General features: G+C 32.9%; 65 protein-coding genes (2 of these 65 cut by a window edge). 48 read left to right on the top strand and 17 right to left on the bottom strand.

The features are described from left to right. The 11 genes from ISP08_RS10500 to ISP08_RS10450 all read left to right on the top strand — a co-directional run. A protein-coding gene (locus ISP08_RS10500) for an ABC transporter ATP-binding protein (RefSeq protein WP_195718595.1) crosses the window boundary here: on the top strand, positions 1–588 show its 3' portion. 1131 nt of this gene lie to the left of the window's left edge; only the last 588 of its 1719 coding nucleotides appear in the window; its start codon lies off the left edge, out of view; its stop codon occupies positions 586–588. 284 nt (positions 589–872) lie between these two features. Beyond that, positions 873–2102 (top strand): NupC/NupG family nucleoside CNT transporter, encoded by a 1230-nt coding sequence (locus ISP08_RS10495; protein ID WP_195718594.1) that lies wholly within the window; start codon positions 873–875, stop codon positions 2100–2102. A gap of 417 nt (positions 2103–2519) precedes the next feature. Further along, a complete protein-coding gene (locus ISP08_RS10490) occupies positions 2520–3356 on the top strand; it encodes a YitT family protein (protein WP_048792491.1) in 837 nt (278 codons plus the stop codon). 254 nt (positions 3357–3610) lie between these two features. Beyond that, positions 3611–4414, top strand: a complete 804-nt coding sequence (locus ISP08_RS10485) for an ABC transporter ATP-binding protein (RefSeq protein ID WP_048792492.1) — start codon at positions 3611–3613, stop codon at positions 4412–4414. A 10-nt stretch (positions 4415–4424) separates the two neighbouring features. Next, positions 4425–5426 (top strand): FecCD family ABC transporter permease, encoded by a 1002-nt coding sequence (locus ISP08_RS10480; protein ID WP_195718593.1) that lies wholly within the window; start codon positions 4425–4427, stop codon positions 5424–5426. Next, complete coding sequence (locus tag ISP08_RS10475) at positions 5423–6439, top strand: FecCD family ABC transporter permease (protein WP_195718592.1); 1017 nt, start codon at positions 5423–5425, stop codon at positions 6437–6439. Before ISP08_RS10480 ends, ISP08_RS10475 begins: the two co-directional genes overlap by 4 nt. A 121-nt stretch (positions 6440–6560) precedes the next feature. Then, positions 6561–7526 carry a dihydroxyacetone kinase subunit DhaK gene (gene dhaK, locus ISP08_RS10470; protein ID WP_195718591.1) on the top strand — a complete coding sequence of 322 codons (966 nt, stop codon included), beginning with the start codon at positions 6561–6563 and terminating at the stop codon, positions 7524–7526. A gap of 21 nt (positions 7527–7547) precedes the next feature. Then, positions 7548–8123 (top strand): dihydroxyacetone kinase subunit DhaL, encoded by a 576-nt coding sequence (gene dhaL, locus ISP08_RS10465; RefSeq protein WP_195718590.1) that lies wholly within the window; start codon positions 7548–7550, stop codon positions 8121–8123. 2 nt (positions 8124–8125) lie between these two features. Beyond that, a complete protein-coding gene (gene dhaM, locus ISP08_RS10460; RefSeq protein WP_195718589.1) occupies positions 8126–8491 on the top strand; it encodes a dihydroxyacetone kinase phosphoryl donor subunit DhaM in 366 nt (121 codons plus the stop codon). Positions 8492–8645: 154 nt separating this feature from the next. Further along, on the top strand, positions 8646–9146 hold the full coding sequence (locus ISP08_RS10455) for a hypothetical protein (RefSeq protein WP_048792497.1): 501 nt from the start codon (positions 8646–8648) through the stop codon (positions 9144–9146). Positions 9147–9425: 279 nt separating this feature from the next. Beyond that, positions 9426–10457, top strand: a complete 1032-nt coding sequence (locus ISP08_RS10450; protein ID WP_048792498.1) for an alpha/beta hydrolase — start codon at positions 9426–9428, stop codon at positions 10455–10457. A gap of 52 nt (positions 10458–10509) precedes the next feature. Here the strand turns inward: ISP08_RS10450 and ISP08_RS10445 are convergent, their stop codons facing one another. Next, a complete protein-coding gene (locus ISP08_RS10445) occupies positions 10510–11016 on the bottom strand; it encodes a GNAT family N-acetyltransferase (protein ID WP_048792499.1) in 507 nt (168 codons plus the stop codon). Positions 11017–11130: 114 nt separating this feature from the next. Between ISP08_RS10445 and ISP08_RS10440 the strand changes: the two genes are divergently transcribed. The 5 genes from ISP08_RS10440 (at position 11131) to ISP08_RS10420 (ending at position 15770) form a co-directional block, all read left to right on the top strand. Next, on the top strand, positions 11131–12048 hold the full coding sequence (locus ISP08_RS10440) for a Rossmann-fold NAD(P)-binding domain-containing protein (protein WP_048792500.1): 918 nt from the start codon (positions 11131–11133) through the stop codon (positions 12046–12048). A gap of 18 nt (positions 12049–12066) precedes the next feature. After that, a complete protein-coding gene (locus tag ISP08_RS10435) occupies positions 12067–12741 on the top strand; it encodes a response regulator transcription factor (RefSeq protein ID WP_048792501.1) in 675 nt (224 codons plus the stop codon). After that, positions 12734–13768 carry a sensor histidine kinase gene (locus ISP08_RS10430; RefSeq protein ID WP_195718588.1) on the top strand — a complete coding sequence of 345 codons (1035 nt, stop codon included), beginning with the start codon at positions 12734–12736 and terminating at the stop codon, positions 13766–13768. Before ISP08_RS10435 ends, ISP08_RS10430 begins: the two co-directional genes overlap by 8 nt. A gap of 363 nt (positions 13769–14131) precedes the next feature. Further along, positions 14132–14749 carry a DUF47 domain-containing protein gene (locus ISP08_RS10425; protein WP_048792503.1) on the top strand — a complete coding sequence of 206 codons (618 nt, stop codon included), beginning with the start codon at positions 14132–14134 and terminating at the stop codon, positions 14747–14749. A 13-nt stretch (positions 14750–14762) separates the two neighbouring features. Further along, entirely contained in the window at positions 14763–15770 is a 1008-nt protein-coding gene (locus ISP08_RS10420) for an inorganic phosphate transporter (protein ID WP_195718587.1), read from the top strand. Between the two features lie 159 nt (positions 15771–15929). Here ISP08_RS10420 and ISP08_RS10415 read toward each other — a convergent pair whose 3' ends face one another. Then, positions 15930–16748 (bottom strand): LysM peptidoglycan-binding domain-containing protein, encoded by an 819-nt coding sequence (locus tag ISP08_RS10415; protein WP_048792505.1) that lies wholly within the window; start codon positions 16746–16748, stop codon positions 15930–15932. Positions 16749–17091: 343 nt separating this feature from the next. Between ISP08_RS10415 and ISP08_RS10410 the strand changes: the two genes are divergently transcribed. The 3 genes from ISP08_RS10410 to ISP08_RS10400 all read left to right on the top strand — a co-directional run bounded on the left by ISP08_RS10410 (position 17092) and on the right by ISP08_RS10400 (position 19148). Continuing rightward, positions 17092–17751, top strand: a complete 660-nt coding sequence (locus ISP08_RS10410; protein ID WP_195718586.1) for a Bax inhibitor-1/YccA family protein — start codon at positions 17092–17094, stop codon at positions 17749–17751. Between the two features lie 198 nt (positions 17752–17949). Further along, positions 17950–18666, top strand: a complete 717-nt coding sequence (locus ISP08_RS10405; RefSeq protein WP_048792507.1) for a YebC/PmpR family DNA-binding transcriptional regulator — start codon at positions 17950–17952, stop codon at positions 18664–18666. After that, positions 18666–19148, top strand: coding sequence for a cupin domain-containing protein (locus ISP08_RS10400; protein WP_195718585.1), 483 nt, complete (start codon positions 18666–18668; stop codon positions 19146–19148). The genes ISP08_RS10405 and ISP08_RS10400 overlap by 1 nt, the downstream gene beginning before the upstream one ends. 73 nt (positions 19149–19221) lie before the next feature. Here ISP08_RS10400 and ISP08_RS10395 read toward each other — a convergent pair whose 3' ends face one another. Next, on the bottom strand, positions 19222–20331 hold the full coding sequence (locus ISP08_RS10395) for a 5-methyltetrahydropteroyltriglutamate--homocysteine S-methyltransferase (protein WP_195718584.1): 1110 nt from the start codon (positions 20329–20331) through the stop codon (positions 19222–19224). A gap of 199 nt (positions 20332–20530) precedes the next feature. Between ISP08_RS10395 and ISP08_RS10390 the strand changes: the two genes are divergently transcribed. From ISP08_RS10390 to ISP08_RS10370, 5 genes are all read left to right on the top strand, one after another. Further along, entirely contained in the window at positions 20531–21154 is a 624-nt protein-coding gene (locus ISP08_RS10390; protein ID WP_195718583.1) for a ribonuclease FAU-1 family protein, read from the top strand. 217 nt (positions 21155–21371) lie between these two features. Further along, positions 21372–22226: a LysR family transcriptional regulator gene (locus ISP08_RS10385; protein ID WP_048792511.1), complete on the top strand. Its 855-nt coding sequence runs from the start codon at positions 21372–21374 to the stop codon at positions 22224–22226. A 26-nt stretch (positions 22227–22252) separates the two neighbouring features. Next, positions 22253–23461: a sugar efflux transporter gene (locus tag ISP08_RS10380; protein ID WP_195718582.1), complete on the top strand. Its 1209-nt coding sequence runs from the start codon at positions 22253–22255 to the stop codon at positions 23459–23461. A 5-nt stretch (positions 23462–23466) separates the two neighbouring features. Continuing rightward, entirely contained in the window at positions 23467–23949 is a 483-nt protein-coding gene (locus tag ISP08_RS10375) for a DUF456 domain-containing protein (RefSeq protein WP_048792513.1), read from the top strand. 188 nt (positions 23950–24137) lie between these two features. Then, complete coding sequence (locus ISP08_RS10370; RefSeq protein WP_195718581.1) at positions 24138–25298, top strand: MFS transporter; 1161 nt, start codon at positions 24138–24140, stop codon at positions 25296–25298. A gap of 36 nt (positions 25299–25334) precedes the next feature. Here ISP08_RS10370 and ISP08_RS10365 read toward each other — a convergent pair whose 3' ends face one another. Next, entirely contained in the window at positions 25335–26018 is a 684-nt protein-coding gene (locus ISP08_RS10365) for a DUF1129 family protein (protein ID WP_048792515.1), read from the bottom strand. 91 nt (positions 26019–26109) lie between these two features. On the opposite strand from ISP08_RS10365, the gene ISP08_RS10360 reads away from it, so the two are divergent. The 4 genes from ISP08_RS10360 to ISP08_RS10345 all read left to right on the top strand — a co-directional run bounded on the left by ISP08_RS10360 (position 26110) and on the right by ISP08_RS10345 (position 28123). Next, positions 26110–26577, top strand: a complete 468-nt coding sequence (locus ISP08_RS10360; protein ID WP_195718580.1) for a GNAT family N-acetyltransferase — start codon at positions 26110–26112, stop codon at positions 26575–26577. Between the two features lie 42 nt (positions 26578–26619). Further along, positions 26620–26886 (top strand): SA0632 family lipoprotein, encoded by a 267-nt coding sequence (locus ISP08_RS10355; RefSeq protein ID WP_048792517.1) that lies wholly within the window; start codon positions 26620–26622, stop codon positions 26884–26886. Positions 26887–27172: 286 nt separating this feature from the next. Next, entirely contained in the window at positions 27173–27469 is a 297-nt protein-coding gene (locus tag ISP08_RS10350) for a hypothetical protein (RefSeq protein WP_048792518.1), read from the top strand. A 108-nt stretch (positions 27470–27577) separates the two neighbouring features. Further along, positions 27578–28123, top strand: coding sequence for a GNAT family N-acetyltransferase (locus ISP08_RS10345; protein WP_195718579.1), 546 nt, complete (start codon positions 27578–27580; stop codon positions 28121–28123). A gap of 33 nt (positions 28124–28156) precedes the next feature. Here the strand turns inward: ISP08_RS10345 and ISP08_RS10340 are convergent, their stop codons facing one another. The 4 genes from ISP08_RS10340 to ISP08_RS10325 all read right to left on the bottom strand — a co-directional run bounded on the left by ISP08_RS10340 (position 28157) and on the right by ISP08_RS10325 (position 30940). Next, positions 28157–28723, bottom strand: coding sequence for an LOG family protein (locus ISP08_RS10340; RefSeq protein WP_048792520.1), 567 nt, complete (start codon positions 28721–28723; stop codon positions 28157–28159). A gap of 5 nt (positions 28724–28728) precedes the next feature. Beyond that, positions 28729–29187: a YaiI/YqxD family protein gene (locus ISP08_RS10335; RefSeq protein WP_195718578.1), complete on the bottom strand. Its 459-nt coding sequence runs from the start codon at positions 29185–29187 to the stop codon at positions 28729–28731. Between the two features lie 7 nt (positions 29188–29194). After that, on the bottom strand, positions 29195–29893 hold the full coding sequence (locus tag ISP08_RS10330) for a hypothetical protein (RefSeq protein ID WP_195718577.1): 699 nt from the start codon (positions 29891–29893) through the stop codon (positions 29195–29197). Between the two features lie 171 nt (positions 29894–30064). Further along, complete coding sequence (locus ISP08_RS10325) at positions 30065–30940, bottom strand: undecaprenyl-diphosphate phosphatase (RefSeq protein WP_048792523.1); 876 nt, start codon at positions 30938–30940, stop codon at positions 30065–30067. Between the two features lie 269 nt (positions 30941–31209). On the opposite strand from ISP08_RS10325, the gene ISP08_RS10320 reads away from it, so the two are divergent. After that, complete coding sequence (locus ISP08_RS10320) at positions 31210–32841, top strand: ABC transporter ATP-binding protein/permease (RefSeq protein WP_195718576.1); 1632 nt, start codon at positions 31210–31212, stop codon at positions 32839–32841. Further along, positions 32838–34514: a thiol reductant ABC exporter subunit CydC gene (gene cydC / locus ISP08_RS10315; protein ID WP_195718575.1), complete on the top strand. Its 1677-nt coding sequence runs from the start codon at positions 32838–32840 to the stop codon at positions 34512–34514. The genes ISP08_RS10320 and cydC overlap by 4 nt, the downstream gene beginning before the upstream one ends. 131 nt (positions 34515–34645) lie before the next feature. Here cydC and mgrA read toward each other — a convergent pair whose 3' ends face one another. After that, complete coding sequence (gene mgrA, locus ISP08_RS10310; RefSeq protein WP_048792526.1) at positions 34646–35089, bottom strand: global transcriptional regulator MgrA; 444 nt, start codon at positions 35087–35089, stop codon at positions 34646–34648. A 229-nt stretch (positions 35090–35318) separates the two neighbouring features. Between mgrA and ISP08_RS10305 the strand changes: the two genes are divergently transcribed. Genes ISP08_RS10305 through ISP08_RS10290 form a run of 4 tightly spaced genes read left to right on the top strand, consistent with a single transcriptional unit; the run spans position 35319 to position 38136 of the window. Further along, on the top strand, positions 35319–36242 hold the full coding sequence (locus ISP08_RS10305) for a CobW family GTP-binding protein (RefSeq protein ID WP_195718574.1): 924 nt from the start codon (positions 35319–35321) through the stop codon (positions 36240–36242). Positions 36243–36273: 31 nt separating this feature from the next. Next, positions 36274–37182, top strand: a complete 909-nt coding sequence (locus ISP08_RS10300; RefSeq protein WP_195718573.1) for an aldo/keto reductase — start codon at positions 36274–36276, stop codon at positions 37180–37182. Between the two features lie 19 nt (positions 37183–37201). Further along, positions 37202–37501: a hypothetical protein gene (locus ISP08_RS10295; protein WP_048792529.1), complete on the top strand. Its 300-nt coding sequence runs from the start codon at positions 37202–37204 to the stop codon at positions 37499–37501. A gap of 26 nt (positions 37502–37527) precedes the next feature. Continuing rightward, positions 37528–38136: a DedA family protein gene (locus tag ISP08_RS10290; protein ID WP_195718572.1), complete on the top strand. Its 609-nt coding sequence runs from the start codon at positions 37528–37530 to the stop codon at positions 38134–38136. A 99-nt stretch (positions 38137–38235) separates the two neighbouring features. On the opposite strand, the gene ISP08_RS10285 is transcribed toward ISP08_RS10290, so the two are convergent. The 3 genes from ISP08_RS10285 to ISP08_RS10275 all read right to left on the bottom strand — a co-directional run bounded on the left by ISP08_RS10285 (position 38236) and on the right by ISP08_RS10275 (position 39827). Continuing rightward, a complete protein-coding gene (locus tag ISP08_RS10285) occupies positions 38236–38505 on the bottom strand; it encodes a hypothetical protein (RefSeq protein WP_048792531.1) in 270 nt (89 codons plus the stop codon). Beyond that, positions 38502–39134, bottom strand: coding sequence for a DUF1361 domain-containing protein (locus ISP08_RS10280; protein WP_048792532.1), 633 nt, complete (start codon positions 39132–39134; stop codon positions 38502–38504). The genes ISP08_RS10285 and ISP08_RS10280 overlap by 4 nt, the downstream gene beginning before the upstream one ends. 264 nt (positions 39135–39398) lie before the next feature. Further along, complete coding sequence (locus tag ISP08_RS10275; protein ID WP_195718571.1) at positions 39399–39827, bottom strand: PPC domain-containing DNA-binding protein; 429 nt, start codon at positions 39825–39827, stop codon at positions 39399–39401. Positions 39828–40035: 208 nt separating this feature from the next. Between ISP08_RS10275 and norA the strand changes: the two genes are divergently transcribed. From norA to ISP08_RS10225, 10 genes are all read left to right on the top strand, one after another. Beyond that, positions 40036–41202, top strand: coding sequence for a multidrug efflux MFS transporter NorA (gene norA / locus ISP08_RS10270; protein WP_195718570.1), 1167 nt, complete (start codon positions 40036–40038; stop codon positions 41200–41202). Positions 41203–41432: 230 nt separating this feature from the next. Then, positions 41433–42170, top strand: coding sequence for a hypothetical protein (locus ISP08_RS10265; RefSeq protein WP_195718569.1), 738 nt, complete (start codon positions 41433–41435; stop codon positions 42168–42170). A gap of 129 nt (positions 42171–42299) precedes the next feature. Continuing rightward, on the top strand, positions 42300–43169 hold the full coding sequence (gene galU / locus ISP08_RS10260) for a UTP--glucose-1-phosphate uridylyltransferase GalU (RefSeq protein ID WP_195718568.1): 870 nt from the start codon (positions 42300–42302) through the stop codon (positions 43167–43169). Between the two features lie 63 nt (positions 43170–43232). Continuing rightward, entirely contained in the window at positions 43233–43709 is a 477-nt protein-coding gene (gene ybaK / locus ISP08_RS10255; protein ID WP_195718567.1) for a Cys-tRNA(Pro) deacylase, read from the top strand. Between the two features lie 231 nt (positions 43710–43940). Next, the gene (locus ISP08_RS10250) at positions 43941–44699 is read left to right on the top strand and encodes a DeoR/GlpR family DNA-binding transcription regulator (RefSeq protein WP_195718566.1); all 759 of its coding nucleotides are present in this window, start codon (positions 43941–43943) and stop codon (positions 44697–44699) included. Beyond that, on the top strand, positions 44696–45619 hold the full coding sequence (pfkB, locus tag ISP08_RS10245) for a 1-phosphofructokinase (protein ID WP_195718565.1): 924 nt from the start codon (positions 44696–44698) through the stop codon (positions 45617–45619). The genes ISP08_RS10250 and pfkB overlap by 4 nt, the downstream gene beginning before the upstream one ends. A 1-nt stretch (position 45620) precedes the next feature. Further along, positions 45621–47570 (top strand): PTS fructose transporter subunit IIABC, encoded by a 1950-nt coding sequence (locus ISP08_RS10240; RefSeq protein ID WP_195718564.1) that lies wholly within the window; start codon positions 45621–45623, stop codon positions 47568–47570. A 392-nt stretch (positions 47571–47962) separates the two neighbouring features. Next, the gene (locus ISP08_RS10235; RefSeq protein ID WP_394372020.1) at positions 47963–49294 is read left to right on the top strand and encodes a hemolysin family protein; all 1332 of its coding nucleotides are present in this window, start codon (positions 47963–47965) and stop codon (positions 49292–49294) included. A 226-nt stretch (positions 49295–49520) separates the two neighbouring features. Further along, positions 49521–50360 (top strand): aldo/keto reductase, encoded by an 840-nt coding sequence (locus tag ISP08_RS10230; protein ID WP_195718563.1) that lies wholly within the window; start codon positions 49521–49523, stop codon positions 50358–50360. A 218-nt stretch (positions 50361–50578) separates the two neighbouring features. Further along, positions 50579–51613, top strand: a complete 1035-nt coding sequence (locus tag ISP08_RS10225) for a glycosyltransferase family 2 protein (RefSeq protein ID WP_195718562.1) — start codon at positions 50579–50581, stop codon at positions 51611–51613. 147 nt (positions 51614–51760) lie between these two features. On the opposite strand, the gene ISP08_RS10220 is transcribed toward ISP08_RS10225, so the two are convergent. The 5 genes from ISP08_RS10220 to queC form a co-directional block, all read right to left on the bottom strand. After that, a complete protein-coding gene (locus ISP08_RS10220) occupies positions 51761–52012 on the bottom strand; it encodes a GlsB/YeaQ/YmgE family stress response membrane protein (protein ID WP_048792543.1) in 252 nt (83 codons plus the stop codon). A 70-nt stretch (positions 52013–52082) separates the two neighbouring features. Then, on the bottom strand, positions 52083–52670 hold the full coding sequence (locus tag ISP08_RS10215) for a hypothetical protein (RefSeq protein WP_195718561.1): 588 nt from the start codon (positions 52668–52670) through the stop codon (positions 52083–52085). Between the two features lie 252 nt (positions 52671–52922). Then, entirely contained in the window at positions 52923–53639 is a 717-nt protein-coding gene (gene queE, locus ISP08_RS10210) for a 7-carboxy-7-deazaguanine synthase QueE (protein WP_048792545.1), read from the bottom strand. Next, the gene (queD, locus tag ISP08_RS10205) at positions 53632–54057 is read right to left on the bottom strand and encodes a 6-carboxytetrahydropterin synthase QueD (protein WP_103294991.1); all 426 of its coding nucleotides are present in this window, start codon (positions 54055–54057) and stop codon (positions 53632–53634) included. The genes queE and queD overlap by 8 nt, the downstream gene beginning before the upstream one ends. After that, positions 54057–54731 (bottom strand): 7-cyano-7-deazaguanine synthase QueC, encoded by a 675-nt coding sequence (queC, locus tag ISP08_RS10200; protein WP_195718560.1) that lies wholly within the window; start codon positions 54729–54731, stop codon positions 54057–54059. The genes queD and queC overlap by 1 nt, the downstream gene beginning before the upstream one ends. Before the next feature lie 236 nt (positions 54732–54967). On the opposite strand from queC, the gene ISP08_RS10195 reads away from it, so the two are divergent. The 4 genes from ISP08_RS10195 to ISP08_RS10180 form a co-directional block, all read left to right on the top strand. Further along, a complete protein-coding gene (locus ISP08_RS10195) occupies positions 54968–55561 on the top strand; it encodes an anthranilate synthase component II (protein ID WP_195718559.1) in 594 nt (197 codons plus the stop codon). After that, positions 55545–56684 (top strand): chorismate-binding protein, encoded by a 1140-nt coding sequence (locus tag ISP08_RS10190; RefSeq protein WP_195718558.1) that lies wholly within the window; start codon positions 55545–55547, stop codon positions 56682–56684. Before ISP08_RS10195 ends, ISP08_RS10190 begins: the two co-directional genes overlap by 17 nt. Next, positions 56684–57292 (top strand): aminotransferase class IV, encoded by a 609-nt coding sequence (locus tag ISP08_RS10185; RefSeq protein WP_195718557.1) that lies wholly within the window; start codon positions 56684–56686, stop codon positions 57290–57292. The genes ISP08_RS10190 and ISP08_RS10185 overlap by 1 nt, the downstream gene beginning before the upstream one ends. 369 nt (positions 57293–57661) lie before the next feature. Then, positions 57662–57671: the beginning of a 5-oxoprolinase subunit B family protein gene (locus ISP08_RS10180; RefSeq protein ID WP_048792551.1), read on the top strand. Its footprint extends 698 nt past the window's final position; only the first 10 of its 708 coding nucleotides appear in the window; it begins with the start codon at positions 57662–57664; its stop codon lies off the right edge, out of view.

The following is a 57671-nucleotide window of genomic DNA, read 5'->3' as shown; positions in this document are numbered from 1 at the left end:
GAACGTATGTACGACATAGATGCAGGTTCCGTTACATATGGCAATGCTTCTATATACGATATGCCACTTGCTGAATGGCGGAATAAAATAGGATATGTTATGCAATCTAATGCGATGATGAATGGTACGATTAAAGATAATATGCTGTATGGTATTAACCGTGAAGTTTCAGATGAGGAATTAGTACAATATGCCAAGTTAGCCAATTGTGATGACTTTATTATGAATTTAGAACAAGGCTATGACACATTGGTTGGAGAACGAGGCGTGAAACTATCAGGTGGACAACGACAAAGAATAGATATTGCACGTAGTTTTGTTAAAAATCCAGATATCTTATTATTAGATGAAGCAACTGCGAACTTGGATAGTGAAAGTGAACGCAAAATTCAAGAAGCATTAGAAGAATTGATGATAAATAGAACGACAGTAGTTATTGCTCATCGACTATCAACAATAAGAAAGGCAGACCAAATTGTCTTTATAGATCAAGGGCGCGTCACGGGTATAGGAAGCCACGAATCATTAATTCAATCACATGAAAAATACCAGCAATTTGTTACGACACAAAATTTAAATAATAATTAAAACAAAAGCAATCCATTTCAAAGGAATGGTAATTATATAAAATTTATTTTATAACGAGTATTCCCATGCTATAATTAACTTGCTATCAAAGATGACCATTTGAATGAAGAAAAGCGTTTAATGTAGCGTTTGTAAGCGAATACATATAACGACGAACAATGACTTGTTTGTAGGTGCTTTAGAAAGAGGGTCATCTGTTTTGCATAATTATATTGTAATAGTAAGTTAGTAAATTTTTTGGGAGTTTAATAACTAAAAAAGATAGATGGAATGGAGGGGGTTTAATGTTTTTAATTATTAACATAATTGGATTGCTAGTATTTTTAGCAATTGCAGTTCTTTTTTCTAGAAATCGCAAAGACATTCAATGGAAATCAATTATCATTTTAGTTATCGTGAATGTTATTTTGGCATGGTTCTTTATTTATTTCCCATGGGGGAAAGCGGCAGTACATGCACTCGCTGACGGTATTGCATGGGTGATACAATCGGCACATGCCGGAACAGGCTTTGCGTTTGCAAGCTGGGTTAATCAAAAAAATATGGATATGGCAGTAAGTGCGTTGTTCCCTATTTTATTAATTGTGCCATTGTTTGATATTTTAATGTATTTCAATATTCTTCCACGTGTCATTGGTGGTATTGGTTGGGTATTAGCGAAAATTACTAGACAACCTAAATTTGAATCATTCTTCGGTATTGAAATGATGTTCTTAGGTAATACTGAAGCTTTAGCAGTTTCAAGTGAACAATTAAAAAGAATGAACGAAGCGCGAGTACTTACTGTAGCAATGATGTCTATGAGTTCAGTATCTGGGGCAATTGTAGGCGCGTATGTTGCTATGGTACCAGGGGATTTGGTGTTGACGGCTATACCGTTAAATATTATTAATGCGATTATAGTATCGGCTATTTTAAACCCAGTACGTGTTGAAGAACAAAATGACGTGATTTACAGCATTAAAAATAATGAAATTGAAAAACAACCATTTTTCTCTTTCTTAGGTGATTCTGTTTTAAATGCCGGTAAGTTAATTTTAATCATTGTAGCATTCGTTATTAGTTTTGTAGCATTGTCAGACTTGCTTGATCGATTAATCAACGCGTTAACGGGTGTTATTGGAACTTGGGTAGGAATAAAAGGTAGTTTTGGACTAGATCAAATTTTAGGTGTATTTATGTATCCATTCGCTTTATTATTAGGTCTACCTTGGGACGAAGCTTGGATAGTAGCACAACAGATGGCTAAGAAAATTGTAACCAATGAATTTGTCGTCATGGGACAAATTAAAGATGTTATTAGTACATACTCACCACATAGACGTGCAGTACTTACGACATTCTTAATTTCATTTGCTAACTTCTCAACAATTGGTATGATCGTAGGTACTTTAAAAGGTATCGTCGATAAAAAGACATCAGATTTCGTTTCTGAATATGTACCAATGTTATTATTAGCTGGTATCTTAGTATCACTAATGACTGCCGGATTTGTAGGATTATTCGCTTGGTAAGCGATATAAAATTTAAGTATTTAACAAGCAAAAGCTCGCCGTAAACATAGTTTTATGGCGAGCTTTTTAGCTTAGTATTAAAAAACAGCAAAAAGAAAAGCCAAGTAATCGTGACTTGGCTTTTACGGGAAATGAATTAAATGTATGTTAAAAGCAAGGACTAGGTACTTATAACATACTTCGAGCAAAAATTTGTTTTTGTTTGTTACTATAAACAACACAAAGGAGATGGCTTCTTATTGGGCTTCAATAAGAAGATAAATAATATTATAGCAAGGTATAAATCATAAGTAAATAGAAAATTCAGAATTTTTTAAATTATAAGTGTTTTATAGTGTTATTTAGTGCTGTTGAGGTATTTAGTTTAATTTGCTACTATTTTATTAATTGGACTATGAATTCGGGAGGATGGAAAATGTGAACAAGACTTTAAGAGATATTGCTTTAGTTGTCATAGGATCATTTATCTTTGCAGCAGGTGTAAATACATTTATTATTTCGGCAAATCTTGGTGAGGGCGGTGTAACAGGTTTAGCTATTGTACTATATTATGGCTTCCATATATCACCAGGTATTACAAACTTTGTACTTAATGCTGTTTTAATAGGTTTGGGTTATAAGTTTTTAAGTAAACGTAGCATGTATCTTACTATTTTAGCTACTGTATTAATTTCAGTGTTCTTATCACTGACACAAACTTGGCGTGTCGAAACTGATAATATATTAGTAAATGCCATATTTGGCGGAACTTGTGTTGGTATAGGTATTGGTGTCATTGTTCTCGCAGGAGGTACAACTGCAGGTACAACGATTCTGGCTAAAATAGCGGCTAAATATTTAGATGTGAGTACGCCATATGCATTATTATTCTTTGATTTACTTGTGGTATTAATTTCACTAACTCAAATTAAATTATCAAGTGCATTAGTGACAGTTATTTCATTATATATTGGAACAAAAGTAATGGAATTTGTAATTGAAGGTTTAAATACGAAAAAAGCAATGACAATTATTTCCAGTCATCCCGATGAAGTGGCAAAAGTTATCGACGAGAAGGTCGGCAGAGGATTAACGATTTTAAATGGTAGAGGTTATTTTTCAAAACAGGAAAAAGATGTCTTATACGTCGTAATTTCTAAAACGCAAGTTACTAGAGCGAAACGTTTAATTCGACAAATAGATGAAAATGCCTTTCTCGTAATACATGATGTACGTGATGTTTATGGCAATGGATTTTTAGTTGATGAACATTAAATTAGAGGGTTAAGGATTACGTCAATATAAGTAATTGACGTAATCCTTTTTTGTTTGAATTTAAAAAGGTCCAATAAAATTATTGCTGTTCTGTAATAGTCAATGGGTATAAAAGATGATATAATATTTACCGTGATAATGATTATCATTTGCTACGAATTAATTAAAACTTACGAATTTAGATTTTATTATAATGATTATTAATATAGTATTACCAAGTTTTTTATGCTTATTATTTAGGAAGAAGGGTATGTATGACACGTTTAAGTGGAAATCAAGTTACCATTAGTTACGGCGATAACGTTATTGTCGATAATCTAGATGTTACAATACCGGATGGCCAAATCACTTCTATTATTGGACCAAATGGTTGTGGGAAATCAACGTTACTTAAAGCATTATCAAGACTATTATCAATTTCCAATGGGGATATTATTTTAGATGGTAAAAGCATTCATTCTCAATCTACGAAAGATATTGCCAAAAAGATTGCTATTTTACCTCAATCGCCAGAAGTTGCAGATGGATTAACAGTAGGGGAGCTTGTGTCGTATGGTCGTTTCCCTCATCAAAAAGGATTCGGGCGTCTTTCTGCAGAAGATAAAAAGGAAATAGATTGGGCTTTAAATGTTACAGGCACTTATGACTTTAAAGATCGCTCAATTAATGACTTAAGTGGTGGTCAAAGACAACGTGTTTGGATAGCTATGGCATTAGCGCAAAGAACAGACATTATTTTCTTAGATGAGCCGACTACTTACTTAGACATTTCACATCAATTAGAAATATTAGAACTTATTACACAGTTGAATCAAGAACAAGGTTGCACGATTGTAATGGTGTTACATGATATCAACCAAGCGGTACGTTTTTCAGACCACCTTATTACTATGAAAAATGGGGACATTGTTGCTGATGGCTCAACAGAAAATGTCTTAACTAAAGACATTTTAGAGAAAGTATTTAACATTGATGTAGAGATTAGTGAAGATCCACGCACAGGTAAACCAATGCTAGTCACATATGATTTATGTCGTCGTAGCTATTCACAAGTATAGGGGTATAATCATGACTACACAGAATAGAAAAAAATATAGTTTTACGACAACTTTCGGCATTGCCGTAATATTGTTAGTGGTTATGTTATTTGTATCCATTTTATTAGGTGACGCAAAAATAAATATCGGAACCATTATTCAAGCAGTATTCAATTATGATTCGAGCAATCAACAACATAATATTATTAGTGAAATTCGTATTCCGAGAGACGTTGGAGCCATTTTAGTAGGCATGGCATTGGCTACTGCTGGTGCAGTTATTCAAGGCGTTACGAAGAATGGCTTGGCAGACCCTAGTTTAATTGGTTTAAACTCTGGTGCATCATTCATGTTGGCACTAACTTATGCAACACTACCTAAAGCACCATTCTTATTATTAATGGTTGCAGGGTTTGTAGGTGCATTGCTCGGTGGCTTCATCGTGTTAATGATTGGTCGTTCTCGTAGCGATGGTTTTAACCCGATGCGCATCATTTTAGCTGGCGCTGCAGTAAGCGCTTTATTAACAGCGTTAAGTCAGGGCATTGCGTTAATGTTTAGATTAAACCAAAGTCTAACATTTTGGAGCGCTGGCGGTGTTTCAGGTACGACTTGGCCCCAACTAATTTGGGCTGCACCATTTATATTAGTCGCACTCATCATACTTATTTCAATTAGTAAACAATTAACTATTTTGAATTTGGGTGAAACATTGGCTAAAGGATTAGGGCAAAATGTAACGGCAATTCGTGGTACTACTTTAGTAATTTCTATGGTTTTAGCCGGTATAGCAGTTGCGATGGTAGGACAAATTGCTTTTGTCGGTTTAATGGTACCTCACATAGTACGTTATATTGTTGGAACAGATTATGCGCGTGTGATTCCGTTAACGGCAGTGCTTGGTGGGTTGCTTGTTTTAGTTGCCGATACTTTAGCTAGAATGCTTGGCGAAGCGCCTGTCGGTGCAATTATCTCGTTCATCGGTGTGCCTTACTTTTTATATTTAGTTAAAAAAGGAGGGCGCTTCTCATGATTAACCCTAAACTAAGACATAAACAATGGTTAACAATGATTATATTATTAGTATTGCTATTGTTGGCATGTGCTTGGAGTATGACTTCAGGTGAATATAAAATGTCGATGGGTGATTTTTTCAAAACTTTATTAGGGCAAGGTAACTATACAGACACCTTAATTTTAATAGATTTTAGATTACCGAGAATGCTTATTACAATATTAGCTGGTATTGCATTAGCAATTAGTGGTGCGGTGATACAAAGTGTTACACGTAATCCATTGGCTGAACCAGGTATTTTAGGTATCAACGCAGGTAGTGGTTTTGCTATCGCCTTGTTTATTGTTATTGGTCAAGTTAATGCCGATAATTTTGTCTATGTATTACCCATTATTAGTATGATTGGTGGTGTCGGTACAGCATTATTAATCTTTTCTTTCAGTTATAACAAGGGTGAAGGTATTACGCCTGCGAGTATGGTACTTATTGGTGTCGGTCTTGCAACTGCACTGAGTGGTGGTTCACTAACGTTAATGTCTAAATTTGATCAAGATCAATCAGAATTTATCGCTTCATGGTTAGCTGGTAACATATGGGGTGACGAATGGACGTTTGTTATCACATTTGTGCCGTGGTTAGTTATAATTATTCCATTCTTATTAATGAAAGCTAATGTACTAAATTTATTAAATGTACATGAGCATATAGCGCAAGGTGTCGGTGTTAAAGTAAGTAGAGAACGTATTGTACTATTAATATTAGCAGTCATATTATCTTCCGCTGCAGTATCTGTAGCTGGTGCAATCGGCTTTATTGGTTTGATGGGACCACATATTGCTAAATCCATTGTTGGTCCACGTCATCAATTATTTTTACCGATATCTATTGTTCTCGGTGCATTATTATTAGTGGTCTCAGATACTATAGGACAAGTGATACTGCAACCGAGTGGCGTACCAGCGGGGATTATTGTTGCAATTATTGGTGCACCTTACTTCCTATACTTAATGTACAAATCGAAAACAGTATAATATAAATCGAATTAAGTACGAGTTACTTAATTCGATTTTTTTAATTTTATTAATGATAGCGTTTACATTAAATAGTTGGGTATAATATAAAGTGAATAGTAAATAATAAGGAGGTAGCTATATGAAAAAATTAGTGAAAGATAAAACAAATTATTTACAAGATATGTTAGCGGGTATGCAAGTTTCTTCAGATAGCATTGAAGTTATATCAGATTCAGTGGTCGTTAAAAAAGATAAAAAACAACAAGGGCCAACGTTAGTTTCTGGTGGAGGAAGCGGTCATGAACCAGCGCATGCTGGCTATGTTGCACAAGGGATGTTAGATGCAGCTGTATGTGGAGAAATTTTCACGTCTCCTACTCCGGATAAAATATTAAATGCTATCAAAGCAGTTGATAATGGCGATGGCGTATTACTTATTGTTAAGAATTATGCCGGTGATGTAATGAATTTTGAAATGGCTCAAGATATGGCGAAAATGGAAGATATCAACGTTGCCATGGTAGTAGTCAAAGATGACATCGCTGTAGACGAGGAAGCACAAAGACGTGGCGTAGCTGGCACAGTACTAGTACATAAATATGCCGGTTATTTAGCAGAGCAAGGTGAAAGTCTTGATAATATCCAACAAAAAGTACAACAATTTATAGATGGAATTAAAACAATTGGTATGGCATTAACGGCACCTTTAGTGCCTTCAACAGGTAAATATGGTTTTGATATTGATGAAGATGAAATTGAAATTGGTATCGGAATCCATGGAGAGAGAGGGATATCTAAAGAGAAAATCGCACCAGTAGATGAAATCGTAGATAAATTAATTACTGAGTTAGTTAAAGAAATAGCGGGTAAAGAGTTAATTGTTATGGTAAATGGCATGGGTGGTACGCCATTATCTGAATTAGATATAGTTACGAAATATGTAGCGGAGAACTTATCAAGTCGTAATTTAAACGTTAACCATTGGATAGTCGGAGAGTATATGACTTCATTAGATATGCAAGGTTTTTCAATCACATTAGCCCCTCATTCTGAGGAACTTGAAACGGCATTGAAAGCACCGACAACAAGTCTTTATTTTGAATAGACCATTTAAGGAGGAACGATTATGGACGCACAAACTTTATCACAAAACTTATTGAATCTCGTAGATACTTTTACAGCACAGGAAGACAATTTAACAGAATTAGACCGAGCAATCGGCGACGGAGATCATGGTGTAAATATGTTGAGAGGTTTTAAAGCCTTACCTGATAAGATTGATACACAATCTGTAGCTTCAGTATTAAAATCAACAGGTATGACCTTAATGTCTAATATCGGTGGCGCTTCTGGGCCGTTATATGGCTTTAGTTTTGTTAAAATGTCCCAAGTGGCAGAAGATGAAATTACAGCTACTAATTTGAAACAATTGTTACAGGCATTTTCAGATGCAATAGCTGAAAGAGGTAAAGTATCTTTAAATGAAAAAACAATGTTTGATGTGATTGAACGCACAAGAGAAGCAGTTGAAGAAGGGAAAACAGTGACATTAGAAACTTTACAAGGATTTGCTGATGATACTAAAGATATGGTTGCTACTAAAGGTAGAGCAGCATACTTTAAAGAAGATTCTAAAGGTCACATCGATCCCGGTGCACAAAGCAGTGTTTATATTTTAAACGCTTTAATAGGAGATGAATAAATATGACAGCAATTGTATTAGTCAGTCATAGTGAAGATATTGCACAAGGTACAAAGTCATTATTAGCACAAATGGCACAAAACGTTACTGTATTTGCACAGGGCGGGACGAACGGAGAAATTGGTACATCTTTTGATGATATTCAACAAACATTAACTTCGCTTGAAGAAGATGCTATTTGCTTTTATGATATCGGTTCTGCTGAAATGAACTTAGATATGGCGCTTGATATGTATGACGGCGAATATAGAGTTGAAAAAGCGACTGCTCCTATTGTAGAAGGTAGTTTTACGGCGGCAGTGAAATTGTCAGTTGGTAGCTCTATTGATGAAACATTGGAAGAATTGAAAAATAATTTCACAAAATAAATATTTCCGAAAGATAAATCATTGTTTTGTCTGATATATCTAGTTATTTACTAAAATTTATAGAATTTAATGTATTACAAATGATTAAATTTTAAAAATGTGCTAAAATATAAACTAAATGTAAAAGGAATCTGGACTATAGGAGGACATTGCCATGCAAGATTTAATAAAGAAACATGTCTTAAACGGCGAATTTGAGTCAGTAAAAAGTTTAATGTCCGAAGCAGATTTTATGGAATTTGAAGAGGCTTATATTTCTAGCGCACATGAAGTCGAAAGTATGATGTTTTATACATGTATATTGGATATGTTGAAAAAAGAAGAAACATCAGAAATGCATGATTTAGCATTCTTACTTTTAGTTTATCCATTGAGTGAAACACAAGGTGCTTTAGACTCTGCTTATTATCATGCTGAATCATCCATAAAGCTCACTGACGGTAAAGAAGTTAAAAGTTTATTACAGATGTTATTATTACACGCTGTACCTGAACCAGTTATTTCAGATAAAAAAGCTTTTGATATATCAAGACAAATATTGAAACTTGATCCATCGAATAGTGTTGCACGTAATGTGTTGAAAGAAACAGCTAAACGTATGGATGATGTAGTAGTAGACTTTAATGAACTTAATCGTGGTAAAACTGCTGATTAATTGTTAATTACATGTAACTATTATTGATTAATTTAATAAAATTGAAATTAAAGTAACTGTTGTATGGCAAAAATACAATAGTTACTTTTTTTATCATTCACTATATGTTTTTAAATCCAAAAAAGTGATAGTAATATGAGCGTATTATTACGTTTATTGTTAATACTACAAACAAGAAGTTATCATTAAATAGAAAAATAGGTTAATTAAAATTCATTTATAATTTGTACATTACAAATTATAAATATGGTACAATGCTTCCGAAAGGAAAGGTCAGTCATGAATAAAAAACAGAAATGGATTGTTATTACAATTATAGTAATTGTGGTAGTTGCCGCTGTCGTTGGCTTATTGTTGAAAAGACATTTTGACCAGCAACATACGCAACAAGTAAAAGAAAGAGTACAAGTTAATAATAAAAACGTAAATGCATTTACGAATATTACATATAGTAAAGGTTGGGCAAATAGTCGGTTAGACATTTTAACGCCAACCGATCTTGAAAAAGATAACAAATTACCTGTTATTTTTTGGATGCATGGTGGAGGTTATATTGCCGGCGATAAACAGTATAAAAACCCATTGTTAGCTAAAATTGCTGAACAAGGCTATATCGTTGTAAATATCAACTATGCGCTAGCACCTGATTTTAAATATCCAAGTCAATTGCATCAAATCGATCAAGCCGTACAATTTATTAAACGAAACAAGCATGAGTTGCCTATTGATTTTGATCAAGTCATTTTTGGTGGGGATTCGGCTGGTGCACAAATGTCGAGTCAATATACGGCTATGCAGACTAATAAGTCATTAAGAAACGAAATGCATTTCAAACAACGATTTGATAATGATCAAATAAAAGCAGCGATATTTTTCGGCGGTTTTTATGATATGAAAACAGTAAGACAAACAGAATTCCCAAGAATTCAGCTATTTATGCAAAGTTATACGGGTGAAAGAAATTGGGAACAGCAATTTAAAAATATTTCTCAAATGTCGACAATTAATCAAGTTACAAAAAATTATCCACCAACTTATCTATCGGTAGGAGATGCAGATCCATTTTATAGTCAAAATATCGCATTTAAGAAAAAATTAGAAGAAGAAGATGTACCTGTAGATGACCTTTTCTATGACGGAACGCATCATTTAAGGCATCAATATCAATTCCATTTAGAGTTACCTGAGTCTAAACAAAATATGAAAGATGTTTTAGGATTCTTAAGTCGTAACACAAGTTCTTCTGGTGTTGAAACAAAAGTAAATAACGAAGATAGTAATCCAAATGGTGTAGATTTAAATCCATATTAATAAGAAAGGGCATAAAAACTTAGCGTTTTTATGCCCTTTCAACATGTTATACTTAAAGTAATAGTTTTGACATTACATATTCATTATAATATTTATTATCGATGAAAAGTTTGTCTCTTAGTTCGCCTTCAATCTGGTATCCAGCAGCTTTGAATATATCAACTGCGGCGACATTTTCAGTGACGACAGTAACTTCAATACGTCTGATGTTATGGTTTAAACACCAAGCCTCCACTGAATTTATAAGTGATTGGCCAAGGCCTTTTTCTCTATAAAATTTAACGACACCCATAGAAAATTTTGCTTCATGTTTTGTACGTGCATAGTCTTTAGTTGTAACTGTAGCAAAACCTACAAGCTCACTGTTATATTCTGCTACATAGATAGCATTTGTAGGAGAAGTGATAAAATGTTCTAATTTACTTAAAGCATCAGTGATTGATGGTGCATATTCACCTGGATTATATATCATAAAATCAGACTCATCATAGATAGACTTTAATAATTTAATAAAGTCCTGGACGTCATTGATACCAATTTCTCGTATTTGATGGACCATGGTTTTAAACACCTCGTTTCTGGGCAATTTATATTTAGTATAATATAAATTGCAAATATAATCTTTAGTTTTTTCAAAACAATATAATTTATTAACAAAAAAGGAGTGGCGTCGATGAAGCCTAAAGTGCTACTTGCAGGAGCTACAGGATATATAGGGAAAAATTTAATAGCTTCAATTAAATCAGAAGCGCAATTATATACACTGTCTAAATATCCAAAAGAGGAAGAAGTGCAAGAAGTCATTTGGTTAAAAAAAGATATATATAATTATCGAGATGTCGTTGATGCAATGGAAGGAATGGATATTGCCATTTATTATTTAGACCCAACTAAGCATTCGGCAAAGTTAACCGACGCTACTGCAAAAGATTTAAACCTTATCGCTGCAGATAATTTTGGTCGTGCCGCAGCGATTAATAAAGTAACAAAAATTATTTATATTGGTGGCAGTCGTTTTGATCGCGAAACTGTTGAAAGATTATCAGCGTATGGTGTTACAGTAGAAGAAACGGAAAATAGAGTCGCACGACCCCATGTTTCTGCTGAATTGCAAGTGTCAAAATATGATGATGTTCGCACAGCAATGAATATGCAATTACCCGTTAATTGGTCACTAGAACATATGGTGAAAGCGTATATGTCATGGTTAAATGAAACAAAGGGAACGATAATTCATAGTTACAATGAAGGCGATAACTTTTTTATTTATTTAAAACGTAAAGATAGACCCTTATTAATATTACACAAAGTGCAGACTGCGGAAGATATAATTACAATGCATTTAGTCGGTGGCAGTTTAACTAAACCTAATATCAAAAAACAAGGTAAGTTAGAATTTAGATTATTAAAAGGCTCTTCTAAAGTAATGGTTCATTTGCATGACTATATCCCTAAAGTTATATGGCCAATTTATTACGTTTCGCAAGCGCCATTTCAAAAAATGATGTTACGGGGCTTTGATGTTAATTGCCGTATTAAAAACTTTCAAGAAAGACTCCGTTCGGGCGAAAGCATGAAATACACTAAATAATCATTGGAGGCATCGCGAGTGAAAATACTATTAGTAGAAGATGACAAGACGTTATTTAATGAGTTAAGTAAAGAATTAAATCAATGGGATTTTGAAGTGGAAGGTGTAGCAGACTTTTCAGATGTCGTTGCATCTTTTGAACAAGTTAAACCTAAAATTATTATCATGGATATTCAATTACCTAAATATGATGGTTTTCATTGGACGAGAAAAATCCGCCAATCTTCCAACGTTCCAATACTATTTTTATCTTCAAGAGATAGCCCTATGGATCAAGTAATGGGGATGGAACTTGGTGCAGATGATTACGTACAAAAGCCGTTTAACACGAATGTACTTGTTGCCAAATTACAAGCTATTTATCGCAGGGTATATGAATTTAATACTGAAGAAAAAAGAAATATAGACTGGCAAGGTGCTACGTTAGACTTAACAAAAGACGTTATTAGCAAAGACAATCAAGATATTGTGTTATCAAAAACAGAAATGATTATTTTAGAAATGCTTGTACGAAAACAAAATCAAATCGTAACGAGAGATACCATTATAACGGCCTTATGGGATGATGAGGCTTTCGTGAGTGATAATACATTGACAGTGAATGTTAATCGTTTACGTAAGAAGTTAAAAGATATAGGCATGGATAATGAAATTGAAACTAAAGTCGGTAGGGGTTACCTAGCACATGGGTAATATTAAACTATTATGGATGTATTTGAGGTCACGGTTGCGATGGATTTTATGGATTATCTTTTTAAACGTCATTATTCTTGTCATCGCTGCAATTGATTATGATATTGATGTCGGCAGCGTATTATATATAGTTATTTTGAATATTGGTTTAACTATAGTTTATATCATCTTTTCATTTGTTAAAGAAACACAGTTTATACGCCATATTATAAATAATAAAGAAATAGAAGAGATTAAACATAAAAATTTAGCCGATACGCCTTTTCAAAGAGAAGTGGTAGCATTTTTATATAATAATATAGCGAATCAAAAAGCTATCCTGAATCAACAACGACAACAAATTAAGACATACGAACAAACACTAACGACTTTTGTTCATGATATAAAAACGCCTGTAACTTCATTGAAATTATTAATAGATAAAGAACAAGATAGCGAACGTAAGAAGTCATTAATTTATGAGTGGTCACGTATTAACTCAATGTTAGATGTACAACTATATTTAACACGTATGCAATCTCAAAATAAAGATCTATATTTTGAACATGTGTCTTTAAGAAAGTTAGTAATAGAAGAGATTCAATTAACGCGATTTATAAGTCAAGCGAGAGGTATAGGTTTTGATTTATTAATTGATGATGAGCTACAGATTTATACAGATACCAAGTTATGTCGCATGATGATTAGACAGGCACTATCAAATGCTATTAAATATAGTGAAGACAGTACGATCATTCTAGAGGCAACGATAATAAACAATCATGTCACATTAAGTATAAAAGATGAAGGTAGAGGTATTAGTACTAAAGATTTACCGCGTATATTTGAAAGAGGCTTTACATCTACGTCGTTCCATAACGATTCGGCTTCGTCGGGCATCGGTCTATACTTAGTAAATGAATTGAAGAAAGCGTTGAAAGTAACGGTTAATATTAACTCAGAACTCAATAAGGGGACTGAAGTTATCTTCACGTTTCCTGAACAAAACGATATTGTGAAACGACTCTCTCAGCATGCAGATGATTAAATTATAATTTACAACAATATAAGATAGTCATTTATATATTTCTAACTTTGTAAAAAATTGAATATAATAGGTTTTTGTTATATGCATTAACTTGTTTATTAAATTAATGAGATGAATGTTAAGAATTTGTAAATTCAATTGTAGAATTGTAAATTTTGTGCTATTTTCTAGTAAGGCAAAACAAGTCCTGTAAGTTAGCATTATAGATAGTAAGCAACATTTATTAGAGAAAAAATTACTACATATATAAGTGATTTTCATTTATAATAACTGAGGGACAGATGTTTAGCTGTTAAGGCTTTAAATTATTAAATTTATTGATGGTGATTATTAACAATCGCTGTAAATGGAGGATTTTATTGAATGTTTAATAAGAAAAAAGACAAATTCATGGTACAACTAGAGGAAATGGTGTTTAACCTAGACCGCGCTGCGATTGAATTTGGGAAAATGGATTTTAACACACACTTAGACTTAAAAGCATATTCAGACAATATTAAGACTTATGAATCACATGGTGACGATTTAATGCATCAAGTGATTTCAGATTTGAATCAAACATTCATTACACCTATTGAACGTGAAGATATTTTATCTTTATGTAATGCAATTGATGATGTGCTTGATGCAATTGAAGAAACATCAGGCATGTTCGAAATGTACTCAATAGAATATACTGATGAGTACATGGCAGAATTTGTTGATAATATCCAAAAAGCAGTTGCTGAAATGAAATTAGCTGTGGGATTATTAGTAGATAAAAAGTTATCTCATATGCGTATACATTCTATTAATATTAAAGAATTTGAAACTAACTGTGATGGTATTTTACGTCAATCTATCAAACATATTTTCAATAGTGAAACAGATCCTATTACATTAATTAAAATTAAAGAAATATATGAAAGTTTAGAAGATATTGCCGATAAATGCCAAGTTGTGGCAAATAATTTTGAAACAATTATTATGAAAAATAGCTAAGGAGTCCTAATTTATGGAATATATTTTAATCGTCACTATAGCTATCGTAATATTTTCACTATTATTTGACTTTATCAATGGCTTTCATGATACTGCCAATGCTGTAGCGACTGCCGTTTCAACTAGAGCACTAACGCCTAAAACTGCAATTTTTCTTGCCGCAATAATGAACTTTATTGGTGCATTAACTTTTACAGGTGTTGCTGGAACAATCACGAAGGATATTGTAGACCCGTTCAAACTTGAAAATGGGCTTGTTGTAGTGTTATCAGCTATCTTGGCCGCAATTATTTGGAACTTAGTTACATGGCTTTATGGTATTCCAAGTTCCTCATCACATGCTTTAATTGGTTCTATCGCAGGTGCGGCTATTGCGTCGCAAGGTTCATTTGCGGTATTACACTACGAAGGATTCACTAAAATCATCGTAGTATTATTGTTATCACCGGTTGTAGCGTTTATAGTCGGCTTTATCATTTATTCAATTGTTAAAATTGTTTTTAAAAATGCAAATTTAACAAAAACGAATCGTAACTTTAGATTTTTCCAAATATTTACTGCATCATTACAGTCATTCTCGCATGGTACTAACGATGCGCAAAAATCTATGGGTATTATTACGTTAGCGCTTATTGTTGCAAACATTCAAACAGGTTCAAGTGTTGAACCACAATTATGGGTAAAAATTGCCTGTGCGACAGCAATGGGACTAGGTACAGCAGTAGGTGGTTGGAAAATCATCAAAACTGTTGGTGGTAATATTATGAAAATACGACCAGCAAATGGTGCAGCAGCAGACTTATCTTCTGCTTTAACTATATTCGTAGCATCATCACTGCACTTCCCATTATCAACAACACACGTTGTATCATCTTCAATACTAGGGGTTGGTTCATCTAACCGTATTAAAGGTGTTAAATGGAAAACTGCACAACGTATGATTATAACTTGGGTTATAACATTACCTTGTTCAGCAATTTTAGCTGCATTGATTTTCTACGTTGTTAATTTAATTATCTAATTGTAAATAATCATCAATAGTCATATATTAAAAACCATTGTTATTAAAAGTTGGAAGGTACTTTTAGTAACAATGGTTTTTTAATAGCTAAAAAACACTCAAGAACATCAATTGTTAGATGTTCTTGAGTATATAATTATATATTGTATTGTCACATTCTTAGTGAATGTAGTTGTAGCTTGAAGCTTGAGAAGCTGGGATAGTACGGTATCCAACTGTACCAGGTGCAGTGTTGTAGTTCATTTCTGAAACCATAATACTACCATCTGGATTAACACGTTCAACATATGCTACGTGACCTACAGGTCCTTCATAAGTTTGTAAGATTGAGCCAACGCTTGGGCTGTTATTTATAGTGTAACCATCGTTAGCAGCGGCGTTAGCCCAGTCTTGAGCATTGTACCAATAAGTACTGATTGGTTTACCTGCTTCAGCACGACGATTAAATACGTGCCAAGTACATTGTCCCCAGTCATATAAATTTGCACTGTTTGCAGATTGGCTAGGTGCTGGACTTGTAGCAGTGTCTCCGCCACCTGCACCGCCACCAGTTGAACCAGCGCCAGGAATTTGTAATGTTTGGTTTGGTTGGATAATGTAGTTGTTTAAGTTATTAGCTGACATTAATTCATCAACTGAAACACCATATTTATTAGCGATTACTGCTAAAGTTTCACCAGATTGAACAGTGTGAGTTGAACCGCCTGATGCTTCAGAAGAAGTATTTGAAGACGTGTTAGAGCTAGAGTCTTGTGATCCGCTGCCACCAATTTCAATGACTTGTCCCGGGAAAACAATATTGTTACTAATATTATTATTTTTTTTGATTTCGTCTACTGAAGTATTATATTTTTGAGCGATTGACCAAAGTGACTCACCTGATTTTACAGTATGTTGTGTAGATGCATGTGCATCATGATTTGCTAAAATAGCAGCTGTCCCTGATGCAGCAGTAACTGCAAATGCTAACTTTTTCAAAATTACTCCTCCTCAATATCTCTATGTACATTTAAAATGATTCATAGAACGTTCATGTATTGTTAATTCACAACCCATACTAACAGAAAAATAGTTGTTTATGTCTGATGTTATAAACTTGTAATATTAGCAATACACAAGTGTAAAATTACAATTACGTCTGACTGTGCCTTTTTACGCCGTTTATAAGATGTTTTACATTGTATGGGGTTTAATAATTTAAGAAATTGTAATATTAAGTAACACAAAATATTGAAGATTAAAGTACATATATAATATTATGTGTTATTTTAAATATGTGTTAGTTTAGAAATAATAATATGTTTAAAAGGTAGGGAAGAACATGGCGGAAGCTTCGCAACAAACAAAGAATTATAATATGAAGAAAAATAAAGACCAAGCAAAAGCATACGGTAAAGTATGGTTATTCTTTGTATATTATTGGATAATCTTTGGAATTGGCTGTTATTTTGGACAGTTTTTACCAATGTCTTGGCGTAAACCATTATCCATTGCACTATTAGTGCTCGTATTAATTACGTTATTTACTAATCGAGCTCGTAAATCAGGTTTAGTGATATCTCATATCTATACTGTCGTAGTTGGTTTGTTAGCATATGCGACATTTACCAGTTATTTACAAAATTTAGGTGAAGAGGTATTTTACAAAAACGTTATCTTAGCGATAGCTGCATTTATTGTATTTGGACTTATCGGTTATTTCCTAATCGGGAACGCCTCTAGTATGGGGAAATACTTATTCGTAACATTAATTGCATTAGTAATAGCAGGTATCGTAGGAATGTTTATTCATAATCCAATATTCCATACAATAATTACGGTCGTAGGGTTACTGTTATTCTTATTATATACGCTATACGATTTTAACCGTATGAAACGAGGTAAATTCTCACCGAGAGAAATGGGCTTCAACTTGTTTATTAACTTACTACACATAATTAAATACGTGTTAAATTTAGCCGTACGCATGAACAAAAGATAAAATATATAACTGAATTGAATATTGATATAGAAGAGACGGGTTTTGTTGTACAATAACGACAGACGCGTCTCTTTTATGTTTAAATAATGGGAGAGGATTGTAAATACAAAGTTTATAGCTTTTCAACTATATAATAAGCGTGATTTACGCTATAATATAAATGTTACATTTTGAGGATTAAGAAAGTGAGATGAAATTATGGGTCGTAAATGGAATAATATCAAAGAGAAAAAAGCCCAAAAAGATAAAAATACGAGTCGTATTTATGCGAAATTTGGTAAAGAAATTTATGTTGCTGCAAAATCAGGAGAGCCTGATCCAGAATCAAATCAAACTTTACGTTTAACTTTAGAAAGAGCAAAAACGTATTCTGTGCCAAACCATATCATTGAAAAAGCAATCGAAAAGGCTAAAGGTGCAGGAGAAGAAAACTACGATCACTTAAGATATGAAGGTTTTGGACCAAGTGGTTCAATGATCATTGTTGATGCTTTAACAAACAACGTAAATAGAACAGCCTCAGACGTAAGAGCCGCTTTTGGTAAGAATGGCGGTAATATGGGTGTATCTGGTTCTGTAGCATATATGTTTGACCATACAGCAGTATTTGGTTTTGAAGGTTATTCAGCAGATGATATCTTAGAACAATTAATGGAACAAGAAATCGATGTGCGAGACGTTGTTGAAGAAGAAGGTTTAACAATCGTCTATGCTGAACCAGAGCAATTTGCACAAGTGCAAGATGCATTGAAAGCATATGGTGTTGAAGAATTTAAAGTAGCGGAATTCGAAATGTTACCACAAAGCGACGTCGAATTATCTGCTGAAGATCAAGAAGTATTCGAAAAACTTATTGATGCTTTAGAAGATTTAGAAGATGTACAAAATGTCTTCCATAACGTGGAGTTAAATTAATGACTCCAAATATTGAGCGCTGGATTGAACAATTGAACTTAACACCACATCCTGAAGGTGGTTATTATAGAGAAATTATTACAGGTAACAGTTCAGACTCAACACGCGCGCCATACTCTAGCATTTATTTCTTGTTGTCGCATGACAATATATCACATTTTCATCGTATAGACGCCGATGAAATATGGTATCATCACGAAGGTCACACGTTATTAGTGCATATGATTGAACCGGATGGTCAATATAAATGTATTAGGTTGGGCAAAAATACAGATGAAGGCGATGTATTACAATCTGTTGTGCCTAAAGGTACGATATTTGCATCTTCAATTGCTAATGAGGAAGGTTACGCTTTAGTAGGATGTATGTGCCAACCTGCATTTGATTTTAAGCACTTCGAAATATTTACCCAAGCCGAATTAAAGCAGCTATACCCACATTTAAATAAAGTTATAGCGCGTTATGCTTTGGCAGAAAAGTAATTTATTAATAAAACAGCTTCTCAACATTAAATGTTGAGAAGCTGTTTTTTATTATTATTCTCGTACAGACGTGCTATTTCGAAGTGTTGAAGACGTCGTTAGCAATTTCTACGACATAAGCTAATTTATTCCATTGCTCTTCTTCAGTTAATTGATTCCCTTCTTCAGTAGAAGCGAATCCACATTGTGGGCTTAAACATATTTGATCTTCGCTAATATAATTTTTAGCTTCTTCAATACGTGCTAAAATCGTTTCTTTGTTTTCTAACTCGCCACTTTTAGAAGTAAAGAGTCCTAAAACGGCTGCACTATTTTCTGGGAAATAACGTAACGGTTCAAAATCACCTGAACGGTCATCGTCATATTCAAGGAAAAAGCCACCTAAATTTTCTTTAAACAAATACGGTGCTATAGGTTCATATCCTCCAGAAATGGCCCAAGTAGATTTGTAGTTACCGCGGCAAATATGCGTTGTAATTAATAAATCTTCTGGTAAACCTTGAATCGCTTCGTTGATAACTGCGTACGCTAATTGACGTGCACGTTCTTTTTCTTCTTCAGAACGGTCACGGCCTCGTGTTTTTTGAGTACCAGAAGTTAAATTAGCCCAATAGACGTCGTCTAATTGGATATAGCGTGCACCTAAATCGTAAAATTTTTGCAATGATTCATGATAAGCTTGAGCCACATCATGTGCAAAGTCTTTAATATCTGGGTAAATATCTTCATTTAAAATGTTTGGGTGGAACAATTGGTTAGGACTTGGGATAGAAACTTTTGCTATGCCACGATCTCCAACTTTGTCATATAAAAATTTGAAATGTTCAAAATGCGGATGGTTTGAATTGAATCTTACTTTGTCTATGATACGTACATTGTGACTACGTGTTTCCACGCCTTCGAATGACAATCCGTGTTCGGGAGTATAACCCTGAACGCCGTCTAAATTTTCTAAGAAATCGAAATGCCACCAACTTCTTCTAAATTCACCATCTGTAATACTATGTAAACCGACTTCTAGTTGTTTTTCTATGATGCGTTCAATCTCTGCATCTTCTACTTTTTGCAAATCTTCAGCTGAAATTTCATTGTTTTGAAATTGTGTTCTCGCTTGTTTTAATCTTTCTGGTCTTAGTAAACTGCCAACATGGTCGGCGCGAAATGGTCGTTGTAGTACTGTCATTCATCTTCCCCCAATAGTTGTATAGAATTTTCTGAAAATATACTTCAATTTAACAAAATAGCTAGAGGTTGTCAATTTAGCTTTATTGCTATGAAATATAGTACAATAGTTACAATTAAAAATTGGCGTTTAATTAATTCATACTTTGGATGACATTATGAAATCAGTTTTATATAATAAGAGCAAGGAGTTGGTGGCAGTGAAAGTAAAATATATCGATAAACGTCACTGGCGTCGAATCGTAGATAGAGATTATGTAGAAGTAAAGGTTAATAATAATAAATTTAAAGGTATTATTGGCTTAGTTACTATGAAAAAGGTACGTGAACCACTTGAAGTTTCGGTAGTCGGTCAAAAAATTACCGTAGCAGATGATAACTACCAGTGGTTACAAATACTTCCGGAAAAAAAGCGTTATAGTATCACCGTTATGATTGATAGCGAAGGGAATCCGCTAGAGTATTATTTTGATATTAATATTAAAAATATTACACAAAAAGGGAATGCAAGAACATTAGACTTATTTTTAGACGTGTTAGTATTGCCGAACGGTGAGTATGAATTAGTTGATGAAGAAGATTTGCAGCGCGCATTAGAACAAGATCAAATTTCAAAGCAGCAATATCATGAAGCATATGTCATTGCGCATCAGTTAATGATTAAAATCGATAAAGATTTTCCACAAATGCAAGAAAAAATTATGTACTGTTTTCACAAAATTAAACACAAAACGCCTACACATAAGCCAAACAAGTTTAATAAAGTGAAACCCCATCATAAAAAGCACCCACGACATAAAGAACATAAATATAATGAGCATTAGAGCGTTGCTCATTGCTGGAGATTACATGAACATATGAAGAATGAATTATGCATTTTTTTAAATACTTATTATAACGTTACTAAATATTTAAATTTTATTTGTTCAAAGATATGAATAAATTTTAATATTGATAATGCCAATAGTTAACTAAAAATAATTCATCCACATCATCTAAAGAAGAATAAAAACTTATATTTAAAAGCTTTAGGGGGTTATTATGAAGATTGACGATTATCGTTTAATTACGACTTTAGATGAAACTAAAACGTTAAGAAAAGCTGCCGAAATATTATATATTTCTCAACCAGCTGTGACACAAAGATTAAAAGCAATCGAAAATGCTTTTGGTGTCGAAATTTTTATACGTACGAAAAAACAATTAATAACAACGACAGAAGGTTCAATGATTATTGAACATGCAAAAGAAATGTTGAAAAAAGAACGATTATTTTTAGATAAAATGCAAGCTCATATTGGTGAGGTTAACGGTACCATATCGATAGGGTGCTCATCTCTTATTGGACAAACTTTGTTGCCTGAAGTACTTAACTTATATACTCGTCAATTTCCAAACGTTGAGATCCAAGTGCAAGTCGGTTCCAGTGAACAAATTAAAGCAAACCATAGAGACTATCACGTCATGATTATCAGAGGAAATAAGATAATGAACTTAAATAACACGCATTTATTTAATGATGAACATTACTTTATTCACCCACATCATAGACGTGATGAAGTTAATAAACTTCCATTCATTGAATTTCAAGCTGACCCAGTATACATAAATCAAATTAAAGAATGGTATAGCAATCACTTAGGGCAAGATTATCATGCTATGATAACGGTAGATCAAGTTGCAACTTGTAAAGAAATGCTCCTAAACGGCGTAGGAGTTACAATTTTACCTGAAATTATGATGAAAAATATGGATAAAGAACAGTTTGATTTTAAACGTGTCGATATTGAGTCACAGCCTTTAATCCGTTCTACATATTTAAGTTATGATGCAAGTATGGTACAACTTCCACAAGTAGAATCATTTATTAATTTGGTGTTGGAATACGTTAAATAACGCTAAATAGGATTGAGGGTAAATAGATGTTTATACAGTTATTACATATAAAAAACTATAAATTATTTGTCTTCAATATGATGTTACTAGGTATGGGCATTGCAATCACTATCCCTTATCTCGTACTTTTTGCGACAAATGATTTAGGTATGACGACGACGCAATATGGACTGTTATTGGCATTAGCAGCTATTAGTCAATTTACTGTAAATTCCATTGTTGCGCGTTTCTCAGATACGAAAAGTATCAATCGTAAATTTTTAATTATTGCGGCACTCTTTATGGGGGCTATGAGTTTCAGCATCTATTTCTACATTAGAGAAATTTGGATTTTTATTGCAATGTACGCGATATTCCAAGGTTTATTTGCACCTGCAATGCCACAAATGTATGCGTCAGCAAGAGAATCCATCAATGCTTCTACTTCGAAAGATAGAGCGAAATTTGCAAACGCAGTGTTACGATCAATGTTTTCATTCGGATTTTTATTTGGCCCGTTAATTGGTAATGGTTTGTTAGCTCTAAAAGGGTATTCGGGGTTATTTGGTGGCACAGTAGGAATCATTTTATTCACCTTAATTTTACAAGTGCTGTTCTTTAGAGATATCAAATCAGCGCCTAAAGCTACAGATGCGAATTATGTAGAAGCGGCCGCACCAAACATGCTTAAGGATAAAACGTTAATCGTGCCATTTTTAGCATTTATTTTATTACATATAGGACAATGGATGTATACCTTGAATATGCCATTATTTGTAACAAAATATTTAGGAGAAAGTGAAAAATATGTAGGGTATTTGGCTAGTTTATGTGCAGGCTTAGAAGTACCATTTATGGTAGTGCTAGGAGTCTTATCTGCCAAATTACAAACAAGAACGCTATTAATGTCTGGTGGCCTTTTTGGCGGTTTGTTTTTCCTAAGTATTGGCTTTTTCGATAGTGTGGCAATGATGTTAGTAGGGCAAGTGTTCTTGGCTATCTTCTTAGCAATTTTATTAGGCTTAGGCATTAGTTACTTTCAAGATATTTTACCAGCTTTCCCTGGTTATGCATCTACATTGTTCGCAAATGCGATGGTAATAGGTCAATTGTGCGGCAACTTATTAGGTGGAGCAATGAGCCACTGGGTAGGTTTAGGTAATGTATTCTATGTCTCAGCCATATCATTATTTATTGGTATGGTACTCATATTCTTTACTAAAGATCACAAATATACAGAAAAAGTTACGGAGTAGATAGTATGTCAGTTTTAATATGGTTATTGATTATCATAGCTTTTGCATTAGCATTTATAGGTTTAATTAAGCCGATAATTCCGTCGGTTCTTATGTTATGGGTTGGTTTTTTAATTTACCAATTCGGTATACAACACAGTCATCTATCTTGGGTGTTCTATGTTTCAATGTTGTTCTTTACAATATTTATTTTGGTTGCAGATTTTATAATGAACAAATACTTTGTTAATAAATTTGGTGGTTCTAAAATAAGTGAATACGTTGCATTAATCGGTGTCTTAGTCGGTTGCTTCGTGTTTCCGCCATTTGGTATTATCATCATTCCATTTATTGCAGTACTTATAGTTGAATTAATATTAAAATCTAACTTCAATCAAGCGTTAAGTGCTAGTTTTGGCTCGGTTATTGCCTTTTTAGCTAGTTCTATCGCACAAGCGATAATCATGGTTATCATGGTAATTTGGTTTTTCATTGAAGTATTAATTTAATATTGTAGTAAAAGTAGTCAAACCTTTTAAGGTTATGGCTACTTTTATTATTATTAGACATTTTATATAAGCTAGGAAAATTAATATGAAAATTTATGAAAATATTTAAGCAATGCACTTGTTACTTAAGCTCACTTTTTAGTATAATCGCATTCATGTGCAAAAAAACGAAATAGGAGGTACTGCAAATGAAATATCCGATAGCAATATGGATGTTAGCAATTGGCGCTTTTGCTATAGGCATGACGGAATTCGTGATCATGGGTCTATTACCAAATGTGGCTAGAGATTTTGGCGTTTCTGTAAGCCAAGCGGGACAACTAATTACTGGGTATGCATTAGGCGTTGCGATTGGTGGCCCTATATTAGTGATGCTAACGATTAAATGGAATCGTAAAATGTTGTTGTTAGTATTAATGGCAATATTTATTTTTGGAAACATTGTCGCATCATTAAGCCCAAGTTATGGTGTAATGCTAGCAAGTAGAATCATAACATCATTAGCGCATGGTTCATTTTTCGGTATTGGTTCAATATTAGCCGCAAGTATGGTTAAACCAGCATATAGAGCAAGTGCTATGGCCTTAATGTTTATGGGTTTAAGTTTAAGTAACATTTTAGGCGTGCCATTTGGTACGTTAATCGGACAAAACTTTGGATGGCAAATGACTTTCGTTGTAATCGCAATAATTGGTGTTTGTGCGTTTATAGGTATTATCTTTTTTGTACCAAAAACAAAACCTAATAACGATGCATCAGTGCTTAATGAACTTAAGATATTAAAAGAAAAACGTTTATGGCTAACGTTAGCAGTAACACTATTTGGATTTAGTAGTGTATTTGCTTATTTCACTTACATCTCCTCAGTTTTAATAGATGTATCTCACGTAGCTGAAAATTTAATCTCTTATATATTAATTATTTTTGGTGTTGGTGTCACACTCGGTAATATTATTGGGGGCAAATTAGCGGATTGGAATTTAAATAAAGCATTAAAAATTATTTTTGTAACATTCATTCTTTACTTCATTTTATTGTATTTCGTACAAATGAATGGATTCTTAATGGTGGCTGGCGTATTCTTCTTTGGCTTAATCGGATTTAGTATGAGTCCATCATTACAATTTAAAAGTACATTGATTTCGCAAGATGCTCCGACGCTTGCAAGTACGTTAAATCAATCAGCCTTTAATTTAGGTAATGCATTAGGTGCATTTTTAGGAGGGGTAGTCGTAACACAATTACCCGTTGCTTCTTTAAGCTTAATAGCACCTATACTCACGCTTATCGGACTTGTTTTCTTAATTATTAGTATTCAAGTAGAGAAAAAAGACCAACAAACAGCATAATAAAAAACAGAAGCTCTAAGTCGAGCTTCTGTTTTTTTATAAAGTTGTATTGGCGTTTTTATTTGAATAGTGATGATCAATATATAATGATATTGGGACAATAATTAAAGATATTATAATAAACGTCCAATTACCGATAAATATATGGGGTCCAAATGCTAAATATGATTGAGGCATAAAGAATACATAAAATAATGTGCATATAAGTACAATAATAACGAAATAAGTTAATAACCAACTGAGGTGAGACCTACTAAAACATTGCATTTGTATCGCTTTGAAAATCATCCAAATAAATAAAAATACAATAAAAATACCAATGGCTAATATAATAGGGAAGGTATATAAATAAATATTTTTAGCACCTATGAAGAAACCAATAAACCCTTTTAAAAAGCAAAATATGCCTACAAACAGAATGAAATGTTCAATAATATATTTGAAAATATTGATTATTGTTTCATTGGGTAGGGCTTTTAATTCTTTTTTGGCATGACTTTTTGGGTCATGATCAAAGAAATCCATTGCATGTACGCCGCGTTCTTCAGCGTTGAGCAATTGCTTTAAGATACGATTCAACATCTTTTCAGAATCATGAGGATTTACACTTAAATCAGCTCTGACATAAGTCATATAGTTTTCAAAAATCTCTCTATCTGTATTATTTAATCGTAACGATTTAACATTGTTTTCGCGTGTTAATTTGTCAGTAGATTTCATTTGAATTTAGGTCCCTTTTATTAGAATATTGATTTCTACACAATTATGACTAATATTAATACAGAAATCAATACTATATAGAGAGGCTATTATGAGAAAATTAAACCTAAAAGACAAACAATTTATAAACCAAATAGCTTATATTCACGAGCTAGAATTAGCGAAGCAAACACATATGCAGGAACCTACTACATTTGCTGTAAGTTTACGGGAAGAAATGATTCTGCGTCGATTAAAGTATATGGATGATGTTATATATTGTTGTATTAAAGATGAGCGTCTTATTGGCTTTATTTGGGGACATTGTCAAAAAGAAGATAAAGTAGTAGTGGTTGAAATGCTATTTGTCACACATGATTATAGGGATAAACATATAGCAAGTGAATTAAAAGAAGCCATTGAACAGTGGGCAATAGCAAACAACATCTATAAAGTTGTCGGTACTGTAAATAAAGATAACCAAGCAATGATTGAATTAAATAATAAATTAGGCTATAGCACAGAAAAACTTATAATGTCTAAGGATCTTACAACAAAGGATGAACAACTTAAGGAATAATGGTAAAATAATGCTGATAGTATAATGATAAGGAGCTCACGTATGAAAAAGTGGATTATTCTAATTTTGGCTTCGACCATCGCATTATCAGGTTGTGGCAAAAGTGCAGAAAAAGAATCATTACAAAAAGACATTAGTAAATTAGAGAAAGAAAATAAAGACTTAAAACAACAAAAAGAAAAGTTATCTAAGCAACAAGATAAACTTAAAGACCAAGCAAACCAACTAGAAAAAGACATCGACAGTGGTTCAGGTAGTGACGACAGTAGTGATAAGAAAACAGATTCAGATAAAGAGAAAGATAAGTAAACGAACGAATAAAAAATACGGTTAGTCATATATATGTATAACTAATAGAAAAATTATTTAATTAGTATTAACAATTATGTTACAATATTTCCTGTAAAATAATTTGTAAGGGTTTTAGCTTCAACATTAAAGGGTATTTACTTGTCATAAAATAAAAATTGAAGTAAAAGATTAAGCGACTTATGAGTTATCATAATAAATGTAAAATATTAACGTTAGACTTTAAAATGAATTCGTAATAAATAGCAATAATTTGAGGACTGGTGAAGAAAGCGAGGGACTAATCATGCATGAACAAGACTTTAATATTTTAGAAGGCCGTTCAATTACGTTACCTGAACTAGGTAAAGAATTAGAAAATATTACAGGAAGACAAATAAAAGATTCTACTGGTGAAATTAAGCGTGTCGTTGCACATTTACCTAATTTTGAATCAGATACTGATACATTCGTAGCTACTTATAGATTAGATCATCAAAATGATTTAATAGATGCTACATTTACTGCGCCAAAAAGCGAAAGAAACAGATTAAAAGAAGTAGCTGTTAACGTAGAGTTAATTAGTTATATTACTAAGGCATAATAGCCATTTTACTTATAGAAATTATTACGTAGCGCGATATGATTAATCATAACGCGTTACTTTTTTATAATACTATAATTACCATTAGCGATAACGAGGTGTGAATTTATGACAATTTATATCGAAACTGATCGTCTTATTTTAAGAGATTGGGATGAAGAAGATTTATTACCATTCCAACAAATGAATGCAAATCAACAAGTTAGACGCTTTTTCCCTAGCTTATTAAGTTATCGTCGTTCGGAATTAGATATGCAGAAGATGGATGAGATTATTAAAGAGCACGGTATAGGACTATTTGCTGTCGAATTGAAAGAAACCGGTGGTTGGCTAGGATTTATAGGACTAAATTATATATCAGAAAACAGTAAATATAGTTTTGAAGAATTGCCTTTTTATGAAATTGGTTGGCGCTTAATACCTGAAGTATGGGGTAATGGTATTGCTTCGGAAGGTGCAGAAGCGGTGTTAGATTACGCCGCAACACATGGTATTGAAGAAGTTTATTCCCTAACTGCAGAACAAAATGTTAGTTCGATTAAGGTCATGGAAAAAATAAACATGCAACTTTATGACCATTTTGAGTATCCAGAGTTAAGCAATTATAATCCGTTAAAAAAACATGTCAGATACTATAAAAAATTAAACAAATAAAAAGAATGTAGCATATCGGCTACATTCTTTTTTTTAATCATAAGTGCGTATACCCAGTGGTTTATATTGTTCTAAAGTTGTGAGTAGATCCTCTTTTGTATTACAAAGAGGGGCTAATTGTTTATATTTTTGATCAATAAATCCTTCATCTATCATATGTAATAATAAATTTTCTAGTGGATCAAAAAAGTTATTGATGTTAAACATTGCGATTGGTTTTTGATGAATGCCTATTTGGGACCAACTATACATTTCGAAAAATTCTTCTAAAGAACCGGCACCACCAGGCGCCATAACGAATGCATCGGCCAATTCTGCCATTTTATTTTTACGTTCGTGCATAGAATCTACAAGTATAAGTTCACTTACTTTTTGACTCGTAATTTCTCGTTCATCAAGCATTTTAGGCATTACTCCAGTTACTTTACCACCAGCATCTAAGACGCCGTCTTGAATAGCACCCATAATACCAACTGAACCGGCACCAAATATTAATTCATAACCTTTTTCAGCCATATAATATCCTAAATTATACGCCTCTTTGACATATATAGGATTATTACCTTTACTTGCACCACAGTAAACTGCTATTTTTTTCATTATCATTACTCCTCATCTATGTAATCCTTTAAAATTTCTGCTAATTTCATTTTAAATTGCGATTGATCTTCAGAGGTGAATTTAGAAGGGCCTTTAGTTCGACCACCACTTCTTCTAAATTGTGCACTGGCATGTCGTTGGGCGAGCAAAGTGTCGATATTTTCATTCGTGTAGTGACGTCCTGAATGATGTAACACCATTGTGACTTTATTAAGTAATAAACTTGCTAACCCATAGTCTTGTGTAATAACGATATCATTTGGTTTTGTAATTTGTACAATTTTGTAATCAACGGCTTCTGGGCCACTATCGACATAAATGGTACGCACATGGTCGGGCTGGATAGTGGTAGAAAAGTGGCTGAAACTCCGTACGATGATAACAAAAATGCCTGTCCCTGTAGTCATTTCAATAACTGAATGAGTAACAGGACAAGCATCTCCATCTATTATAATTCGAGTCATAAATAGCTTATTTCTCTTGCTCTTTAGTTTGTTTTACGACACTTTTAGCGTCATAATTTTTATACTTTTTAAATTCAGCAAGACGTGCTTTTTTATTTTTTTCCAGCTCTTTTTCTTCTTCTTTATGTCTTTTGTCGATGCGTTTTTGTAAAATTTTATCTAATTTACTAATTTCTTTACGATTTTCCTTGGCAAGTTTGTCACCTTTTTTCTCAGTCTCTTTATCAACCTTACCAGGAGTTAAACCAACTTCGTCCATATATTGATTGGCTTTTTTAATATTTTTAATGCGTTCTGATTGGTTCTCTGCACGTAATTTTTCTTCTTCTTTATGACGCTTTTCAATACGCTTTTGTAATTTTTTGTCTAACTTTTCAGCTTCTTTACGTCGTTCTTTAGCAGCTTTTTCTTCTTGTTTTTCGATATAAGCTGGGTCGCTTTCTTTAGCGATTTGTTTAAGCTGACGTTTTTCGTCCAAATGCTGTTTCTTTTCAACAACATAATCTTTTGCATCACCTGATTTATCTACAACAGCATCTTTGAACTGAACAGATTTATGTGCTACTGTTTTTGAAGCTTTTACTGTAGCATCAGTTGCTTTTTTAACATCTGGTTGTTCATTAATACGTTTACGTTCTAAAACAAGTGGAACGAGAAAGATTGGTAAAACGTTAATTAATGTTTTCACTAAATTCTTTTTGTCCATAACGTTGCCTCCATATAAATATACTATGTAACATTTACCCTTTGTCTGACCACAATAAACGCTACAAATGAATTAAGAAATATTCATCTACTTAAGTTTTAATATTAACATTTCTAATAGAAAAGGGACATTACTTTTAACCTTAAATGATAAAAGTAATGTCCCAAAGAGTTATGCACTTGTAATATGATGACCTATGCCAAAGCCAAAGTAAAGAATCGCAATAATGATTACTAAAATGATTCTATAAATTGCGAAAGGTAATAGTTTAACTTTGCTAATTAGGTGTAAGAATAATTTGATGGTAATTAATCCAAATACAAATGCTGCTAAAAATCCTAGGATATAGAAAGGTAATTGATTTAAATGAATAAATTCAATATTTTTTAATAATGATAAACAACTTGCACCTAGCATGATGGGTACAGACATCATAAATGTGAAGTCTGAAGCAGCTTTGTGATTCATTTTCATAAGTACACCCGTTGATATTGTAGAACCAGATCTACTGAAACCAGGCCACATAGCAATCGCTTGAGATAACCCGATAATAAAAGCTTGTAAATAATTTATTTGGTCCACTGTTTTAGGATTAGGTACTTTTTTGCTATAAATATCGGCAGCTATCATGTAAATAGCACCAATAAATAAACCAATCATAACAGTTGGAACACTAAATAAGTACTTTTCTATAACATCATCAAATAATAAACCCAATACACCTGCTGGTATCATACCAACTAAAATATGTAATAGATTTAGGCGTTTAGGCTTCTGCCTAAGACCATCTATAGGTTCGGATTTATACTTTCCTATATGAAGCATTTCAAAATAACGTTCTCTAAAGACCCATGCAGCTGCAAATACGGAACCGAGCTGAATGACTACTTTAAAAGTGAATGCAGATTCAGAGCCTAAAAATTCACTTGATTTTAACCACATATCATCTACTAAAATCATATGTCCAGTAGATGAAACTGGTGCGAATTCTGTTAAACCTTCAACAATGCCTAATATAATTCCTTTGATCAATTCAAGAATGAACATAAGTTACCTACTTTCATATCTAATATTAATATTATTTCATACTACATTTTCATATAATATCATGAAAATAAGTAAAGATATATTAATAATAATAATACCTTTAGCGTTATGTGTAAAACGCTAAAGGAATGTTCTCGTAGTCTTATGAAACGCGAATCAATGTAGTTTGTGACAAAAATATGTAAAGCCTTATGAATTTGATGGTAAATACAAACCTTATTCATTTAAAAATATAACAAAGAGACTATAATATAATTTAGGTGATACTTGTGAAAAGATTAACAAAGATTGCGATGAACAATAAAATATATTTAATAGGCATGGCGATTGTAAGTATGTTTTTAGCTTTAACAGTTGTAATACAAAATATAGCAATTGCTAAAGTTTTAAACGAAGTACTAATAAATAAACATTTTCAAATATATGGATTAATTAGTTTAACTGGCGTTATTTTACTATTAAGAGCGACTTTTAACATGTTGAATCTGAACATAGGTAACCACATGGCTTCCAAAGTCGCACAATATTTTCGACAACAGGCGATTGATAAAAATTCGAAGGCGCCAATTGGTAGCCAACTCAATGTCGTTACCGAAATTATAGATGGGATACTACCATTTTTTAATAGTTATTTTCCTCAAGTATTTAAATCAATGATGATACCATTGTTTATTATTGTTGCGATGTTCTTTATACATTTAAATACAGCTTTAATAATGTTAGTAACTGCACCATTTATTCCGTTGTTTTATATTATTTTTGGGTTGAAAACACGTGATGAAGCTAAAGACAAAATGACTTATTTAAATCAATTTAGCCAACAATTTTTAAATAAAGTGAAAGGCTTAGTCACTTTGAAATTATTCAACCGTACTGAACAAACAGAACGTGAATTATATGAAGAGAGTACACATTTTAGAACTTTAACAATGATTATTCTACGCAGTGCATTCTTGTCAGGTTTGATGCTAGAATTCATTACCATGTTAGGCATTGGCTTAGTCGCTTTAGAGGTAGGATTAGGCTTGGTGTTATTTCATAATATAAATTTTGAAACTGCAGCCATTGCTATTATTTTGGCACCTGAATTCTACAATGCAATTAAAGACTTAGGACAATCATTTCATACAGGTAAACAAAGTGAAGGGTCTAGTGATGTCTTATTCGATTTTCTAGATAGTGCTGAACCTAAAGTTATCGCTCAGCCACAAGTTATAAGTTCCAACAATATGTTATCTCTACAAAATATTTGGTTTAAGTACAATGACGCGGCTAATTATGTACTACAGAATATTCATTTAAATATTAAACGTGGTGACAAAATAGCATTAGTAGGGCCAAGTGGGGCTGGGAAATCCACTTTAGCGAAAATAATAAGTCGACAATTGCAACCTTCGAGTGGTGCAATGTACATGAACGAGACTGCTATTAATTTCGGCATTCTAAGTCAGCAACCTTATATTTTTAATACTTCAATTAGAAATAATATAACGATGTTTGATGACACAGTCGCAGATGAAGTTATAAATAATGTGTTAACAGAAGTGAACTTGCAAAGCAAAATTAGACAATTAAACGATGGTATAGACACACACATTGGTGAAGGCGGAGAAATGTTATCTGGTGGAGAAATGAGAAGAATTGAGCTAGCTAGAGTTCTATTATTGCAACCCGATGTAGTGATTTTTGATGAACCAACTACTGGTTTAGATATTCGCACTGAAAAAATCATCCAGGCGGCAATTGAACGTCATTTCCAACAACAAACAATTATTTTCATTGCACACAGAAACAGTACTATACGACAAGCAGATATAGTGATTGAACTTAACAATGGTAAGATTCAAAATATTGATGGCTTAACATCTGCAGTAAAGTTAAAAGGTGATGATTTACAATGAAACCACGCATTCATTTTAAGATAGATAAAGATTTAATATTAGCAGTTGCCGTAGGTGTACTGGGAAGTTTAGTCGCTTTGGCTATGTTTTTCTTGAGTGGTTATATGGTGACGCAAAGTGCACTCGGTGCGCCATTATTTGCTTTAATGGTGCTCATCGTTTCTGTGAAAATGTTTGGTTTTTTACGCGCCATTTTTAGATATATTGAACGGTTATTATCACACAGAACAACTTTTACGATGTTGAGAGATGTAAGAGTTCAATTTTTTAAAGGCTTGATACCGGTTGTTCCAGACATTTATAGAAAGTTTAAATCTTCGGAGTTATTATCTAATATGATTGGCCGTATTGAAGCTTTACAAAACATTTATTTGCGTGTGTATTATCCTCCTATTGTTATAGGATTAACGTCAATTGTATCCGTGATAGTCTTGGTTGTTTTTTCTTATGTACATGCTGCGGTCATCTTTTTTAGTATGTTAGTGACGTTAGGTATAGTACCTTGGATTAGTGCCAAAAAGGCGAGTAAAATAAAACAACTTAAACGTGCGTCTGAAAATGACTTTATGAATCATTATTATGATTATAAGGAAGGTTACGCTGAATTAAATCGTTTTAGCAAAGTTGACGAATTTAAAGCTAAAGTGCAAAATGCATTGGAAAATTACAGTCACGCACAAGATAAAGAACAACAATTTTTAATACGCTATGATTTCCTATTGAATTTGATAGCCATGGTAGCACTATTTTTAACCTTATTGTTAGGTGTGCTACAAGTGCAAAAAGGAAGTTTGGATGTTGTTTATTTAACGAGTATTGTCTTAATGATGTTGACGTTATTTGAACAAGCTGTACCAATGAGTAATGTGGCTTATTTCAAAGCAGACACGGATGATGCATTGAACAGTGTAAATCATATAATGGCGCATCCTGTAGAACAAGGCAATGCGGACTTGGTAACAGCAACTGAAAACAATAAGCCAATACTAGAATTTAATAACGTGACGTTTAAATATTGGCAACAGCATTTACCTGTGATTAGTAATATCAATTTGCAAATTAAAAAAGGCGCACATGTAGCCATTGTTGGTCCTTCAGGTTCAGGTAAAAGCACGTTGTTGAATTTAATGTTAGGTTTATACACTACAGATCAAGGTAACGTAAAATATCAACAACAAGATATTCATCTAATAAAAAACGAACAAAAATATGCTTCAATAAATGCATTGTTACAATCACAGCAAGTATTTGATGGTTCTCTCAGGGATAATTTATTTACTGAACGAAGTGATGAAGAAATAAGAAAAGTGTTAGATTTAGTTGGTCTATCTGACATGTCGCTCGATAAAGAACTTGAACTTAGTGGTAACAATGTCTCAGGTGGAGAATTGCAACGTATTAGTATTGCTAGGTTAATGTTAAAAGAAAGTGATTTATGGATAATGGACGAGCCAACGACGGCATTAGATATTAGTAATACAGATAAAATTATGGCACTCATTCATGATTATGCTGAAACGCTTGTTGTCGCAACACACGATTTACGATTATTACCTCACTTTGATGAGATTATTGTCATGGTTGAAGGGGAAATTATAGAACGTGGAAGTTATGATAAATTGATATCGCAACAAGGTTATTTATATGATGTATTAAAATTAAATGATGCTTAGCAATAATGATATGTGAATATAAAAATAAAGAGGTTAAACAATAAATTGTTTAACCTCTTTATTCAAATTTAAATTTACATTTATTGATGTCAATTACAATAACTTCTACGGTATTTTAGCATGCACTCTAATTACTCATTTTCGTATTCAGTAAATGCATTTATAACTTTGCCAAGTAGTCTATTAAGTTCGGCTGCTTCATCTGTATCAAGTGAAGATGCTACTGCTACGTCTTGACATGCAGTTTCCAATTCAGGGCGAATGGCTTCACTTTTATCTGTTAAATGAATAAACACCTCGCGTTGATCCACTTCTGATCTTTCGCGTTTAATTAAATCAACTTGCTCCATACGTTTTAATAGTGGTGAAACTGTACCTGTATCTAATGCTAATTCGGTAACGACCTTTTTAACATTAACAGGTGATTCGGTCCACAAGATAGTTAAAACTAAGAATTGTGGATAAGTAAGTTTATACTTTTTAAAGACATTATTTGAATAGTAGCGATTTACTTGTCTTTGTGCGTTGTATAAACTAAAACATAATTGTTCCTTTAAATTTAGTTGCTCAGACATTAAGTTCTCCTCCAGACATCCTAATCCGTAATTTTTCTCTGTGCATCGGAATTAAATCCGTCTATGTTGTTTAGATTCCATTTGCAAACACACTTTCATACTTTGCCATGCTAAAATAATAAGTGTAATTAAAGTGTAGAAGATATTTAATCTTTTATCAAGTAAAAGGTTAATTATAGGTTTAATTTATTATTTATGCAAACATTAAATTTTGAAATGAGTGATTTTTATGACAGGTTTTAAGAAAGAAAAGCTAGCTATTACTATTGTAACCGGTTTTTTGGGTAGTGGAAAAACAACATTTCTTGATAACTATATACAATATTTATTAAAAATAGATGAAAATCCGCAACTAATTGTGAATGAAGTAGGAAATTTTGATGCTAATAATCAATTATCACATGACATTAATGTGATTCCTATACTAAATGGATGCGTGTGTTGTGATTTGAAGCAAGATTTATTAATACAAATGAAACAACTTATTGCTAAAAAACAAACTGATCATATTGTAATAGAGGCGACTGGTATTGCTAATCCAATAGAAATTGTAGCAGCATGCCAAGACCCCGAGATAATTGATGAAGTATCTCAGCCATTTATTATTGGGATAGCAGACGCTTCAACATTTATAGCGCGAGAAAGATATACGCAACAAACGCAACAACTTATGGAAGAACAATTAAAGGTTTGCAGCTTAATATTGGTAAATAAAATGGATTTGATAACAGATGATTCAAGAAAAAATTTAACACAATTGCGTAACATTAACGACAAAGCGACAATATTCTATACAGAATATGGGCAAGTTACCGAAGCACAACTGAACACCGTTAGCCAACAAGATATTGAATTTGAACATACACACGGTGACCATCATAACATTAATACTTTAAATTATACTTTCACTGGTCCAATTGATAGACGATTATTTTATCAATTTATTTTACGGTTACCGGAAAATGTTTTGAGGCTTAAAGGGTTTGTAAGATTTCGCGATGAGCCTGAATCGATTTATGAATTCCAATATGCTTTTGGCGTGCCTAATTACCAACCTGTTGAATGTGATAAAAATTTAACAATTGTGATTATTGGGGAACATTTAGATGTTGAGAGAATAAAAAATAAGTTAGACATGTTACAATTTACGTAATTAATAAAATGGTATTAAGGATGTGTTTTAGATGGATAGAGTTACAATTAATCAGCATGTTTCCTTTTCGAAAATGATACAAGGTTTTTGGCGCGCACATTCGTGGGAATGGTCGCCGCAACAATTGAATAAATATTTACATGAATTAGTAGATAGAGGTATTACTACTATGGATCACGCTGATATTTATGGTGATTATTCGTGTGAGGGTATATTTGGAGAAGCGTTAAAACTATCTCCTGAACTTCGAGATAAGATAGAGATAGTTTCTAAATGTGGTATTGTTTTACCTTCTGACAAATTGACGTGGACTAATGGGCATCGTTATGACCATTCTCAGCAACATATCGAGCAATCAGTAAATCGCTCGTTATCAGAGCTGAACGTTGATTATCTTGATTCTTTACTTATCCATCGACCATCGCCATTAATGGATCCAAATGAAATTACTGAGGCTTTAAAAAATTTAGTGACAGCTGGAAAAGTTAAATCATTTGGTGTATCTAATTTTAATAAGTCGCAATATGATTTATTAAATAATCACTTAGTATGTGACAAATTACATATTACATTGAATCAATTAGAACTATCTCCTTATACGCTTGATGCGTTTGAAGATGGCACAATCAATCATATGTATAAAGATGATGTTAAAATAATGGCGTGGAGTCCACTTGCTGGAGGTAAGCTATTTAGTGCTGATGATGCTAAAGCACAACGTATTATGACAACGATTGAATCGTTAGCACAAAAATACCAAGTTACCACTTCAGGGATAATCATGGCGTGGCTTAATAAACATCCATCTCAAGTAATGCCAGTGTTAGGCACTCACCAAATCAATCGAGTGGATGATGCGCTTGTAGGAATGAATATCAAGCTAACTGATCAAGAGTGGTTTGATATTTATACTGCGTCACTTGGTCATGACATTCCATAAGAAAAAGGAGAAATAGAAAATGAGTCAAAAGAACGATCAACATCAAGAGAAAGAAACAAAATTCCAACGAAACTTAATTAGTTTTCCGTTTTTAGGTTTCGCTGTCGTTATACTAATATTAAACATTGCATATCCCGATATTAATGTTTTTCTAGCATTGTTTGGTTTGTTTTTCTTATATAATGGCGGATTATTATTCGTTTCATTTGTTAAACATTATAAACGTACGATGTTACAAGCGCTGATTTTAACAATACTATCAGGCGCGATATTTGGTACGCTAATATATTTATATGCTTCAGTTAATAATTTATTTTAAAATTTCTTATTTGTAGGAGAACATAAATGGAAAAATGGATTATTCATTTTATGGAACAATATGGTTATTTCGGTATAGCGTGGTTAATTTTCTTAGAAAATGTTTTTCCACCTATACCGTCTGAAATCATTTTAACTTTTGGTGGATTTATGACGACTAAAACGGACATAACATTCGTTGGCGTCGTTATAACCTCTACAGTAGGTTCGGTTATTGGGGCTATCGCCCTATATGGTATAGGTATTTGGATTGGGGAAAATAAATTATACAAATTAGTACAAAAGTACGGTAAATTTCTACGTGTAACCACAGACGATTTAACGAAAACTTTCAACTGGTTCGAACGGTATGGTTATTGGACAATTTTCTTTTGTAGGTTTATCCCTTTAATAAGAAGTCTTATTTCAATCCCAGCCGGCATTACAAGAATGAATATATGGATTTTTATTATTTTTACGACGATTGGTACGCTATTATGGAATATCGTTTTAATATATTTAGGACAAACAGTAGGTGGCAATTGGCACGTTATCGTTAACTATATGGATATCTATTCTAAAATTATTTATGTCTTATTATTGCTTCTTGTTATATATATTTTATTTAAATGGTTAAAAAGAATACGACAAAAATAATAGCAATGTTAATAATAACGATGAAAAATCACATATAAAACATAAGAAAACCGGTCACTACGTCCATTGTTAAAATGGGGTAATGACCGGTTTTGACTTTTAAAATAAGCAAATATAAACGGCAACGTATTCAAAGAAAGTAATGATATACATATATTTTAATCTTAATTTTACTTTTAACGGCACAGACCATTCTGGATAGCGTTGCTCATAATAAAACAATTGTAAGAAAAACAACCCTATACCTAACGGGAATAACATTAGAATAATACTATGAAGTAGAGAAAATCCTACTTCGTGTAAAAAATGCCCGATAATGAGTTGGAGTAAGATAATGATAACTAACAAAATTATAATTTTTGTAATCATTTGGCCATACGGACTCCTTTCATAAACAATACAAGCAATAATTGTAAGCAAACCATCAGCAATACGAACATTATTGTATCGACGTTGAAAATTGCTACGAATACTTCTCTAATAATTCTTAGTGGTTCATTGATTAGATAAACAGAATGCACACGTAAGAATCTACCCATGTAAATGCCTAGTCCATTTAAAAACATCATAATTAAAATAATTGTACGATTTAACCACATATGACGTGTAAAGGTACTCATTTCTAGGAATATCAACATTAAACAATAAAGAGCGAAAATTACTGCAGCAACTAAGTATGAGAAGTATTTCCATTCGATAATGTTCAAGCCAGCGTAGAAGTTAAAAGCGAATTGATTTAAATGGATTAAATCAGTAATCATATAAAATGTATTTGGTACCATAAAGACGAAAATCAATGAAAAGATAACGAATAAAGGCCATTCAAATTTACGTCTAGGTTTAAACAATTTAAGTAATAGACATAATTCCAATGGAATGTATGCTAAAAAGAGATTGAGTGTCATAAAACCATAAACGTTATTTTTCAACAACGAAACGATTATAAGTAATAAAAACACAATACGTGCTATATATCTTACTTTATATTTAAAGTTCATAAGATTTACCTTCCTTATTAAAACGACTATTTTGAATATATACTATTAATATAAAGTGTGTTTGAGAATATGAGATTCAATAATACATGTTTTGTTTTTTAGAATCAATTGAAAAGAAATATCATACCAGGCTTCTTTTCAACATTCAATGGCTATAAAATCTAATTGGATTAATTTTATTAACAATTAAATTAAACATATAAAAACAGAGGTGACAACTCACTATAATATGTGTGCACCTCTGTATTATTTTATAGCTATAAATTATGAGTCAGATGATAAATCTAACAAATTCAGGCCAATTTTACTATCATGTTTACGATTAATATCTAAGTCAGTCATTGTAATAACAATTTCTGCAGTTGCAGAAACAATTGCCTTAGTTAAATGGCCACTTAGTGTTTGATATTGATTTGTACCAAACATAGCATGTAAATGCGCAAATGGTTTATCATCAACGCGTGAAATATTACCGAGCAAACTTATAAGTTCAAGTGGTTCTTCAACTTCTCGTTTTTCATATGTTTGCGTTTCAAGGTTATAAAAATTTAATTCCACGCCTTGGCAAGCGCCGATACCACTGACAGTTCCAAATTTACCTTGTTGTCGCGCTATTGCGGTTACTTGCTCAACAATGTCTTCGCCTTGCTCTAATACTAAAATAATATTTTGACCATCTACTTTATAGTTCATATAACTCCCACCCATTTGTTTATTTCTGTATAATTATTAATTACCCAGAGTTGTTTTGTTCATAACGCAAAAAAAAATTAATTTTTTCTATTGTGTTCGTTATGATAGTTGTAATAGAATATTGTAATATTATGCTAAATATGCACGTTGATAAATTGTATAATAATCCAACTAAAAACCTTTAATTTGAGCGTGAGGAGAGTGAATTATGAATAAACAGTTTTACGTCTTATATTTTAATATATTTTTAGTTTTCTTAGGTATAGGGTTAATAGTTCCTGTATTACCAGTATATTTAAAAGATTTAGGTTTAAAAGGTAGCGATTTAGGAATCTTAGTAGCTGTCTTTGCTTTAGCTCAAATGTTTATATCACCCTTTGGTGGTACATTGGCCGATAAACTTGGTAAGAAGCTAATCATATGTATCGGTTTACTACTTTTCGCAATTTCAGAATTTCTTTTTGCGATTAGCCACTCCTTCACTTTACTAATTGTCTCAAGAATATTAGGTGGTTTTAGTGCGGGTATGGTAATGCCGGGTGTGACAGGCTTAATAGCTGATATATCACCAGCAGGAGATAAAGCTAAGAATTTTGGTTATATGTCTGCCATTATTAATTCTGGTTTTATTTTAGGTCCAGGATTAGGCGGTTTTTTAGCAGAATTTTCACATCGCTTACCATTCTTTGTAGCAGGATTTAGTGGAATTTTAGCTTTAATTTTATCTGTCATTCTTATCCATAATCCTAAAAAAGCGACGACGGCTGGTTTTACAAATTATCAGCCAGAGATATTGAGCAAAATAAATTGGAAAGTATTTTTAACGCCAATCATATTAACGCTCGTTTTAGCTTTTGGCCTATCTTCTTTTGAGACATTGTTCCCATTATATACTGCAGATAAGGCGCACTATTCACCATTGGATATTTCTATCGCCATTACCGGTGGTGGGATAGCAGGTGCAGTATTCCAAGTATTCTTTTTTGATAAATTCATGAAATATTTCAGCGAACTAAATTTTATAACATATGCATTGATATATTCAGCTATTGTTTTAGTCGGATTGACGATTACGCAAAGTTATTGGGGAATCATGATTGTTAGTTTCATTGTTTTTATTGGATTTGATATGATTCGACCGGCGATTACGAATTACTTTTCAAATATCGCCGGAGACCGTCAAGGTTTTGCGGGCGGATTAAATTCCACGTTTACGAGTATGGGGAATTTTATTGGGCCATTAGTTGCAGGTTCACTTTTTGATGTTAATTTTGAATTTCCATTATATATGTCAGTAGTCGTTATGATTTTAGGTATAATTGTAATTTTCATTGAAAAAGCATTAAGAATGAAACGCAAAAACTTGAGTAAATAAAAAGTTATTTTGATCAACACTCTTATCTAATCACAAAGATAAGAGTGTTTTTTTATTGGAACTTTAAGAAATTAGTGGTTTTGTGACAACTTTGTTATAGTAATTTTTTAAATTCGTAATAAATATGTTACATACATTACATTCTATTTAAATTGTACTACACATACCGTTATAGCTCTTTTTTTATGTTACTATTTATTAAAATAAATGAGTAATGGGGGAGGTAAGTTATGAAAAATTTAATGCTAGGCTTAGTAACTTTTTTACTAGCATGCTTCCTAACCTTCCTATTATTTATAGCTATGAATCAAAATGCGCTTGTTAAAGTTCACGAATTTATTTGTAGCAAACCCGATGTAAAAAATGTAGCCGTTAATAAAGTTGAAAGTATCTTTTTATCTCACAATACAATTGATGCAGCTATTCAACCTTCAGGTTTAAATAATCCACGTAATGGTAAAAATGCTACTCCTGTTGCTCAAAATACTACACAAGTATCTAATAATGATGAAACAGCAAATAAACACTTACCTCCATTTACTTCTGCTTTAGGTTCTGCCCAATCATTGGTAAATCATACTAATCAAACGCATAATCGATATAATGACTATGCTATCGACAAAAGTTATCAAGGTAAATATTATTATGTTTTCACTTTTGAAAATGCTAAAAAACAAGGCACTTATTATAGAGTTACAGTGGACGCTCAAAATAAGGCGCATATTTATGACGCATCATTTAAACCAGTTAAAACTAAAGAACAAAATATTACTGTGTCCAAACAAGAAATGGGCGTGATAGCGCAGAAATATGCACAAGATCAATTATCACCTCAGGCAACATTAAGTAATGCCAATTGTGCGACACAAGGGATGAATTATACATTCGTTAATCCATTAAATCATAAGCGTTTAAAAGCGCATGTAACAAATTCAGGTAGTGTCGTTAATTTACCATTAATAAAGTAGCCGATAAGTTTAAAAAAATGTTATGATTCACATAAATCAAACTAGATTTATGTGAATTTTTTATACTATAAATGAATCAATGATACGATATAGGTAAATAATGTATATCTTATGAAAAGGGTGAACTTTGTGAAAAAGATAAAAAAAGCAATCATACCTGCTGCGGGGTTAGGAACAAGATTTTTGCCGGCTACGAAAGCGATGCCTAAAGAAATGTTGCCTATATTAGATAAACCAACAATTCAATACATAGTCGAAGAAGCAGCTAAGGCTGGAATCGAAGACATTATTATCGTTACAGGTAAACATAAAAGAGCGATAGAAGATCATTTTGATAACCAAAAAGAATTAGAAATGATTTTAGAAGAAAAAGGAAAAGACAATTTACTAGAACGTGTAAAATATTCAACTGAATTAGCCAATATTTTCTATGTTAGACAAAAAGAGCAAAAAGGATTAGGTCACGCTATCTATTCTGCACGTCAATTTATTGGTAATGAACCATTTGCGGTATTATTAGGTGACGACATCGTTGAATCAGATACACCTGCAATCAAACAACTTATGGACATCTATGAACAAACTGAAAAGTCAGTAATAGGTGTTCAAGAAGTTCCAAAAGAAGAAACACATAGATATGGCATCATTGACCCTATAGCACAAGACGGTCGACGCTATGAAGTAAAACAGTTTGTCGAAAAACCAGCTGAAGGCACTGCACCTTCAAATTTAGCAATAATGGGTCGCTATGTACTTACTCCTGAAATCTTCAATTATTTAGAAAACCAAGGAAAAGGTGCTGGCGGTGAAATACAGCTAACAGATGCAATTGAACGGTTAAATAAAGATAATCAAGTTTTTGCATACGATTTTGAAGGTAATCGTTTTGATGTAGGAGAAAAGTTAGGTTTTGTTAAAACTACGATTGAATTTGCATTAAAAGACCAATCGATGAGCGACGAATTAAAAACATTTATTAAATCACTCAACCTTGACTAATACTATGTCGAAATTAAAAATTTTTTCTTTTAACATCGAAAATAATGCTAGAAGGTGCCTCTCATGAAACATAAAAAAACGAATGCGATGCGTATATTAGAAAAAGCTAATATCGATTATGAAATTAACACATATGAGATTACTCATAAGCATATGGACGGGGCTACTGTGGCGCAAATTGTTGGTGTGGATATTAACGTCGTTTATAAAACACTAGTATTAGAAAATGCACAACATGAATGTTTTGTATTTGTGATACCAGTCGATACAACGTTGAATATGAAACAAGCAGCTCATAACGCACAACAAAAGAAATTAACCTTATTACCACTGGAACAGCTAAAACAAGTTACAGGTTATGTGAGAGGTGGTTGCTCTCCTATAGGTATGAAAAAGCATTTTCCAACTTATATTGATGAAAGTGCATTAAATTTACAAAATGTGTATGTTAGTGGTGGAGAACGAGGCATGCAAATTAAAATAAATACCAAGGATTTGATTAAGATAGCGAGTGCAGAAGTTGCCAATATCATAGAATAGCAATTTACTTCTAGGTTACAAGTTTCATGTAATGTAAAAAGCAGTAGAAATTCAATTTTGAAAATGAATTTCTACTGCTTTTTTTAGGCTTGTTTTAAGTAGAAAATGGTTGGTTTTGAATGATTTTATATAAAATGACCGATATTTTGATTGTTTTTGAATGAAAATGATAAAAAATGATTGATTTAAGAAAGCGTATACATTATACTAATCGTGAGATGAGGTGGGAAGATGATTACAGAAAAGCGTCATGAATTAATTTTGGATGAACTTGCAAAAAAGGATTTTTTATCATTGCAAGAATTAATGGACAATTTAGACTGTAGTGCTTCTACTATACGTAGAGATTTATCTAAGTTACAACAACTAGGTAAATTAACACGTTTACATGGTGGGGCTACATTAAACCAATCCGTTGTCTTAGAACCTAATCTTATCGATAAACGTACCCAAAATCTTCAAGAAAAAAAAGAAATAGCGCGAAGCGCTTCAGAACTAATCGAAGATAATGATTGTGTATTTTTAGATGCAGGTTCATCTACGCTAGAAATGATTCCATATATTACTAGCAGTAATATTACTGTTGTAACCAATGGTCTTACCCACGTTGAAGAATTAATCAAAAACGGTATCAAAACGATAACAATTGGTGGTCAAGTTAAATCCAATACGTTTGCCACAGTTGGACCCAGCGCTATCGAAACGCTTGGCCGTTACCGCTTTGACAAAGCATTTATAGGCATTAATGGTATCGATATAAACTATGGTTTAACTACACCTGATGATCAAGAAGCTTTTGTTAAAAAGTATGCATTGAAACAAGCATTAAATAAATTTGTTGTAGCTGACAGCTCTAAATTTAATAAAGTTTATTTCACCAATGTGCCTATTGATCATGATGTATCCATTATTACTTCGGAACAAATTAAACAAGTTGAAAATTATGATTTATTTACACGTCATTATGACATATTAGGAGGAAAACGATGATTTATACAGTAACTTTTAATCCATCAATAGATTATATTATGGTCGCAAAAGATTTCCAAATTGATGGTTTAAATCGTGCTTCATCAACGCATAAATTTGCTGGGGGAAAAGGTATTAATGTTTCAAGAGTGCTACAAACATTAAATGTAGCATCGACTGCTTTAGGATTTGTAGGCGGTTTTCCTGGAAACTTTATTAAAGATACGTTATTTAACAGCAACATCGCTACAGATTTTGTCACAGTGGATGAGGACACGCGTATCAATGTGAAATTAAAGACTGGCAATGAAACTGAAATTAATGCGCCTGGACCTCAAATTAGTGAAGAACAATTAAACACATTACTCGAAAAAATTAAAAATACTACGTCAGCAGATATTGTTATCGTTGCTGGTAGTGTACCGCAAAGTATAGGTAATGATGTTTACGAAAAAATAGCTACTATAACTAACGCAACAGGTGCTCAATTGGTAGTAGATGCTGAGAAACACTTAGTTGAAAGTGTATTGCCTTATGGTCCGCTATTTATTAAACCCAATAAAGACGAATTAGAGGTTATGTTTGATGTCGCTATTGATAGTGACGAAGCAGTAGTTAAGTATGGCCGTAAAATATTAGAACAGGGCGCAAAATCAGTGATTGTGTCTCTTGGCGGAGAAGGAGCAATTTACATAGATCATCAACAAAGCTTCAAAGCCACAGTTCCTAAAGGGAAAGTCATAAACACTGTTGGATCAGGCGACAGTACCGTGGCGGGCATGGTTGCTGGCTTAACTAATGGTTACTCAGTATCATCAGCATTTAAGTTAGCAGTTGCTGCAGGGACAGCAACAGCTTTTAATGATGACTTAGCGCAAAGTGAAGCAATTAAAAATATAGAATCACAAGTTGAAATTTATAAACTTGATGGGAGTGATTAATATGAGAATAACTGAATTATTAACAAAAGATACGATGGCGATGGATTTAAATGCAACAGAGAAAAACGGTGTTATAGACGAACTTGTAACTCAACTTAATGAAGCGGGAATTTTAAATGATGTCGAAGCATTTAAGTCAGCGATTTTTGATCGTGAATCACAAAGTACGACGGGGATTGGTGAAGGCATTGCCATACCACATGCTAAAGTTGCAGCTGTAAATAAACCAGCTATTGCCTTTGGTAAATCACAAAGTGGTGTTGATTATCAAAGTCTTGATATGCAACCAGCTCACTTATTCTTTATGATTGCGGCTCCTGAAGGTGGCGCACAAACGCATCTTGATGCTTTAGCTAAGTTATCAGGTATATTAATGGATGACAAAGTTAGAGCAGATTTATTAGCAGCTCAATCGCCTGACGAAGTACAACAGATTATTGACCGTGCAGATGACGAAGCAACTGAAGAAGAAAATGCTGAGCAACAAAATGTTGCTACAACTACATCAGAAGATAATGAAGCACAAGATGAGCCTTATATACTTGCTGTAACTGCTTGTCCAACTGGCATTGCACATACTTATATGGCAAGAGATGCATTGAAAAAGCAAGCGAAACAAATGGGCGTACAAATAAAAGTAGAAACAAACGGTTCAGGTGGCGTGAAAAACCCACTGACTGATGATGATATTGCTAAAGCTACTGGTATCATCGTTGCAGCTGATGTACATGTTGAAACAGACCGATTCGACGGTAAAAATGTAGTTGAAGTACCTGTGGCAGATGGTATAAAACGACCAGAAGCGTTAATTAACTTAGCTCAAGATACATCTAGAAAACCATTTGTGGCTTCTAGTGGTAAACGTAGCCATTCGACTGAAGAAAGTAATCAAGGTATCGGAAAAACCATTTATAAACATCTTATGAATGGTGTATCGAATATGTTACCGCTAGTTATTTCTGGTGGTATTTTGATGGCAATCGTCTTTTTATTCGGTGCCAACTCATTCGATCCGAAAAGTTCTGAACATAATGCATTCGCAGAACAACTTTGGAATATCGGTAAAAATAGTGCATTTGCATTAATCATTCCAATTTTAGCAGGATACATTGCTAGAAGTATTGCAGATAAACCAGGTTTCGCTGCTGGTTTAGTAGGTGGTATGTTAGCTGTATCAGGTGACGCAGGATTTATTGGCGGTATTTTAGCAGGTTTCTTAGCAGGTTACTTAACTCAAGGTGTTAAACGCTTAGTTAGCGGATTACCGCAATCTTTAGAAGGTTTAAAACCAACTTTAATTTATCCAGTGTTGTCAGTTACGATAACTGGACTATTAATGATTTACGTTATTAATCCACCTGCTTCATGGTTAAATAACTTATTGTTAAATGGTTTAAATAGTTTATCTGGTGCCAATATTGTTTTACTTGGTCTAGTAATTGGGGCGATGATGGCTATTGATATGGGTGGTCCTTTCAATAAAGCCGCATACGTATTCGCAACTGCTGCATTGACTGAAGGTAATAGCGCGCCTATTACTGCGGCAATGATTGGTGGTATGGTGCCTCCAATCGCAATCTCAATTGCTATGTTGTTGTTCCGTAAGAAATTTACAAAAGAACAAAAAGGTTCAATTATTCCAAACTTTGTGATGGGATTCTCCTTTATAACCGAAGGTGCGATACCATTTGCGGCTGCTGACCCATTACGCGTTATTCCATCTATGATGGTTGGTTCAGGCGTAGCAGGGGCTATTGCATTAGGATTAGGTTCAGCAATACAAGCACCACATGGTGGTATTATTGTTATCTTCGCGACAGACATTACACATGCACTGCAATCATTAATTGCGATAATCATAGGTGCGGTAGTGGCAGCGATCATATACGGTTTATTAAAACCAAAAGTTACACAAGTAGAAGCAGAAGCTTCAGAAGCCATGAACGAATAATAAGAAAATTAATAATAAGCAAAGCGTTATCACTTAAAGCGGATTAGGTGGTAACGTTTTGTTGTACATTTGAATATAAAATATTAATATGTTTTGTTGAACACAAATAGTATAAAAGTGTATAAAGCTTGCTATTTATAGTATTTATTAAATGATTTAAATCATTAAAAAATATTGTTAGTAAATTAATACGCAATGTTACAACTTGGAGTTATGATATGATAAAATGTAATTCATACGTCAATTTTTTGGGAGGTGTTACAATGGGAAGGATTTAGTCTTTATTACTAGTAATTATCAAAAATTAAAACAAAGACGGTCACCTATTGTGACACGTAAAATTTGGAGGTGAATCCCTAGTAATAGGGAGTTAATTGGAAACAGTACCCATAATGAATTTAGTAATATTTTTTCTTTTAATTGCATTGACTACAGTATTCGTAGGATCGGAATTTGCGTTAGTTAAAGTGAGATCAACAAGAATTGAACAATTAGCATCAGAAGGTAATGGTAATGCTAAAGTTGTGAAAAAAATGATTGGTAATTTAGATTATTACTTATCAGCTTGTCAACTTGGTATTACTGTAACATCACTTGGATTAGGTTGGTTAGGTGAACCGACTTTTGATAAATTGTTACATCCATTATTTGCATTATTACATTTACCTGAACCCATAACTACGACAATTTCGTTTATTATCGCATTTATTGTCGTAACATATTTACACGTTGTATTAGGTGAATTAGCACCTAAAACATTAGCAATTCAATACACTGAAAACTTAGCGCTTGTTTATTCACGACCACTTTATTATTTTGGTATCGTGATGAAGCCGTTAATTTGGTTAATGAATGGTTCTGCACGTGTGATTATACGTATGCTTGGTGTCAATCCTGATGCAAATAATGACGCGATGTCAGAAGAAGAAATTAAAATTATTATCAACAATAGTTATAACGGTGGAGAAATAAACCAAACAGAATTGGCTTATATGCAAAATATTTTTTCATTTGATGAACGCCATGCGAAAGATATTATGGTACCTAGAACGCAAATGATAACTATGAATGAGCCGTTCAATGTTGATGAATTATTAGAAACGATAAAAGAATATCAGTTCACACGTTATCCGATTACTGAAGATGGTGATAAAGACCATGTCAAAGGCTTTATAAATGTTAAAGAGTTTTTAACAGAATACGCTTCAGGAAAAACTATAAAAATAAGCAACTTTGTACATGAATTACCAATGATTTCAGAAACGACACGTATCAGTGATGCTTTAGTTAGAATGCAACGTGAGCACGTTCATATCAGTTTAATTATTGATGAATATGGTGGCACGGCAGGTATTCTGACAATGGAAGATATCCTAGAAGAGATTGTCGGGGAAATACGTGATGAGTTTGACGACGACGAAGTAAACGATATCGTTAAAAAAGACGATAAGACATATCAAATAAATGGTCGAGTATTGTTAGATGATTTAAATGAACAATTCGACATTGAATTTAAAGATTCTGAAGATATTGATACAATTGGTGGTTGGTTACAAGCACATAATACAAATTTACAACAAAAAGATTATGTTGATACCGAATTCGATCGCTGGATTATTTCAGAAATTGAAAATCATCAGATTATCTCAGTAATATTAAAAATCGAATATAATAAAGAACGCGTTGCTGTTACTGATAATGAAGAAGAATCAGAGACAGACTAATTTACGAAGCATGCTAAATCTTGGGTAACGAGATTTTAGCATGCTTTTTTACTTTAGATATCTAAACGTAAGCAACAATGGAAAATGAAAAATATAAAATTATTGTTAACTTTGTTAACTAGAATTTACTTAATGTAGTGAAATCGTAATGATTAAATTTATAAAAACTGGAAATATAGTAAATGTGCTATTTTAATTATTAGTAGCGAATGAGAGGAGAACAGCTATGAGTAATGACATATATTATTTAAATAATGGTTATCCTATGCCTAAAATTGGCTTAGGTGTATATAAAATCACCGATGAGGAGATGGAAGTAGCTGTCCATAGTGCATTAGAAGCTGGTTATCGTGCTTTTGATACTGCTTATTTTTATGGTAATGAACAGGCTCTAGGCCAAGCTTTACGTAATGCAGATATCGATAGAGAAGACTTATTTATAACCTCTAAACTATGGAATGATTATCAAGGTTACGACAGTACCAAAGCATACTTTAATAAAACTTTGAAAAATTTAGACACAGATTATCTAGATTTATATTTAATTCATTGGCCGTGTGAAGAAGATGGATTATTTATTGAAAGTTACAAAGCGATGGAAGAGTTGTATGAAGAAGGAAAGATAAGAGCGATAGGCGTATGTAATTTCGAACAGCATCATTTAGAAACATTAATGAATGAAACTAAAGTTACGCCAGCAGTGAATCAGATTGAAGTACATCCTTATTTTGATCAACATGAGTTACAAGAATATTGTGATGATAAAGATATTGCAGTAACAGCTTGGATGCCTCTAATGAGAAATAAAGGTTTGTTAGTCCACCCGACAATTGTCAATATTGCTAAAGCATATGACAAGACACCCGCTCAAATTGTACTTAGGTGGCATTTAGCACATAATAGATTGGTTATACCGAAATCAAAAAACCCAGCGCGTATTAAAGAAAATTATAATATTTTAGATTTTAATTTGGAATTAACAGATATTGCAGAAATTGATAGTTTAAATAAGGATCAGCGCCAAGGTAAGAATCCTAACGAAGTCCAAATCGGCACTTTACAATAAATGTATAACGTCCGTAGGATATTGAAAAATAAGACGCAAGTAATAGAGGGATTTGATTTAGCTGTGATGCTTAATTTACTGAAATAACTATATTTTTGAAAAGCCTAAAAGTATTAACTCTTAGTATAGGCAGGGCGTACTTTTAGTTCAGTATAAATCCGCTGATTAACATTAGATTGGAAATATAAATAATAATAGAGAATGAGGGTGGCATATGTATGGATGTTAGGGTTATTGTACCTTGTTATAACGAAGGTGATGTTATTGTACAAACCTATGAGCGATTAACTGAAGTGTTAGCGCAAGATAGTGAACGTCGACAATATAATTATGAAGTGCTATTTGTCGATGATGGTAGTAAAGATTCTACTATAAATTTTATTCAAGATATTGCCACTAGAGATCAGCATATCAAATTTATTTCTTTTAGTAGAAATTTTGGTAAAGAGTCTGCCATGCTTGCAGGGTATCAATATAGTACTGACTGTGATGCTGTGATTATGATAGATGCGGATTTACAACATCCGCCTGAATTCATACCTCAAATGATAGAAGGTTATTTGGATGGCTACGACCAAGTCATTGCTAAACGTAATCGCGAAGGTGAGAAAAAATCGAGGAAATTACTGACACGTAGCTATTATAAATTAATTAATTACTTTGTAGATATTAATCTTGAAGATGGCGTCGGTGATTTCAGATTGTTAAGTAATAGGGCAGTAAAATCTATTGCTTCATTAGAAGAATATAATCGTTTTTCTAAAGGATTATATGAATGGATTGGTTATAATACAAAAGTTTTCACATATGAAAATGTAGAGCGAGAAGAAGGCCAATCAAAATGGTCGTTTGGTAATTTATTAAATTATGGCATTGATGGACTTATTTCTTTTAACAATAAGCCTTTAAGAGTGTTAATATATTTAGGTTTCTTCGTCTCTTTTATTAGTCTGTTATATATAATATATATATTTTGTGGTATTTTGATTGATGGCATAGATACACCAGGTTATTTCTCGACTATCGCTGCAATTTTACTTCTTGGTGGTATTCAGCTCATGTCTATCGGTATCATTGGAGAATATATTGGACGTATTTATTATGAAGTTAAACAAAGACCGAAATATATCGTGCTAGCAACGAATGTTAATGATAATTCTAAAGATGACGACCAAATGGGTACGGACTATACACACGACCTGGAAGCAACTGTCAGACGCCAGTCTAACAAGGCGACAATCAATAATAAATAAGTGCTTTTCCAACTATGTACGAGACAATTGTAAGATGTTAAATAATAAGAGAGCTTATCCATAATGGATAAGCTCTCTTATTTTGAGAATTGATATTAATATCTCATATTAGTTTTAATCAGCAAAATGTTAGCATTATGCTGCTGATTATTTTTTACGCAATTTACCTAAAATAAATGACGCAACAGCTACTAGAATAATTGTACCAATCAGTGCTGGGAAGATAGCAATGCCACCTAAATGCCAACCCCAATCGCCTAGTAACCAAGAACCTAAAGCTGAACCTACAATACCAGCAATTATATTACCAAGAATACCTCCAGGAATATCTTTGCCTAAAATTCCGCCAGCAATCCAACCTATTAAACCACCGACGATTAACATGAGAATAAAGCCCATAGCAATCGGCCTCCTTTTTATAATTTAATTATTATTTATATATACCACTAAAGTAATTTAAATAATCATTTTAATTTTTAAATATCTTTTGCCATAAAACAAATAGAATGAAAAGGATATATATTAAAATGAAGGCATACCAATATGGCGTCAATAACATCATTACCGCAAAGGATAGAATATAAAGTATATGGCCAACTAAAATAGGATTTTTTACACGTTTAATAAAGTGAAATTGCGCTTTCTCAGTTGGTTTGAATGTACTATAAAAGAGAAATATGGCGCCAATCAACGATATTGTAGGTGCTAGATATGGGACAGACATATAATAGGAGTCGTGGCTCGTATCGTAAGCAAGAATAGTAGCTGTGCTTAAAATAATTGTAAGTACAGCCGCTATGAATTTTTGATCTTCAATAAATAAGACGCGAACTTTATTATTTATGTAAAGTTGTAGTAGTGTCCAAATAATTAATGACAATATAAAAGTGAACGTAATAAAATCATATTCACCGCTTATAAATAAATTAATAAGACCATTAACAGTAATTGCAATGAGAATAGAGCTATACTTAAGTTGTTTGAAATTCTGGCGATACAGGTCATAACCTAATATGACGACTGTAACTATTATGTTGATGATAATAGATATTAGCATTTTGGTCTCCTTACATTAATCGTTCATTGAAGTATTATACCAATATATGTCTCATTAAGCATTTAATAACAATAAATAATGTAAACTTTTATTGTTATTAAATGTTTACATTATTAAAATATTTTACAATCTAAGCATTTAAGCGCTATAAAATATTGCATTAAATAATATAGGAGGCTTACCCTTATCTGTAATATTAGTATACTCGTATAGCATAGCGTAGAAGTTAATTCAAAATGCTAACAAGGGGACTTATACCCCTTTTTTATTACTCCACAATAATGTATGAAGTTGTGGTAAAACATATACATTGTTCATATCGCTACTTTCCATGACGCGAGTGACAAGATCTTCATATAACGATAAAAGTTTTTCAGTATGTTGCGCTACGTGCTCACCATCTAAATATGGGTTGCCCACTTGTAGATAAAAAGGGATTGATGGGTAGCGATGATGAATCATTTTGGCAAAGTCATAATCTTCATCATCAAATATAACTACTTTTAAATTTAAAGTGTCGTGTTTACATTGCGCGATTACTTCGTCTAAGACGAATAAATTAGGTTTCATTTTAGAACTAGGAGGCTTGGGACTGATAGTTAAGTCATCGATTTGTGTCATCCATGGTTGGAACTTACTACCTTGCGTTTCTAATGCGCTATAAATATTTTTTGTCTCAAACAAATCCACGAGTTCTTGAATCCCTTTAATAAGTGCAGGATTGCCTCCTGAAATAGTGACATGATTGAACATGTCACCACCAATTTCATAAAGTTCTGCATAAATTTCTTCGGCAGTCATCATACGAATATCTTCTTTAGCGCTGCCGTCCCAAGTGAAACTAGAATCACACCAACTACAACGATAATCGCAACCAGCCGTTCTTACAAACATCGTCTTACGCCCGATTACCCGGCCTTCGCCTTGAATCGTAGGTCCAAATATTTCTAGAACAGGAATTTTAGCCATTTTGATGCTCCTTTGGTCGATAGACCACATAACTCGTCGGTGTTTCACGAACATATACTTGTAGACAGTGAGGCTTGTTTGAGCGAGCGTCTAAGTTGTTTTGAATTATTTCATAAATCGTTTGCGCCACCACTTCAGTTGAAGGGCTTTTCCCTTTGAACATTGGTAATTCATTTAATAATTGATGATCGAATGAACCGTGAACAAGTTTTTTTAAATCACTAAAATTAACTAAAAAACCGTTGTGGTCAAGTTCATCACCAGCTATTGTTAAGTTTACAAAATAAGTATGCCCGTGCGTGCGCATACATTTTCCTGCGTCTTCACTTGGAATATAATGGGCAGCTGAAAAATTAAAGTCCTTATTCAATTCAAATACGTAGTTATGATTTACTTGAGGATAGTTTTGTTGAAACATTAGTTATTCGCTCCTTTTTCGACCAAATAGTTGTTTAAACCACGTGCACGTAACTTACATGCCGGGCATGTGCCGCATCCATCGCCGATAATGCCGTTATAACATGTTAGAGTGCGTTCTCTAATGTAATCTAATACACCTAAATCATCGCTTAATGCCCAAGTTTCTTTTTTATCTAACCACATCAATGGTGTGTGAATGACAAAGTTTTTATCCATTGATAAATTTAAAGTAACATTCATAGATTTAACAAAGCTATCACGACAATCTGGATAACCAGAAAAATCTGTTTCGCATACGCCAGTGATGATGTTTTTCGCATTAAGTTGATAAGCTAAGGCACCAGCAAATGATAAAAATAATAAATTACGTGCAGGGACAAACGTATTTGGTATGTCATCGTCGTTTGCTTCAATAGCCATATTAGGGTCTGTTAAAGCATTAGGTGTTAATTGAGATAATAAAGACATATCAAGTACATGGTGTTTAAGCTGTTGTTCATCGGCTATAGCTTGTGCAACTTCGATTTCTTGAGCATGTCTTTGCCCGTATTTAAAAGTTACTAATTCAACTTCATCAAAATGTTTCTTTGCCCAAAATAAGCATGTCGTACTATCTTGGCCACCACTAAACACTACAATGGCTTTATTTTTATCAAGTAATTGTTCGGTCATTTTAAAATTCGCTCTCCTTAAAAGTAACTACTGTTATAAGACATGAAAAAACGTCTATCCCTATAAAAAGATAGACGCGTTAAGTCTAGTTTTTTATAGAGGGTGTCAGCTAGAAACCTCTGTTTATTCATTTACATGATGATTAGAATAATATATTTAAACTGTAAAATCAAGTTGATATTTGGCATAATAGCACTAATCGGCTAACAATAGAATGGTATGAAAGAGGTAGTAACATGATTATCGTCATCGACAATAAAGATTCATTTACATATAATCTTGTTGATTATACAAAAAATATGTCGCAGCAACCAGTCAAGGTCATTGATGTGGATCAAGTTGATATAAGGGCATTACAATACTTAAAACCTGAAGCAATTATTATCTCACCAGGACCAGGCAAACCAAGTGATTATCCAATATTGAGCCAAGTAATAACAACATTCGCTTCATCTACACCTATCCTTGGTGTTTGCTTAGGTTTTCAATTAATAGTTGAATATTATGGCGGTAAAATAATTAAAAGTGGCAAACCCGTGCATGGACATGTAACGTCTTTAACACATACAAACAGTGGTATTTTTAAAGGTTTAAATCAAAATTTTCAAGTTATGCGATATCATTCATTAATCGCACATACGCCATCACTACCATCAGAGTTAAATATTGTAGCTTATAATGAAGAACAAATTATTATGGCAGTTGAGCATGAACGATTGCCCATATATGGTGTCCAATATCATCCTGAATCAATTTTAAGTCAGCATGGTCATAAACAGTTACAATTATTTTTAGCGAAAGCAGGTGAGCACTGTGACTATCCAATTTAATTACCGTTATATGACTGGTGAAGATGATTTTGAAACTTATCATATCGAGTGTACAGATTATAGTGCTAAAAAAATAGCTTGGACTTTAGGTGAGGTAGGCGCAGTAGTGTCGTTTGCTGAAACGATGCAAAGCCAAGGTAAATATGTAACGCTCTATTTACCATATGAAGCGGCTAAATATTTTAATGAAGATATGGCAGTCGTGAATGTGCAAGCGCCATATATTTATGCAGCTGCTTACGTGTTTGATTCAGTAACACAAGTAACTGAATATGCAGCGTGTGAGTATGATAAATGTCATCATTTCCAATTTACACAATCCAATGCAATATTAACGAAGAATATTGAACGTATACAGCAAGAAATTATTAACGGTAATACGTATCAAGTTAATTATACTACAAGGTTAACAGACAGTATTCGACGACCTATTTATGATTTATATCGACAATTGCAGCTTTCTAATAATGGAAACTATTCGGTAATGATAGATACTGACGAATTAAAAATTGCTTCGGCTTCACCGGAATTATTCTTCCAACAAGGCCCTTTTAAAAATAGCGACAATGTCATTGTTAGTAAACCTATGAAGGGGACAATAGCACGAGGCGTTACACCTACTGACGATCAAAAGCAATATGATACCTTGGCCCAATCTGAGAAAGATAAAGCCGAAAACGTGATGATTGTAGACTTATTAAGAAATGATATTGCACGTATCACAGCAACCAATAGCGTGAATGTTTCCAAATTATTTCATATTGAAAAATATGATACAGTATTTCAGATGACATCTATGGTAACGGGCCAACTTGCTGAAACAACGTCATTAAATAAAATATTGGCATCGCTCTTCCCGTGTGGCTCAATTACTGGTGCACCTAAAATGAATACAATGAAATTTATTCAATCATTAGAGCAAGTACCGAGACATGGTTATTGTGGAACGATTGGATTGCTATTGCCTAGTGGCAAATCAATTTTCAATGTACCTATTCGTACGATTCAATATATAGACGAACAAGCAATTTATGGTGTTGGTGCTGGTATAACGATAGATTCGAATGCAGATAAAGAAATAGTAGAATTCAACGACAAAGTAAAAATATTGGAGTGCTTATAATGAAATTATTTGAAACGATGAGGCTCGAAAACAATGAAATTCAACGCTTAGCATTACATAAAGAAAGAATTCAAAATTCTTGTAAGTCATTGGGTATCAATTTCGATGAAAAGCAATGGGACAATAAGATTGCGCAAATTTTAGAAAACTATCCAAATCAACGTAAAAGATTAAAAATTATGATAGATCAACAAGGGGATTTATCATTTGAAATCGTAGAACTACCTGACAAACAATACTTTACTGCGCGTTTAGTCAACTTAGATAATGCAGTTAATGAACAAAACCTCATTCATAAAACAACAAATCGAGAGCATTTACAACACGATCATTCAACGGATCTTATTTTATTACATGATGACAAAGGTAAAATTTTAGAATTTGATATTGGTAATATAATGATAGAAGAAGACAATCAATATTATACGCCAGAATTCGAACATGATTTATTGCGTGGCACGATGAGGAGAACTTTAATAGAACAAGGTTCGTTAGAAATTAAAAATTATGATGTGACTACTTTTGTACGTAAACTACAAAATAATGAGATTAAAGTTTTTCTATTAAATAGTTTACGTGAGGTTGCCGATGTAGAAATTTATCTATAGAATATATAAAGAAAAAAGGTAAAACATTGCTATACACAATTTAATTATTAAAGTAATAACTAAAGTGAACAACTTATGATATAAAGGTTATAGAATAGAAATTATATTGTTAAACTTAACTAACAACTCGAACGGAGAAAATAATGATAATTTTATGGCTATGCTTAATTATTGGCGTAACGATAATTACTAAGTGGATTATTAATCACAATCATAAAGACTACGCTACGATAGTAAATTATTGTGTGCTAATTGTTTTTTGCGTAATACAATTTGTATTCGTTTATTTTTTGGTTGGTGACATTATTCAACTTTTAGTCAAAGGATTAAATGTTTTTTATCATTAAGAAATTATGATGAGGTGCAGGTATGAAAATAT

It is taken from the genome of Staphylococcus lloydii, from assembly GCF_015775975.1.
GTDB classification, from domain to species: Bacteria; Bacillota; Bacilli; order Staphylococcales; family Staphylococcaceae; genus Staphylococcus; species Staphylococcus lloydii.
The sequence above is the reverse complement of the archived record's forward strand: the minus strand, read 5'-3'. Positions and strand labels throughout refer to the sequence as shown.

Coding starts and splice junctions, on each gene's coding strand:
- ISP08_RS10195 (WP_195718559.1), top strand. CDS start 54,968: ATGATTATCGTCATCGACAATAAAGATTCATTTACATATAATCTTGTT.
- ISP08_RS10450 (WP_048792498.1), top strand. CDS start 9,426: ATGAATAAAAAACAGAAATGGATTGTTATTACAATTATAGTAATTGTG.
- ISP08_RS10225 (WP_195718562.1), top strand. CDS start 50,579: ATGGATGTTAGGGTTATTGTACCTTGTTATAACGAAGGTGATGTTATT.
- ISP08_RS10495 (WP_195718594.1), top strand. CDS start 873: ATGTTTTTAATTATTAACATAATTGGATTGCTAGTATTTTTAGCAATT.
- ISP08_RS10240 (WP_195718564.1), top strand. CDS start 45,621: ATGAGAATAACTGAATTATTAACAAAAGATACGATGGCGATGGATTTA.
- ISP08_RS10480 (WP_195718593.1), top strand. CDS start 4,425: ATGACTACACAGAATAGAAAAAAATATAGTTTTACGACAACTTTCGGC.
- ISP08_RS10185 (WP_195718557.1), top strand. CDS start 56,684: ATGAAATTATTTGAAACGATGAGGCTCGAAAACAATGAAATTCAACGC.
- ISP08_RS10375 (WP_048792513.1), top strand. CDS start 23,467: ATGTCAGTTTTAATATGGTTATTGATTATCATAGCTTTTGCATTAGCA.
- ISP08_RS10455 (WP_048792497.1), top strand. CDS start 8,646: ATGCAAGATTTAATAAAGAAACATGTCTTAAACGGCGAATTTGAGTCA.
- mgrA (WP_048792526.1), bottom strand. CDS start 35,089: ATGTCTGAGCAACTAAATTTAAAGGAACAATTATGTTTTAGTTTATAC.
- dhaK (WP_195718591.1), top strand. CDS start 6,561: ATGAAAAAATTAGTGAAAGATAAAACAAATTATTTACAAGATATGTTA.
- ISP08_RS10335 (WP_195718578.1), bottom strand. CDS start 29,187: ATGACTCGAATTATAATAGATGGAGATGCTTGTCCTGTTACTCATTCA.
- ISP08_RS10475 (WP_195718592.1), top strand. CDS start 5,423: ATGATTAACCCTAAACTAAGACATAAACAATGGTTAACAATGATTATA.
- queD (WP_103294991.1), bottom strand. CDS start 54,057: ATGTTTCAACAAAACTATCCTCAAGTAAATCATAACTACGTATTTGAA.
- ybaK (WP_195718567.1), top strand. CDS start 43,233: ATGAAACATAAAAAAACGAATGCGATGCGTATATTAGAAAAAGCTAAT.
- ISP08_RS10405 (WP_048792507.1), top strand. CDS start 17,950: ATGGGTCGTAAATGGAATAATATCAAAGAGAAAAAAGCCCAAAAAGAT.
- cydC (WP_195718575.1), top strand. CDS start 32,838: ATGAAACCACGCATTCATTTTAAGATAGATAAAGATTTAATATTAGCA.
- dhaM (WP_195718589.1), top strand. CDS start 8,126: ATGACAGCAATTGTATTAGTCAGTCATAGTGAAGATATTGCACAAGGT.
- ISP08_RS10325 (WP_048792523.1), bottom strand. CDS start 30,940: ATGTTCATTCTTGAATTGATCAAAGGAATTATATTAGGCATTGTTGAA.
- ISP08_RS10430 (WP_195718588.1), top strand. CDS start 12,734: ATGGGTAATATTAAACTATTATGGATGTATTTGAGGTCACGGTTGCGA.
- ISP08_RS10215 (WP_195718561.1), bottom strand. CDS start 52,670: ATGCTAATATCTATTATCATCAACATAATAGTTACAGTCGTCATATTA.
- ISP08_RS10300 (WP_195718573.1), top strand. CDS start 36,274: ATGGATAGAGTTACAATTAATCAGCATGTTTCCTTTTCGAAAATGATA.
- ISP08_RS10340 (WP_048792520.1), bottom strand. CDS start 28,723: ATGAAAAAAATAGCAGTTTACTGTGGTGCAAGTAAAGGTAATAATCCT.
- queE (WP_048792545.1), bottom strand. CDS start 53,639: ATGGCTAAAATTCCTGTTCTAGAAATATTTGGACCTACGATTCAAGGC.
- ISP08_RS10265 (WP_195718569.1), top strand. CDS start 41,433: ATGAAAAATTTAATGCTAGGCTTAGTAACTTTTTTACTAGCATGCTTC.
- ISP08_RS10355 (WP_048792517.1), top strand. CDS start 26,620: ATGAAAAAGTGGATTATTCTAATTTTGGCTTCGACCATCGCATTATCA.
- ISP08_RS10420 (WP_195718587.1), top strand. CDS start 14,763: ATGGAATATATTTTAATCGTCACTATAGCTATCGTAATATTTTCACTA.
- ISP08_RS10440 (WP_048792500.1), top strand. CDS start 11,131: ATGAAGCCTAAAGTGCTACTTGCAGGAGCTACAGGATATATAGGGAAA.
- ISP08_RS10290 (WP_195718572.1), top strand. CDS start 37,528: ATGGAAAAATGGATTATTCATTTTATGGAACAATATGGTTATTTCGGT.
- queC (WP_195718560.1), bottom strand. CDS start 54,731: ATGACCGAACAATTACTTGATAAAAATAAAGCCATTGTAGTGTTTAGT.
- norA (WP_195718570.1), top strand. CDS start 40,036: ATGAATAAACAGTTTTACGTCTTATATTTTAATATATTTTTAGTTTTC.
- ISP08_RS10230 (WP_195718563.1), top strand. CDS start 49,521: ATGAGTAATGACATATATTATTTAAATAATGGTTATCCTATGCCTAAA.
- ISP08_RS10385 (WP_048792511.1), top strand. CDS start 21,372: ATGAAGATTGACGATTATCGTTTAATTACGACTTTAGATGAAACTAAA.
- ISP08_RS10485 (WP_048792492.1), top strand. CDS start 3,611: ATGACACGTTTAAGTGGAAATCAAGTTACCATTAGTTACGGCGATAAC.
- ISP08_RS10235 (WP_394372020.1), top strand. CDS start 47,963: ATGAATTTAGTAATATTTTTTCTTTTAATTGCATTGACTACAGTATTC.
- ISP08_RS10365 (WP_048792515.1), bottom strand. CDS start 26,018: ATGAAATCTACTGACAAATTAACACGCGAAAACAATGTTAAATCGTTA.
- ISP08_RS10445 (WP_048792499.1), bottom strand. CDS start 11,016: ATGGTCCATCAAATACGAGAAATTGGTATCAATGACGTCCAGGACTTT.
- ISP08_RS10410 (WP_195718586.1), top strand. CDS start 17,092: ATGGCGGAAGCTTCGCAACAAACAAAGAATTATAATATGAAGAAAAAT.
- ISP08_RS10360 (WP_195718580.1), top strand. CDS start 26,110: ATGAGAAAATTAAACCTAAAAGACAAACAATTTATAAACCAAATAGCT.
- ISP08_RS10295 (WP_048792529.1), top strand. CDS start 37,202: ATGAGTCAAAAGAACGATCAACATCAAGAGAAAGAAACAAAATTCCAA.
- ISP08_RS10425 (WP_048792503.1), top strand. CDS start 14,132: ATGTTTAATAAGAAAAAAGACAAATTCATGGTACAACTAGAGGAAATG.
- ISP08_RS10305 (WP_195718574.1), top strand. CDS start 35,319: ATGACAGGTTTTAAGAAAGAAAAGCTAGCTATTACTATTGTAACCGGT.
- ISP08_RS10400 (WP_195718585.1), top strand. CDS start 18,666: ATGACTCCAAATATTGAGCGCTGGATTGAACAATTGAACTTAACACCA.
- dhaL (WP_195718590.1), top strand. CDS start 7,548: ATGGACGCACAAACTTTATCACAAAACTTATTGAATCTCGTAGATACT.
- ISP08_RS10285 (WP_048792531.1), bottom strand. CDS start 38,505: ATGATTACAAAAATTATAATTTTGTTAGTTATCATTATCTTACTCCAA.
- ISP08_RS10220 (WP_048792543.1), bottom strand. CDS start 52,012: ATGGGCTTTATTCTCATGTTAATCGTCGGTGGTTTAATAGGTTGGATT.
- ISP08_RS10395 (WP_195718584.1), bottom strand. CDS start 20,331: ATGACAGTACTACAACGACCATTTCGCGCCGACCATGTTGGCAGTTTA.
- pfkB (WP_195718565.1), top strand. CDS start 44,696: ATGATTTATACAGTAACTTTTAATCCATCAATAGATTATATTATGGTC.
- ISP08_RS10330 (WP_195718577.1), bottom strand. CDS start 29,893: ATGGACAAAAAGAATTTAGTGAAAACATTAATTAACGTTTTACCAATC.
- ISP08_RS10250 (WP_195718566.1), top strand. CDS start 43,941: ATGATTACAGAAAAGCGTCATGAATTAATTTTGGATGAACTTGCAAAA.
- ISP08_RS10345 (WP_195718579.1), top strand. CDS start 27,578: ATGACAATTTATATCGAAACTGATCGTCTTATTTTAAGAGATTGGGAT.
- ISP08_RS10380 (WP_195718582.1), top strand. CDS start 22,253: ATGTTTATACAGTTATTACATATAAAAAACTATAAATTATTTGTCTTC.
- ISP08_RS10350 (WP_048792518.1), top strand. CDS start 27,173: ATGCATGAACAAGACTTTAATATTTTAGAAGGCCGTTCAATTACGTTA.
- ISP08_RS10370 (WP_195718581.1), top strand. CDS start 24,138: ATGAAATATCCGATAGCAATATGGATGTTAGCAATTGGCGCTTTTGCT.
- ISP08_RS10275 (WP_195718571.1), bottom strand. CDS start 39,827: ATGAACTATAAAGTAGATGGTCAAAATATTATTTTAGTATTAGAGCAA.
- ISP08_RS10280 (WP_048792532.1), bottom strand. CDS start 39,134: ATGAACTTTAAATATAAAGTAAGATATATAGCACGTATTGTGTTTTTA.